This is a genomic window from Pseudomonas sp. PDM21 (assembly GCF_014852505.2).
In the GTDB taxonomy this organism is placed as follows: Bacteria; Pseudomonadota; Gammaproteobacteria; order Pseudomonadales; family Pseudomonadaceae; genus Pseudomonas.
In genome coordinates this window covers 561,643-616,997 of record NZ_CM181223.1, presented here as the reverse complement: position 1 = coordinate 616,997, position 55,355 = coordinate 561,643, and the positions used below count along the sequence as shown (strand labels likewise).

Below are 55,355 nucleotides of genomic sequence, written 5' to 3'. Positions count from 1 at the left end.
GCCACGGACGGAAGAGCTCAGTGTAATAGACGCAGGGATGACGCCATTGCACGGCGCCACTACTATCGGCTCACCGTGATCCGAGGAAGTCCCGATGCTTTACCTGTGGTTGAAAGCCTTTCACATCATTGCCGTGGTCTGCTGGTTCGCCGGCCTCTTCTATCTGCCGCGACTGTTCGTCTATCACGCCATGAGCGAGGACGCCGCCAGCCGCGAGCGCTTCTGCATCATGGAGCGCAAGCTGTACCGCGGCATCATGGGCCCGTCGATGATCCTCACCATCATCCTCGGCGCCTGGATGCTCTACCTCAACCCGACCTGGCTGACCCAGGGCTGGATGCACGCCAAGCTGACCCTGGTGGTCCTGCTGATCGGCTACCACCACGCCTGCGGCGCCATGCTCAAGCGCTTCGCCCGTGGCGAGAACGGCCGCAGCCATGTGTTCTACCGCTGGTTCAACGAAGTGCCGGTGCTGTTCCTGATCGCCATCGTGATCCTGGTGGTCGTCAAACCCTTCTGACCCCGACAAGGAGACTGTCATGTCCCTGCCCGCCCTGCTCGACCGCCGCCTGCGCATTCCCCTGGTGGCGGCACCGATGTTCCTGGTCTCCAACCCGCAACTGGTGCTGGCCTGCTGCAAGAGCGGCATCGTCGGCAGCTTCCCGGCGCTGAACCAGCGCGAGAGCAGCGGCTTCAAGGCCTGGCTGGAAGAGATCGAGGCCGGGCTGGCCGCCGACCCGCAGGCCGCGCCCTATGCGGTGAACCTGATCGTCCACAACACCAACCCGCGCCTGCAGGAAGACCTCAAGCTCTGCGTCGAGCACAAGGTGCCCATCGTCATCACCAGCCTGGGCGCGGTGCGCGAAGTGGTGGATGCGGTGCACAGCTATGGCGGCCTGGTGTTTCATGACGTCACCACCCGCCGTCATGCCGAGAAGGCGGCGGAAGCCGGTGTCGATGGCCTGATCGCCGTGGCGGCCGGCGCCGGTGGTCACGCCGGCACCTGGAGCCCCTTCGCGCTGGTCGCCGAAATCCGTCAGTTCTTCGACAAGACTCTGCTGCTGGCCGGCTGCATCAACCACGGCCACGAAATTCTTGCGGCCCAGGTGCTGGGCGCCGACCTCGCCTACCTCGGCACTCGCTTCATCGCCACCCGCGAGAGCGCCGCTTCCGAGGACTACAAGCACATGCTGCTCAACGCCCGCGCCGCCGACATCATCCACACCCCCGCCGTTTCCGGCGTGCCAGCCAGCTTCATGCGCCAGAGCCTCGAGGCCGCCGGCTTCGACATGCAGAGGCTGAACGACAAGGGCGCGCTCGACTACGGCGAGAAGCTCAAGCCGGTCAGCGACGAGGCCAAGGCCTGGAAGACCGTATGGTCCGCCGGCCAGGGTGTCGGCGATATCCGCGACCTGCCCGCAGTGGGCGAGCTGATCGCGCGGCTCGACCACGAGTACCGCCAGGCGCTGACCCGCAGCGCCGGCCTGTCCAACCAACTGCTGGTCTGAGCTGCGGCACCGCTCACGATATATCCGCCGGGGCCGCTTGTTGGCCCCCGGCGGCCCGATTACGCTGTAGCGATTCCAACATAGCCAGAAGACAAGGATGCCCCGATGGATCAATCCCGCTTCAAGATCGTGTTCGACGGCGCGCTGATGCCGCAGACCCCCCTGGAAACCGCCAAGGAAAATCTCGCCCGACTGTTCAAGAGCGACGCCTCGAAGATCGAAGCACTGTTCAGCGGCCAGCCGGTCGTTCTCAAGCGCGACCTCTCCGGCGATGAAGCCGACAAGTACCTGCGCGCCCTCCATGGCGCCGGCGCCAACGCCCGCAAGGAAGCCGAAGGCGGTGCCGGTTTCAGCCTGGTAGAGACCGATGACCACCCCAGCGAAGCGACGCTGGCCGCCCGCGCTGCTGGCGAAAGCATGAGCAACGAGCGGATGACCTGCCCCAAGTGCGGGCATGAGCAGACAACCGCCAACGAGTGCAGCGCCTGCGGCATCGTCATCGAGAAGTACCTGGCACGCCAGGCCGAACTCGCGGCCAACCCGGCGCCCACCGTGGCGGCCACGACTCCGAGCGCGACGCCCCCCCCTTATGCGCCGCCCCAGGCCAAGGTCGGCGAAGACCTGCCGGAGTTCGGCGAACTGAAAGTCCGCAGCCTCTCCGGCCGGATCGGTCGCGTGCGCTACCTCGGCTGGTCCGCTGCGCTGTCCTTCATCGTCTTCGGTGCCTACCTGGTCGCCAGCCTGCTGATGGCCGTCTCGATGCCCCTGGGCGTGGTTGCCATCGCCGCAGTAGTCATCGCGGCCATGGTCTTCAGCGTACCCATCGGCGTACAACGCCTGCATGACCTGGGCTGGTCCGGCTGGCTCTGGCTCGCCCTGCTGGTGCCCTTCGTCAACGCCGTCCTCAGCCTGCTGATGCTGTTCATGCCCGGCGAGCAGACTACCAACCGCTTCGGCCCGCCGCCGCCGCCCAACAGCACCGGCGTCAAGGTCCTGGCCTTCTCCTGGCTGCTGTTCCCGGTGTTTGGCGGTATCCTCGCCGCCATCGCGATCCCGGCCTACCAGAGCTACGTTGAGCGCGCCCAGGCAGCGCAGACCTCGCAGTACCAGCAGGGCGACGAAGCTGCCGATCCGGCGGCCACCGCGGAGCCCTCCGACGGCGACTTCAGCAGCGGCGACACCGAAGGCGGCGACTCGGATCAGTAATGCAACAACCCGTGGCGGGCGTGGTCGAACGCCACCCCGTCACAGAGACTCGTGAATGCCTCGTTTTGCCCTCATCACCGGCGCTTCCAGCGGTATCGGCCTGGCCCTGGCCGAAGCCCTCGCCCGCCGCGGCCAGGCACTGATCCTGGTGGCGCGCCAGCGCGATGCACTGGACAGCGCCGCCTGCGAGTTGTCTCAGCGTTTCGGGGTGGAAGTGCTGTTCCGCGTCTGCGACCTGTCCGAACCGCTGCAGATCTCCGGCCTGCTGCACGAACTGGAACAGAGCGGGCGGCAGATCGAGCTGCTGGTGAACAATGCCGGCGTCGGCACTTCCGGCGCCTTCATTGACCAGGACTGGTCCCGCGAGCAGGAACTGCTGGAGCTCAACGTCCTGGCCCTGGCGCGCCTTTGCCACGGCATCGGCGCGATGATGGAGCGCACTGGCGGCGGACGGATTCTCAACGTTGCCTCCATGGCCAGCCTGCTGCCCGGCCCATGGATGAGCAGCTACTACGCCAGCAAGGCGTTCGTGCTGCATTTCTCCGAAGGTCTGCGCGAGGAACTCAAAAGCCGCGGCATCAAGGTCTCGGTGCTGTGTCCGGGGCCGACCCGGACGGCCTTCTACCGCAATGCCGACCTGCACCTGGGCAAGCTCGACGACGGCAAGCGCGTCATGACACCCGAGGAGGTCGCCTTTCTGGCCGTGAAAGCGCTGCGCCGCGCACCCGCGCTGATCATCCCTGGCTGGCGCAACCGCCTGTTCGCCTGCGGCGTGCGCCTGCTGCCACGCTGGGTCATGCGCAAGCTGGCCGGGCGCATCAACCGCCTTGCGCTGGCAGACTGAGCGCGCACTGGGCGCACCTCCATCCATAGCGCTAAACTCCTCCGCCTACCCACCTGCTGGCCGGAGGAACGTTTCGTGGACTGTCTGTTCTGCAAGATCGTCGCCGGGGATATCCCCGCGAAAAAACTCTATGAAGATGACCAGGTGATCGCCTTCCATGACATCGGCCCGCAGGCACCGGTGCACTTCCTGGTGATCCCGAAGAAGCACGTGTCCACCCTCAACGACCTGACCGAGGCGGACACGCCGCTGGCCGGGCACATCCTCTTCACCGCCCAGCGGCTGGCGAAGGAGCAGGGCTGCGACGAGGGCTTCCGCGTGGTGATGAACTGCAACGACCTGGGCGGCCAGACCGTTCACCACATCCACATGCACGTGCTGGGTCAGCGCCAGATGCACTGGCCACCGGGCTGATCGGGTAAAAGAAGCTGCGCGCACCTCGGCAAGACCTGTCATCCGCCATCCGGTAAACTGCCGGGCGAATGTTCCTACTCGGAGGTGCGCCATGTCCGCCGACCGTCACTACTCCCCCGCCGACCGTTTCCTGCTGCAGGCCGATGCCGCGCTGCGCACACTGCTGCCCTTCAGCGGTCACCCGGGACGCCCGTCCCCCGCCATCGTCCAGCCCGACAGCCACCTCAGCGACACCGATGCCCGCCATGTTGCCGGACTGATGCGCATCAACCATACCGGCGAGGTCTGCGCCCAGGCGCTGTACCAGGGCCAGGCGCTGACCGCCAAGCTGCCGAAGGTGCGCAAGGCCATGGAGGAGGCGGCTGACGAAGAAGTCGACCACCTCGCCTGGTGCGAACAGCGCATCCGCGAACTGGGCAGCCGCCCGAGCGTGCTCAATCCGATCTTCTACGGCCTGTCCTTCGGCGTTGGCGCCGCCGCCGGACTGATCAGCGACCGCGTCAGCCTGGGCTTCGTCGCCGCCACCGAGGATCAGGTGTGCAAGCACCTGGACGAGCACCTGGCGGAAATCCCCGCCGAGGACCAGAAGTCCCGCGCCATTCTCGAACAGATGCGCGAGGACGAGGAACACCACGCCACCAGTGCCATCGAGGCTGGCGGCCTGCGCTTCCCGGCGCCGGTGAAGTTCGGCATGACGCTGCTGTCCAAGGTGATGACCAAGTCCACCTACCGGATCTGATCCGGCCGGCAACGAAAAAGGGCGCCCACCGGGCGCCCTTTTTCATCGTACGGAAGATCAGCGCGGCATGTTGCGCGCGTAGAAGATCTCCAGCATTTCGTGCCGTACGCGTTCTTCCACCTGCTTGCGCTGCTCAGGCGACAGGTTGCTGGTCGCATCGCCGAACAGGTAGTTGTCCAGGTCGAACTGCTTGAGCAGCATCTTGGTGTGGAACAGGTTCTCCTGGTACACGTTCACGTCGGTCATCTGATAGGCCTCGTACGTGTCGTCGGAGAGATAGTTCTGGATCGAGTTGATCTCGTGGTCGATGAAGTGCTTCTTGCCTTCCACATCGCGGGTGAAGCCGCGCACGCGGTAATCCACGGTGACGATGTCCGAATCGAACTGGTGGATGAGGTAGTTGAGCGCTTTCAGCGGCGAGATGACGCCGCAGGTCGACACATCGATGTCCACCCGGAAGGTCGCGATGCCTTCCACCGGATGAATCTCCGGATAGGTGTGCACGGTGATATGGCTCTTGTCGAGGTGCGCCAGGATGGTTTCCGGTAGCGGCCCCGGGGATTCCTCGATCTGGCTGTCGGTCGGGGTGACCGGCTGCTCGGAGATCAGGATGGTTACGCTGGCGCCTTGCGGATCGTAATCCTGACGGGCGATGTTCAGGATGTTTGCGCCAATGATGTCGACAACATCGGTGAGGATCTGCGTGAGACGTTCAGCATCGTATTCTTCGTCGATGTACTGCACGTAGGCCTGCTGGTCTTCAGGCGTCTCGGCATAGCAGATGTCATAGATATTGAAGCTCAAGGTCTTCGTCAGGTTGTTGAACCCGTGGAGCTTGAGTTTGCTTTTCACCGTGGGAAAACTCTCATCAAATGCGGCTCTGCCGCGTGGTTGAGCATGCCCGTCAGATGCGTACGGCGGCACCTGCGTAGGACGGTTTACACCTCTTCGCGATGGCGATTGTGGTTGCTTGGTTTCGGGCCGGATGGCCCTGAAAAAAGGTGGCGCATTATGCAGAGGTCAGGCGACCTCTGCCAGAGTTTGCGCACCCTTGATGATGAAAGGATGAAGGGGGCTGTCAGCCCAGTTCCACGATCTCGTAGTCGTGGGTGATCTCGACGCCAGCGCGACCGAGCATGATCGAGGCAGAGCAGTATTTCTCGGCCGACAGCTCGACCGCGCGCTTGACCTGCGCTTCCTTCAGGCCACGGCCCTTGACCACGAAATGCACGTGGATCTTGGTAAACACCTTCGGGTCTTCGTCGGCGCGCTCGGCTTCGAGGAAGGCTTCACAGCTTTCCACCGGCTGGCGGCCCTTCTTCAGGATGCTGACCACGTCGAAGTTGGTGCAACCGCCCAGGCCGAGCAGGAGCATTTCCATGGGGCGCACGCCCAGGTTGCGGCCACCGGCGTCTGGCGGCCCGTCCATCACCACGACGTGGCCGCTGCCGGATTCACCGAGGAACATCGCCTCGCCCGCCCACTGGATTCGCGCTTTCATTGCAAGGAACTCCGCCGAAAAAAAGGGGCGACAGCTTATCACAGGCCCCTAGCACGCCCAGTGGGAGCGATGGCTGTTACCCAAGTCTCATTTCCACACGGCAAGTATGCATTTATCACTTAAGCTGGCGCCGGTTTACTGGCACACTCTCAGAAATTGCCTACACGAACGTTCCAGACTTCCGATTGCTGGTAACACGTCGTCTGTTAAGCTCTTGCTGATTTACGTACATGCAAGACTGCTCAGCAAGGCAATCATGCCGCCCTGGGGATCGAGGGGGATCGCGCCAGGGACGCACGGCACTAAAGCTGAACATAAAAAATCATTAGCGCCTGTTGTGCAAAGGCCACTCTTTCTACTTTCCGGGACTCGGGCATGGTAGCTATTACCCTCACACCCAAAATCAAGAACCTCGACAAGTTGCTCGCGCACTGTCATCGCCGCCGCTTCACCGCCAAGAGCACCATCATCTACGCCGGTGACCGCTGCGAGAGCCTGTTCTTCATCATCAAGGGGTCGGTGACCGTCCTGATCGAGGATGACGATGGCCGCGAGATGATCATCGGTTACCTCAACACTGGCGACTTCTTCGGGGAGATGGGGCTCTTCGAGAAGGAAGGCAGCACCGGCCAGGAGCGTAGCGCCTGGATCCGCGCCAAGACCGAATGCGAAGTCGCCGAGATCAGCTACGCGAAGTTCCGCGAACTGAGCCAGCAGGACCCGGAGATTCTCTTCACCCTGGGCAGCCAGATGGCGGACCGCCTGCGCAAGACCACGCGCAAGGTCGGCGACCTGGCCTTCCTCGACGTCACCGGTCGCGTCGCGCGCACCCTGCTGGACCTGTGCCAGCAGCCGGACGCCATGACCCACCCGGACGGTATGCAGATCAAGATCACCCGCCAGGAAATCGGCCGCATCGTCGGCTGCTCCCGCGAGATGGTCGGACGCGTGCTCAAGAGCCTGGAAGAACAGGGCCTGGTGCACGTGAAAGGCAAGACCATGGTGGTCTTCGGCACCCGCTGAAGAGTCGCCAGACAACAAAAAAGCCGGCAATCGCCGGCTTTTTTGTTGTCCGCAGGAAGCATCAGTCCGGATCGGCGCCCAGCTTGACCTTGCTGCGTTCGGGGAAGAACAGGCGCTTGAGCTCGGTACCCGGCTCGTCGGCGCGCATGAAGGCTTCACCGACAAGGAAGCCGAACACGTCGCTGACTTCCATCAGCTCGACATCGGCCCGGTTGAGGATGCCGCTCTCGGTGATCACCATGCGCTCACGCGGGATTTCCGGCAGCAGGTCCAGGGTGGTCTCCAGGCTCACTTCGAAGGTGTGCAGGTTGCGGTTATTGATGCCGACCAGCGGGGTGTCCAGGGTCTTCAGTGCGTGCTCCAGCTCCGGGGCGTCATGCACTTCCACCAGCACGTCGAGGCCGACGTCCTTGGCCACCGAGGCCAGCTCGGCCATGCGCACGTCATCCAGCGCCGAGACGATCAGCAGGATGCAGTCGGCACCAATGGCACGAGCTTCCACCACCTGGTACGGATCGATCAGGAAGTCCTTGCGGATCACCGGCAGCTTGCAGGCCGCGCGGGCTTCCTTCAGGTAGGCGTCGCTGCCGAGGAAGAAGTCGATATCGGTCAGCACCGAGAGACAGGCTGCGCCGCCCTCTTCGTAGCTGCGGGCGATATCGGCAGGGTCGAAGTTCTCGCGCAGGATGCCCTTGCTCGGGGAAGCTTTTTTCACCTCGGCGATCACTGCCGGTTCACGACGCTTGGCGCGCTCCAGCAGAGCATTGGCAAAACCGCGCGGGGCGTCAGCGGCACGCGCCAGCTGCTCGAGCTCGGCGATGCTCACGCGGGTGCGGCGTTCGGCGACTTCTTCGGCCTTGCGGGCCAGGATCTTCTGCAGAACCGTCGGCACACTCACTGTGCATTCTCCTCTCGGTAAACGGCGGTGAAGGCCGCCAGCTCTTCCATCTTCTCCCGCGCCAGCCCGGTGTGCAGGGCGTCGTGGGCCAATTGCATGCCTTCGTGCAAGCTGGTGGCCAGGTCCGCGGCGTAGAGCGCGGCGCCGGCGTTGAGCACGATCAGCTCGGCAGCCTTCTGGCCGGCCTCGGTCTTGCGCCGGCCGAGGGCATCACGGATCAGCTCCAGCGACTGCTGCGGGCTATCCACGGTCAGGCCGATCAGGCTCTGGCTCTTGATGCCGAAATCTTCAGGCTGCACTTCGTATTCGGTGACCACGCCGTCCTTCAGTTCGGCAACGTGAGTCGGCGCGGCGAGGCTGAACTCGTCCAGGCCATCGCGCGAATGCACCACCAGGATGTGCTCGCTGCCCAGGCGCTTGAGCACCTCGGCCAGGGGGCGGCACAGCGCCTGGCTGAACACGCCGACCACTTGGTGCTTCACCCCAGCCGGGTTGGTCAGCGGGCCGAGCATGTTGAACAGGGTACGCAGGCCCAGCTCGCGGCGCGGCGCGGCAGCGTGCTTCATGGCCTTGTGGTGGACCTGGGCGAACATGAAGCCGACGCCGACGGTCTCGATGCAACGTTTCACCTGGACGGGCTTGAGGTCCAGGTAGATGCCGGCAGCTTCCAGCAGGTCGGCGCTGCCGCTCTTGCCGGAGACCGCACGGTTTCCGTGCTTGGCGACCTTGCCGCCAGCCGCGGCGACCACGAAGGCCGCCGCCGAGGACACGTTGAAGATGTTCGCGCCGTCGCCACCGGTGCCGACCACGTCGACCACGTGCTTCAGGCTGTCCAGCTCGACCTGGTCGGCCAGCTCGCGCATCACCGCCACGGCGCCGACGATCTCGTCGATGGTCTCGCTCTTCATGCGCATGCCCATGAGGAAGGCGCCGATCTGAGCGTCGGTGCACTGCCCGGTCATGATCTCGCGCATGACGTCCTGCATTTCCTCGGTGGTCAGGTCCAGCTGGTTGACCACGCGGCCGAGGGCTTCCTTGATGTTCATGCGCGCACTCCGCCGGTCTGCTTGAGGAAGTTGGCCAGCATCTCGTGGCCCTGTTCGGAAAGGATCGACTCGGGGTGGAACTGCACGCCCTCGACGTTCAGCGTCTTGTGGCGCAGGCCCATGATCTCGTCGACCGAGCCGTCTTCCAGCGCCGTCCAGGCGGTGATTTCCAGGCAGTCGGGCAGCGTCTCGCGCTTCACCACCAAGGAGTGGTAACGGGTCTGGGTCAGCGGATTGTTCAGGCCGGCGAATACGCCCTGGCCCTTGTGGAACACCGGGCTGACCTTGCCGTGCATGACCTGGCGGGCCCGCACCACGTCACCACCGAAGGCCTGGCCGATGGACTGATGGCCCAGGCATACGCCCAGCAGCGGGAGCTTGCCGGCGAAGCGCTCGATGACTTCCAGGGACACGCCCGCCTCATTCGGCGTACACGGGCCGGGAGACAGGACAATGCGTTCAGGGTTGAGCGCGGCGATCTCGTCGACGCTCAGTTCGTCATTGCGAATGACGTGGATGTCGGCCTTCAACTCGGCGAAGTACTGCACCAGGTTGTAGGTGAAGGAATCGTAGTTATCGATCATCAGCAGCATGTCTGCTCGAACCTCATGATTGCACTGCTTTCGGATCGCGCCATCGTCGACACCCGTTGCGGCCTCGCGGGCTGCGCGAATCTGGCAATTATGCCAGCGGATGGGAGAAATGGACGCGTAAGAAGAGACCGGCGCTATGCCGGGAAAGAAGGAATCAGGCGCGCCAGCGCCAACGGGCGAATGCCTTGAGGAGGGAGGTGATGATGCGGGTGCTGTGGATCACGGTTGCGGTCTCGCCTAGCGATGGCCGAACAGTAGCCCAAGGCCGGGCGCCAGCGCAATACGCGTGGCGGCCCTGCCGACGAAGGTAGGAAGGTTCAGCGGCACGCATCGAGCGCAGCATGCAGGCGGGTTTCGTAGGCCAGGTGCTGCTGCCGCTCGGCCAGCAGCGCGCGCACTTTGGTTTGCAGGTCGTCCGCCGGGCGCAGGTCGGCGGTGGCGAATCGAGGGGTTTCGACAGCCGGCGGCTGGCACGGCACCGGGACGGCAACGCGAACTTCCACCGGCGCCGGCGCGGTGGATGCGCACCCCGCCAGAAGCAGCGCGGGGATTACCCGCAGCAGCTTCATGGCAACAGCTCCCGGTCGATCAGTTGACGTACCACGGCGCACTCCTCGCCTTCGCTGCGCTCCAGCAACAGCCGGCTGGCAGCGGCCTCATGGCTCTGCGCCTGTTCGCGGGCCAGTGTCAGAGCGCGCTCGGCGGCGTCCGCACGCTGGCGGGCAGCCTGCTCCAGCGCTTCGACCTGGGTGTTCTGCAGCGCCAGCTTCGATTCCAGAACTTTGCCGGCATCGCTGCAACGAGCCTGCTCCAGGTGCAGGCTATCCAGCTGCCCACCATAAAAGCGCGCGGTCAGCCAGCCACCGATACAGCCCCCCACCAGAAAGCCGGTCAGGCCCAGCGCCAGCCAGAAGCGGCTCATTGCAGAACCTCCAGCGCACGGCGCCAGAGCTGTGCCCGGACCTCCTGGCCATTCAATCCCCCATTGATGCGCCGGGTGATGTCCTCGAAGCGCACCGCATCAGCCAGCTCGTTGAGCCCGTTGCATTGCCACCACCAGGCGGCGGTGCGACACGCCCAGCGCGGCTCCGCCAGCAGCTGCGGGCGAGCGACAAAAGGTTGCGCGAGCCCTTCGCCGACAGAACGGTAATTGCTCCGCCCGGTCACCTGCAGCAGACCCCGTCCCCGAAAGCGCCAGCCATCGCCGGAGGCCTCGTCGCCGTTGCCATTGCGCCCGGCGTAGACGAGGTTGGCAATGCGCTCCGGCTGGTACGCCACCTCCCGCGCCAGCGCCGTGGGCGAGCCGTCGGCACTGCGGAAGCGCCGAGGCCAGACAACGGCCAGGCGCTGCGCGCTGTAGGTCAGGCTCTCCACGCAACGGGTCAGCTGCGCGCTCTCGTACCCGACCTGGGCGAGGAAGGCGGCAACGCGCGGCGGCGTGTCGATACCAAAGTCGCGCATCGCTGCCTCCAGCACCGGCAGAAAAACGCCCGCGACGGGGCGGGCGTTGGGCAGGATCAGCAGAAGCTGGCGTTCGTCGATGAGCATGTCAGCCGCCCTCCCCTGCCATTGCCTTGCCGTCGCTCCCGCCATTGCACAGCACGCTGGTCGTCCAACCGCTCGCCTGGTAGTGCTGGGTCACGGTATCGACCAGGTAAACGCCGTCGACTCCGGTCTTGAATCCGCTCAGCTCGACCAGGCACTCCGCGAAGAGATCTGCGCGGCCCGGCAGTTGCAAACGGACGCCGGCGGTCTGCCGGTTGAAGTCCGCCAGTCTCGACTTGGCCAGCTGCTGGGCTGCCGTCTCATTGGCCTGGACATGGCGCTCGACGTACTCGGCCAGTACCTTCTTCGGCGCATTCGGGTTAGCCGCCGTCACCGTGCGCAGAGTGCCGTCAGGCCCCTGGAAAGGCACGACCACCTTCGCGACCACCTTGCGATCGTCCAGGGTAAAGGTGAAAGAGCTGACATCCCCGCGCATGAGGCGCACGTTGTCCAGCGCCTGTCCCGAAGCACTTCGGCCCGCCTGACGGGGCATGACCAGCAACTTCAGGTCAGCGATCTTCGCTGTACAGTCGTACTGACGCGCCAGGCGGGTGATGAAGTGATAGTCGGACTCATTGATCTGGTCCGCGCGCGCAATTCGCGTCCTCACTTCGCACTCAGCCTTCCAGCCGTTGCGCTCGGCAATGCGGGCCACCACTTCGGCCAGTGTCACGTTCTCCCAGCTGTCACTGCGAACGGACTTGCCGGCATTGCGCGAGTCGCCGGACTTGGCCTTGATCACCAGCGTATCGGGCGCGCCGCTGAAGGTTACGGTGTCCACCGTATAGCGCCCCATCGGCGCGACACCCGTTTCGTCATAGCCCAGGTACAGTTCCAGCTGCGCGCCGCGCCGCGGCAACACCACAGTGCCGGCGCGATCATCGAGAGTGAGCGAAAGGGTGTCCGACTCCAGGCCATGCTTGTCGGTTACCACCAGTTCGAGCACGCGGTCGTTGACCTGTGCCGAGATGTCGCGGCCATCGGCGACGATGCGAAAGACAGGTTTCATGGGTCACCAGAATGAAAAAGCCCCGCTTGCGCGGGGCCGTGAGGGAGCAGGGATTCAATCCCACAGACGGACCTGCGGATTGTCCGGTGCCGCCAGTTCGGGCATGCGGATCAGCACGCCAGCGCGCAAGGGTTGAGGCTCGTCGGCCAGGCCCGGATTGGCATCGAGCACTGCCTCCACACAACCTTTGAGATGGCCGTAGCGCTGATAGCAGAGCTGATCCAGCACATCGCCGTCACTGCTGCGATAGTTCGTTGTCGTCGCCATAGCGGTTGAACTCCAGTTCGAAGGCTTGATTACGCGGGGCGCCATTGCTGAGCAGAGCACTTTGCGTCTCGCTGACCCTGGTCAGGCACCAGGTCCCCAGCGGATCCCCATAACCGCTGATCAGGCTCACCGGTTTGCCGCTCAAGGCGATTTCGCGCAGCTGGTTCGGTATTTTCCAACCCACGCGCTTGCCCGATGCCCGCGACAGGGCCGGCATCAGCGTCGCCTTCAGCAACAGCGACTCCGTACCAACGCCGACGTACTGCAGGGCGCCCCGACGGCCCAGCCGCGCCTGCTCCTTCCAGGTGAGCTGGCTGGTGCGAATCGTTGAATCGAAAGGCACCGTGTCGATGTTGAAGAAGAACTGCGTCTGCGAACCCACTACGTTCATGACCAGCAGGTGCGGCAGGGGAATCGCACACATGAAATCGCCGGGCGACAGTTGGGGCGACAGCGCCGAGCTGGGCAGCACCGAACCCAGCGAATCGCCGACCTTGCCGATGACCTTGTCCACCGCCTTCCTGGCCCGGTCCACCTGTTCCCCCAACCCCTGCATGCGCTCATCGATGCCCTTCAGGGCGCGCGTGGCGCTGTTGTAGGTGTTGACCACCTTGTTGACCTTGCCCTGTGCGCGCTCGATGCCCTGCATCGCGCGCTGAACCTTGCCCGCCATCTCCGGAGAAACACCCGGCAAGCCCTCGAGCTCGGCGGCCGCGCCACGGATTTCGCTGACGGCGCCGTTGACCGGCGCGATCACCGTGTCCAGGTCGCGGCGGCCATCCTCGGCTGCCCGGGCCAGCTGCGACAGGCCGTTCTGCATTTGTTCCCAATACGCCATATCGCCTCCTTAAACCACGACCGGATCGAACAGTGCATCGCGCTGCCGTTCCAGAGAGAAGTCTGCCAGCAGCTGCCGCAACCTTGGCAGCAGGTCATTGGCCAGCTGGTTGGGATCGTTGAGGTTGCCGGATACGTTGATGCTGATCTGCGGGGCGAAGGTCCAGTTCTCCGTGGTCGGCTCCTTGTTCGGAATTGCAGAGGAAAGGTCCGGTCTCAAGGCGCCGTGTCGTGGCGCCTGCTCGGCATCCTCGTTCCGATTAGCCTTGCTCGTATCAGGCATGCCGCTCCAATCTGGCAGCCCACCAACCATGGCACCGATGAATGGTCCAACCACCGGCACCATCCAGCCTCCCAGCATGCTGCCGGCAACGACTGCACCCAGAGCCTGGCTGCCCTCGTCATCGCTACGCACTTCGGGACTAGCCCCTGCGCGCGCGCGTCGGCGTGATTGCGAAGAAGCATCCAGCGCCGTGCCCCACGGTTGCGCCGCCGGGCCATAACCGACGTTATCCCAGTAGCTGCGTACGCCACGCCAGATGGTCGAGGGGCTCAGACTCAGGTTCGGCAGCTCCCGGGTTCTGGGGGATGCTCCAGGTTTCTCGGCAAGATGCCCGCCGAGCTTCATGAGTAGTTCCGAGCGATCGGCGAGCACGCCCAGGTCGACCGACTGGAGGCTGCGCGACAGCCCCTCCAGTCCCACCGTGGATGCAAAGGTCGCGAGCATGTCCTTCGACAGCCCAAACTGTCCTGTCGCAGCCGCCAGACCTGCTCCAAGGAAGGGGGTGGACTCTTTCAGCCGATCAGCGAAGAAAACCAGCGCCGGCAAGTTTTTATCAGCCAGCTCCAGAGTGACACTACCACCGGCCTGCAATGCTCCTGCCACGGCGTTTTCAGTCGTGCGGCGCAGCCCCTGGACTGTCCCCCTCCGCGCATCGACATCCGCTTGCAACACCATTGCCGGCTCGGCGCGCATCCCCTCGGGTTGCCGCAGGACCTGCGTCCACGGCCGACCGTCCTGCCCGCCATTGAGCCGACGCACCAGAATGTCGGCAGGTACATTGTCCTGGCGCGCGCGCCAGGAAATGACACCCAGGCTCCGCTCTACTTCCGCCGCACTGCCATCGCCATGGTCGACGACGTTCTTCACCAGTGCCGCCACGGCATCCGGTGCAATCGCCTTGCCGTACTGCAGCTTCGTCGCGGCCGGCAGGTAATCCAGACTCTGCCGGAGGGTGAGGCCGGCGTTCATCAACTGCCGGGTCATGTCCAGCGCCGCCTGGACATCAAGCCCGCTGTCCTGCGCCGCCGCCTCGACTCGGGCTTTGACGAAGCTTTCGGACGCGTCTCCCGGCGCCAGGCCTCCGCGCACTACCAGCTCCTGAACCCGCTGCTCGTAACGGTGAGCGCTGGTGAACGCCATCGAGAGGGCGTCCAGAGGGTTGGACAGTATCTGGAAGATGGTCGAGTCCTTGTCCTGCCAATCGACACTGACCGGCTGCATAGCGGTTGCTTGAGCCGCCGAGCCAATCTGTGCCGCGCTGCCAACGACACCTGCCGGCCCCGAACGTCGAAGCAAAGTAGCGATTTCCCTCAGTGTTTCGAGCGTCTGGCGAGCGACCTCGTCTCCCTCCCGCACATCCTGTTTCAGTGATTGATGCAGGGCACTACCCGGTGGCTCAGGGGCACCGTCTGCCATCGCCCGCCTTCCCTCGCCCTGCAAGCGCACAACTGCATCGGCAATGGCCAGTCCCAGAGAATCCTTCAGGGCCAGGCCGAGCGCCTGGCCCACCTCGGGGCCGAGGACCACTGTTACCTCATTGGTTTCACTAACATTCATTTCATTCACCTCCCTGACGACAAAGGGCACCGGTTACCCGGCACCCCCTGCGAAGCGAACTAATCCGCCTCCCCCCCGAGCCACCAACGCAGGTCGCTAAGGGTCATGCGTTCCAGTTCGCCGGCCGTGAAGCCCGACTCAGCCGCCAGTCGCCGCGCCAGCTGGCGCATCAGCGCGAAGCTCATCGCCGTCCTCTCGCACCAGGCGAAAGTAGGCGTGCTGCAGGCGCTGGTAATCGCTGAGCTTCAGTCCCTCCAGGTCCTGACGGCTGACCTGTACCAGCGAGGCAAACAGCTGCAGTTCGCGCTCCTCGTCATCGCTGGCGACCTTGCTGGCGAGGCGGATGTCGCGCACGGTCGGCGCACGCAGAGTGAGTGCGTCGACGTCGACGCCGTTGCAGGAGGTCGGGCGGGACAGCTTCACCACCGCCGCGTCCTCTGACAGGCTCAACCACGCGGGTTGCTTGACGGAGTCATGCATCACGGATCACCTCAGACGCCCAGGTCGTTGCGCAGCGCGGCGAGCTGGTCGACGCCGTTGATCTTGCGCACCGAGTTGACCGGATCGATCTCGAACATCTCGCGGCCTTCGACCTCGAGCTTGTAGTAGGTGACCGCCACGCTGTAGGAGCAGGCAGCCAGCTCATTGGCCTTCCACTCACCCGGATCGACTTCCTTGAGCAGGCCACGGACGGTGGCAACCACCGGTACGGTGCCGCCCTTCTGGGTCTTGAAGGAGCCGCGGAAGGTGCCGTTGAAAGAGCCCTGATCGCTCAGGCCGAAGAACTTCATGGCCTCGCGGCGCGCGCCATTGGTGGTGAATTTCGCCTCCATGGCCTCAAGGCCCATGTCGAGCAGGACCGGCGCGTCCATGCCGCCGGCACGGTACTCCTGGGTCTTCACCTTGAGGGCAGGCAGGGTCAGGGACGGTACGTCACCGGCAAAGCTCACGCCGTCGACGAAGAGGTTGGTGTTGGTGAGGATCTGCGGAATCATCTGGGGTTCTCCTTAAGCTGCGTCCAGGACTTCGGTGAGCCACTGATCGGTCACCTCGACGCGGAAGTTGGGGTTCTCGGCAGGCGGTACGTCGGTGAAGCGGATGTTCCAGTACACCTTGCCCTGGGCCAGCTGGCTGGCGGTGTTGAGTTCCGGGTCGGCGTAGACCTCGAAGTCGATCACCGCGCCCTGGTTCTTCAGGTCGCGCATGAAGGCCTGCAGGCCCTCGGTGACGTCCTTCACGTAGGTCTTGGTGATGCCGCGGTCGACCGCCCACTTGTGCCCGGCGAGGATCGCGTCCATCACCATGTCCATGGTCCGCACGCGGGTCACGAAGGCCCACTTGGCGTCGCTGGAGAGGGTGCGGTTGCCCCACAGGCGATAGCCGTCGTCACGGATGACGGTGGTGATGTTGGCGTTGTTGAGCAGGTTGGCGCGGCAGGTCTCGTCGCCGTCGAGGAACTCGATCGGCCGGCCGGTGCCGGTGATGCCGAGCAGTTCCTTGTTCGACGGCGAGGACCAGAAGCCGTACTGGCTGTCAGTCCAGGCGAACAGCGCGGCGGCGTTGGCCGACGCCGGTGCATCAACGGTGGCGCTGCTGGCGGTATCCCAGTACTGCACACCCGGATCGACCAGGTAGATGCGCTTGCTGCCGAACTCGCCGGCGTAGGCGATGGCCGCCTCGTCGGTGGTGTTCGGGCCGTCGACGATGGCGATGGCGCGCAGCTTCTCGGCCAGCGCGCCCATGGCGGTGGCCACCGCCTGGGTGGCGGAATGCTTCGGCGCGATCAGCAGGCGCGGCTGCGCATTGAAGCGCGACTTGCCGTCGAGCAGCGCCTGCAGGCCGGTACGCTGGCCGGCTTCGGTGACGGTACCGATGATCGCGGAAGTCAGCTGCGCAGCATCCTCGACCTTCGCCACACCCACCGCCACGACCACCGCAGCGGACTGGGTGAAGATGGCAGTGCAGGACTTGTAGATCGCCGACGCGGTACCGAACGCGGCAGCCGCTTCACGCAGGCTGGTGAGCAGCACCGGCACATCGGCCTGCGCGGTCAGCTTGGTATCGGGGGTGAAGGTATCCACCAGGCCGATGATCGAGGACGACGGCAGCGCAATGGTGCGCGCACCGACGTCGACATTGGTCACGGTGACGCCGTGAAAGAAGCTCATAGATTTTCTCCAGACATAAAAAAACCGCCGGGAGGCGGTTATGGATGCGCCGCCAAAAAAAAGGCGACGCCAATAGGGATTTCATTCGATCAACGACTTATTTCGAGTGCTTACCGTCTATGCATCAAGCCAACTGAGTACAAAGATTCAGGTTGTACCCGCAATTGGTCCCTCCAGCGGGCGCCAGGATCGAAAACATAAGGATGAAAGTACCGTCCTGCTTCAGGCTCCATGCATACATACCCAGCTGCAGTGGTGTCTCTACCGAGTAACCACCAACTCCATCGATGACGTATTTCGGTCGAGCCCCCACAGGAAGCGTGAAGGCAAGCATCTGAATGCTTTCCGGTACTGTGTTTCGCCCCATGTTCAAACTGAGATAGAGATTGCCGTTGGCCGTCCAACAGGTACTCACCCCGCGATTGAAGAAGCCGTTGGCGAACGTGATGGGGAAGGTCTGAGTAGTCGAGAACTTCGCAAAGGACGACTGCACGAATTCAGTCGTGGCAACCTTTTTAGTGTTATCGCCCAATGCTGCAGTTGGTGCCGTAGGGGTACCTACGAGCGCAGGGCTGGTCAAGGGTGCTTTGGCCTGGAGACTGGCATCGACGCTTGCTGCATAGCTCGCGTTGTTGCCCAGCGACGATGCCAGTTTTCCCAATGTATCGAGCGACGACGGCGCGGCTCCAATAATTGCGGAACCGGCAGCCTGAACAAAGGCGGTCGTCGCCAACTGCTGGGTGTTGCTACCGGCAGAAGCGGTCGGGGCGGTTGGCGTTCCGGTGAATGCAGGCGAAGCCACCGCCGCAAGAGGAGCAATCGCTGCTTGTGTGAAGGCCGTGGTCGCCAGTTGCTGGGTGTTGCTGCCCACTGCAGCCGTTGGCGCCGTCGGAACGCCACTGAACGCCGGCGAAGCCAGCTTCGCCAACCCGTTGGTGATGTTCTGGAACGCCAGCGCCGTGGTGCCCAGTACGATCACGCCATCGGTCACCAACTGCCAGACACTGTCCGCCTGCGCAGTACCGCTCTCCACCGTAACGGTCAGGCCCGGAGTGACCTCGCTGTTCTCGTCAGCATCGGTCGCGCGCTTCCAGACACCCGCTGCAACGACATACAGCCCGTTGTCCACGGCACTGGTCTGGTTCTTCACCAGCACACGGTCACCCGCCGCGAGCGCGACACCATCGACTGTCTGCAGTCCGCTCAGCGTGACGCTTGCGGTAGTCGCAGCGCGTACCGACTGTTTGTAGTCCAGCCGATTCAGCGCGGTGACGATGGAGTTATCCACATACTCCCGCGTCGCCAGCACCACGCTCGGGTCGATCTTCAGTTCCACCGAAGCCGCATTGCTGACGATCAGCACGATGCGCACGGTCTGGGTGCGGCCGCTGCCTTCGGCCAGTTGCGGCTTATAGGACGGCGCGCAGTTGGCGTAGGCGATCAGCGCGCCGGCTTCGTCGTACAGGCCCATCTCGCGGATCCACCAACCACCCACGTCCTCGGGGATGACCTGTTCGGCGATGATCTGCGCGCTGTTCGCCGGGTCGACGCTCAGGCGGTTCAGCGGTGCGCGGCGGACTTCGTTGACCAGCTGGGTGCGGCTTGCGTCCGGGGCCGGCACATCGCCGCCGCCGTCGCCCACGGCGAGCTGGGTGATTTTCAGGGTGGTGCCCAGCGCGGTGGCATTCGCCAGCTTGCCGGCACCGATCGTGGTGAGAAGTGCGTAGTAGGTTACTGCCATGGGTAGACACTCAAGCTATCGATGGTGTGTTCCCGGCCGGGCAAGCCGTGGCTGCCGATCGCTTCGATCACGTCCGGGAGGTAGGGGTAGACGGTGACGATGTCGCCGTCGTATTGCCCGGAGCCGACGTTTATCCGCCCCAGGGATTCCAGGCTGATATCCAGCCCGATGAGGTGCCGCGTGAGCGGCTTGGCGTCTTCGATCAGACGCTCCACCTCCTGGTACATCTCTTCGCTAATGCCGCTGTCGAGCACGCCGATGCGCAGGCGAAAGGTGCCCGGTTCGCCCATGGGCGAGCCCTGCCACCACTCGGTGATTTCGATCAGGTAACCCAGCGGCTCGATCACCCGCCGCAGCGCGGCGATGGTTCCCTTGTGCTGGTGGATGCGGAAGGCCGCAGCCACTGCCTTGCGCTTCACGGCCTCATTCCACGCCGGGTCCCAGCGGTCCACCGACCAGGCCCAGGCCAGATACGGCAGCAGCGCCACCGGGCAGCGTTGCGGGTCCATCAGCTCGCGCAGTGGCACCGGCAGGTCGGCAGCCTGTACATCGGCCAGCACGCGCTCCAGCGACGTCGAGTTGATCGGCAGCAGGCGGCTACTCATCGGAGCCACCCACGCGGATCTGGTAGCCGCTGCAGTACGCCGCCTGGGTCGAGTCGAGCACCACGTCGGCAGCCGGCTTGGCCAGCTCGACGCGCTGCACGCCTTCCACATGCAACGCGGCGAACAGCGCGCTGCGGCGAATATCACGGCCGATGCGGCGCTGGGTGGCGATGTAGCTCTGCAGCGAAGCCTCGGCAGCCTGCTGGATCAGCTCGGCCTCGGGGCCCGGATAGATGTAGAGCACCGCGTCGACCTGATAGGGCACGATGGCGGCGGACTGCACGGTGAGGCGGTCGCCGACCGGGCGCACGTCTTCGTCGTTCAGCGCCTTGCGCACGGCATCCAGCAGGTCGGCCGACGCCGCACCATTGCCCTCGGAAGACAGCACGCTGACCAGCGCCTCGCACGGCTGCGGGCTGATCGCCGAAACATCGGCGATACGCCCGTCGGCGCCGAGGGCGAAGGCCACGTAGGCGTTGCGCGGGCCGGCCACCGAGAGCTGGTCGAAGGCCAGCTGGGTGCGGTTGCGCAGCGAGTCGTCGCCCTCCAGAACCGCTGGGGTTGGCGGCGAGGTCGTGGCATCCGCCTCCTGGATCACCAGGCGCTTGACGTTGTAGCCGGCGGCCAACTGATCCAGGTCGCCCTGGGTCGCGTAGCCGAGCATCACGGCGCGGGCGGCATCGTTGATCCGTGCGCGCAGCAGCAGCTCGCGGTAGGCCGCCAGCTCCAGCAGCTTGACCACCGGATCGGACTCCACCGCAGCGGTCCAGCCTTCGCCCATAGTGCTGCGAAAGTCCGCCAGCAGCTCTTCGTAGAGCGTCTCGTAGTCGAGACTCTCGACCACTTGCGGCGCTGGCAGTTGAGACAGGTCGATCAGGCTCATGCCGCCACCTCCAGTCCGATCTCATCGCCCAGGTACACGCCGCGCAGGCGCAGCGAAACGTTGCCGGCGACCACTGCCACCACCTGCACCGAACTCAGGCGCAGGCGTGGTTCCCAGCGGCCGATGGCGCGGGCCACTTCCGCCTGCACCGCGCCCTTCCAGCCTTCGGTCACCGGCAGATCGACCATGCGCCGCAGGCGGCTGCCGTACTCGGGACGCATGCGCCGGCTGCCCAGCGGGGTGGTGAGGATGTCCTCGATGGATTGTTTCAGGTGCGCCAGCGCGCTCAGCGGCTGGCCGTTGCGTCGATCCATGCCGATCATGGCCGCGCCCTCCGTCGCTCAGGGTGCGCACGGGAAAAGTTGCCCATGGCAGGTCTCCAGAAATGCAGAGGCCCGCACGCGGCGGGCCCGGGTTGGAAGTCGAAGCGACTTCAATGGGTGTGGTGGTTGCTGTTGCCGGCGGTGTCCATGATCGAGCCAGTGCTGCTGATGTTGCCGTTCACCGTCAGCGCGCCCTGGATGCTCACCGGGCCGGTCAACTGGATGCTGGCGGCAGTAACGTTCACCGTGCCGGGGTCGATCACCACCTGCGTGCCGCCGACTTTCACCGTGGCGCTTCCGGCAGGCAGCTGCAGGTCATAGCGATGCGCTTGCCAGTCGTAACTGAGCACCGCGCCATCGGGGAAATGCCAGCTCTCGACCTCGCCGCGATTGTTCGGCGGCGCCGAGGCCCCGCCGAACAGTCCCGGCACGAAGGTGCCCATGGCGGCCACGCCGGACGGACTGAGCAGCACGCCCTGCTCGCCCAGGCTCGGCGCGCGCCAGTGCCGCGCGGCGCCGGCGGCCTGGGCATGCCAGCGCACCCAGGCGCTGGTCCACTCGCCGGAACGCACGCGCACCCGCGCCGCCGCCAGGTCGACGGCCACCACTTCGCAGGGCATGACCAGGGCCGCCAGCATGCGGTCGTGCTCGGCGCTCACGTAGTCCTGGTTCATTGCGCAGACCCTGGGTCGAAGTAATCCTCCTCGTGGCCGGGGCCGGTCTGCGGGTCGAAGCCGAGCCTGAGGCTGCCCGGCGGCTGGTCTTCCCAGGGCCACTCGGCCTCGCCCAGCAACATCGGCTGCTGCCATTCGACCAACCACACGCGGCAGGCTGCGAGCGCAGGGTTGTCGAGCTCCGGCTGGGCCTGGATGAAGCTCACCGTCTCCAGTTCCACCCCCCAGTTCTGCGCACGCAGCAGCGTCGCCAGTGCGGCGACATTGCGCAGCGCCAGCGCTTCCGCAGCGGCGTCATCGCGTGTCACCAGCAGGCGTACCTGCAGCCTGCAGATCAGTGCCGTCTGGCCATTGCCAGGGTCCTGGCCCGGAAGCATCCCGGCATACTCCAGCGCCAGCGCCGGGAGCGCCGCCGGGACCTGCTTCAGCGGGCCACGGAGAAAGGTGCCGATCTCGGTCAAGCGAGCGCTCAGCGTCTGCTCGACCGCATCAAGCAGCAGCGCCAGGGTCAAAGGTTGTTCGGACATGTCGTCTCCTTGCTGCTTCACTCTTGTCCGCGCTCGCTCGGCGGCAACTCGCAGACACCCAGGCGTTTCGCCGCCCAGCGTTCATAAAGGCCGACGGCGATCTCCGCACCGGCCGCCGCGGTCAGGCTGCCGATGGCGGCGGCCAAGGTCAGGGAAGCGCCGCAGGACATGGCCAGGAACATCACCGCCATGCCGCAGACGATGGAGGCGCCGGAGCGCAACGCCAGCCGCCGCAGCAATCGCCAGCCGCCCAGGCCCGCCTTGTCGGCGCGCCACATTTCACCGCTGATGCCGCCCGCCACCGCGAGCAGGATCAGCCCCCACAAAGGCACGTCGGCCAGGGTCTGAGGTTCGTTGCCCATGGGCTCACCTTGGATAAAGACGCCCGCGAACGGGCGAAACCGGCGGCTATCAGCCAACCGGGGATGACTGCCGGCGTGCTCGCCGGCCACCCGCCGCGAAGGCGGATCGAAAAAACGCGGGCATGAAAAAGCCCGGCTCAGTGGCCGGGCTTTTCGGGGTTTCGCGTTGTGCTCCCTGGGGACGCACCTTTACAAGAATGACTACTTTTTACCCCCCGATTCCCGCCGGAACAAGGCTTCTCGGGGAATGCGCTGCAATACGCAGATGACACACCGCAATGTGCTGTCGAAACGCCGAAATCCAACGTAGGAAATTTCAGAGCCCCTTGCTCATCAGCACAGTGGTGAAACCGCTGTGCCACTCCTCGTCCGGGTACATATCGACTTCCGCGTAGCCATGCTTGCCATAGAAGGCGCGCGCCTGCTGGTTGAAGGTGTCGGTCTCCAGGCGGATACGCGCATGGCCTGCGTTGGCGATGACAGTTTCGGCGTGCCGCAGCAGCGCCGCACCGATTCCCAGACGCTGATGACGGGGAGAGACATGCAGGGCATCGATGAAATCGTCGCGCCAGTCGAGCAGGCCGACCACCTCGCCGGCGATACAGGCAACCTCGAAATACGCCAGGCGCTCTCGCACATAGAGGGCGGTATGTGCGGATGACTCGAAGCGCGCGATGGCTTCCGCGCTCAGCTCGGGCTTCCAGGTGGCTTCGTAGGTTTCGCCGAGGATGCGCAGGATGGCCTCGGCGTCGGCGGGTTCGGCGCGGCGAATCAGGAGTGGCGTGGTCATGGGCCGCGAGCATAGCTCAACCGCACCCGTGAAAAGCCCGAAGCCCGGCGCAGGGCCGGGCTTCGTATGCAGAAGGGAAAGGATCAGGCGACGCGGCGCATCAACCGTGACTGGATGCTCTGGTGCGCTACGTGCAGGCGCAGGTAGAAGGTATTGCGGCTGCAGCGGCAGTGCCGGTATTTCTGCGAAGCCTCGCTGTCGCGATTGAGGTAGTGCTCGGTCACCACGTCCTTCTGCTCCTCGGGCAGGTGGTTGATGATCAGGTCCAGTTCCGCAACGCGGTCGAGAATCACCTTGCTGCCCCGCGTGCCGCGAATCATCTCGCCCTTGTTGGCCATCATCATCGCCAGCAGGTTGCCGCCGGCATAACCGCCGCCGGCACTGCCCGGGTTGTGCATCTCTTCAGCCCAGAGCTTGAGCATTTCATCGATGGGTTTGATCACGGCGTTCCTCCGGCGCGGCTCAGTGCCGACGCTCCAGTTCATCCAGGGCTTGGCAGTCGATGCAGCGGGTGCAGCCCGGCGCGGCCAGGCGACGTGCCGGCGGGATGTCGTCGCCGCAATCCTCGCAATACTCGGCGGAGCTGATGGCTGCAGGGGCGCGACGGCTGTGCAGCATGTCCTCGATGCGCTCCAGCATCAGGTCGTTGGCGTAGTCGGCGATATCAGCCACGGCGCACCTCCGCATCGGCGGGGGATACGGGCTGCATCTCGCAGTTCGGGTGTAGGTTCATGAAGGTCCTCCTGGCGACATGCCCGCCGTGGTCGCCGAGCTTCGGCCGCCTGGGGTGGTCAGTCGCGATCTATTCTTCGCGGACGCCGACTCGTCGGGCGGCATCCCTTGCCGGTACGCGGGCGGCACTTCCCTCGCCCACCCGCGTCCTCCAGCCTGCCCCCGCTCGTGACGGTCTGCAGGCAACCCACGGCTTGCTTGCCGCAGTGAAGGGGAAGCCGTTCGCCTCCCTTCAGCCGAACCGTTTTTCGTCTCTCCGGTGGGCTGCTGGCTTTTATGATTACAACCATAGCTATAATTAGTCAACACCAAAGCTATTTACACGCTACAACCCAGGAGGTAGAGTGCCGCCATGGACAAGACTCCCTCATCGACGCTGGCCGACCGCCTGAAACAGGCGATGGCCTCGCGCAACCTCAAGCAGGAAACCCTGGCCGAAGCCGCCGGGGTCTCGCAGAACACCATCCACAAGCTGACCTCGGGCAAGGCGCAGAGCACGCGCAAGCTGATCGAGATCGCCAGCGCGCTGGGGGTCTCGCCGACCTGGCTGGCCACCGGCGAAGGCACGCCGACGCCGGGCGCCAGCGCACCTGCGCCGCGCCCGGTCGATGGCAGCCCGCTGCGACTGGAACCGCTGCACCCATGGGATAGCGACACACCGCTGGACGAGGACGAAGTGGAACTACGCCTGTACAAGGAAGTGGAACTGGCGGCCGGTGCCGGCCGTACTGCGGTGCGCGAGATAGAGGGGCGCAAGCTGCGTTTCTCGTACGCCACGCTGCGCGCCGCGGGGGTCGACCCGGCAGCGGCGATCTGCGCACAACTCACCGGCAACAGCATGGAGCCGCTGATCATGGATGGCTCCACCATCGGCATCGACACGGCCACCACGCACATCACCGACGGCGAGATCTACGCCCTGGAACACGAGGGCATGCTGCGGGTGAAGTTCGTCTACCGCCTGCCCGGCGGCGGCATCCGCCTGCGCAGCTTCAACCGCGACGAATACCCCGACGAGGAGTACCCGGCGGAGCAGTTCGACAGCGGGCAGATCCGCCTGATCGGCTGGGTCTTCTGGTGGTCCACCGTGCGCCATCGCCGCGCACCGACCCTGGTTCGCTGAGCCCGTTTCGCCATGAAAAAGCCCCGCTTCGGCGGGGTTTTTCCTGGGTGTCGATTGAAGAGAAATACAACCTTTGCTATATTTGCTTCTGTCGCCACCACCATCGGAACAGGAGAGTCCCATGCAGTCGACCGCAGATGTCCGCCCCGCCCCACGCCCGGAGACGGTGAGCCTGGTCTATCAGATCTTCGGGGATGTCCTGGTGCCGCTGGAGCAGGTGCGTGAGCGCTGGTTCCGCAACCTGAACCGGGAGAATTTCAGCAAGGCGCTGTCCTGCGGGCGCATTGCCCTGCCGGTGACCACGCTGGATGACAGCCACAAGGCGATGCAGTACGTCGCGGTGGATCACCTGGCGGCGTATGTGGAGGAGCGCTCGCAGCAGGCGGATGCCGCGCTGGCACGGCGCAAGGCGAACCTGCAGGTGGTGGAGACGCGGCAGGCCGGCTGACCATACCTGTAGGAGCGAGCTTGCTCGCGCGCCCGCCCAGCGATGGCGCAGCCGGCTGACTCTGATCGCGAGCAAGAACTAGGCGCCCCCTCGATCCTACGATTAACTTCTCCACATGATGCTTTTGCGTGGGGGATCACCCTCTCCAGGAGGGAGAGGCGGCAATTCGGAGCAGCGGAATGCACAGCGCCAGCCGGGAGCACACGGTGAAAACCAAGTCATTCAGGCTCCAATAAAAAAGCCCCGCCGAAGCGGGGCTTTTCATCGAACCGACAACTCAGTCGCGGCCATGCACCTTGGCGGTGTGCTCGGCCAGCGCCACGGCGCGGAACATCGCGCGGCGCTTGTTGATGGTTTCTTCCCACTCCGCCGCCGGCACCGAGTCGGCGACGATGCCGCCGCCGGCCTGGACGTGAAGTTCGCCGTTCTTGATCACCGCGGTGCGGATGGCGATGGCGGTGTCCATGTTGCCGTTCCACGCGAGGTAACCCACGGCACCGCCGTAGACGCCGCGCTTGACCGGTTCCAGCTCGTCGATGATTTCCATCGCGCGAATCTTCGGCGCGCCAGACAGGGTGCCGGCCGGCAGGATCGCGCGCAGGGCGTCCATCGCACTGAGCTTCTCGTTCAGCTGGCCGTTCACGTTGGAGACGATGTGCATGACATTGGAATAGCGCTCGATCACCATCTGCTCGGTGACCTTCACGCTGCCGGTCTGCGACACGCGACCAACGTCGTTGCGGCCCAGGTCGATGAGCATCAGGTGCTCGGCGATTTCCTTGGCGTCGGAGAGCAGGTCATCTTCCAGCGCACGGTCGGCCTCTTCGGTCGCGCCACGCGGGCGGGTGCCGGCAATGGGGCGCACGGTGACTTCGCCATCCTCGACGCGCACCAGCACTTCCGGCGAGCTGCCGACGACGTGGAAATCGCCGAAGTTGAAGAAGTACATGTAGGGCGTCGGGTTGAAGCAGCGCAGTGCGCGGTACAGGTCGATCGGCGCTGCGCTGAAATCGATGGACATGCGCTGCGACGGCACGACCTGCATGCAGTCGCCGGCCAGGATGTATTCCTTGATGGTGCCGACGGCGCGCTCGTAGTCCTCGCGGGTGAAACTGGCGCGGAACTGCGGTTCCGGGGCGTTCACGGCGCTGAAGTCCAGGCCGCGGCGCGGGGTGATCGGCTGGCGCAGGCGCTCCAGCAGTTCTTCCAGCCGGGCCAGGCCGTTGTCGTAGGCGTCGGCCTGCGCCGGGTCGGCGAGGACAATCGCGTGCATCTTGCCGGCGAGGTTATCGAACACGACGACCGCGTCGGAAACCATCAGCAGGATGTCGGGATTGTTCAGCGGATCCGGATTCGGGCACTGCGCCAGGCGCTGCTCGACATAGCGCACGCAGTCATAGCCGAAGTAACCGACCAGGCCGCCGTTGAAGCGCGGCAGACCGGCGATGGTCGGCACGCGGTAACGGTCCTTGAACTCCTCAACGAAGGCCAGCGGGTCGGAGCATTCGAAGCTCTCGGTCTCGACGCCGTCGACCTTGATGCTTGCCTGGTGGCCGTAGACACGCAGCACGGTGCGGCTGGGCAGGCCGATGATGGAGTAGCGGCCCCACTTCTCGCCGCCCTGCACGGATTCGAGCAGGTAGGTGTTGGGGCCGTCGGCCAGCTTCAGGTAGATCGACAGCGGGGTGTCGAAGTCGGCAAGGGTTTCGCAGGTCAGCGGAATGCGGTTGTAGCCTTCGGCGGCCAGGCGCTGGAATTCTTCGCGGGTCATGATCAGCCTCGTGGAATGAGGAGGTAACGGACTTGGTTGCACACACGCGCCGGGCGTACCGGCCAAAGGATGTCAGGCGCGCCAGCGCCAGCGGGCCAGGGCCTTGATGACTTTCATCCAGAGTGTGTGGGGAGCCGTTTCCACGGTGCTGTCTCGCTGAGCGGTAGTTGAAGCGGAGTCGGGCAACACTATCGCTTTGCCCGAGTCGAAGCAAGGCAGCAGATGGCGCAGGTCGTCGAGCACCAGTGTCGGGGTTTCCTCGGCGATGGGACGCCCGTGGTTGTAGCCGTAGCTCAGGCCTACGCTGCGCACGCCGGCGGCCTTGGCGGCGAGGATGTCGTTGCGCGAATCGCCGACGAACAGGGCCTGTTCCGCCGACACGCCGGCCATCTTCATCACGAACAGCAGCGCAGCCGGATCGGGCTTCTGCTGCGGCAGGGTGTCGCCGCCGATGATCCAGCGGAAGAACTTGCCCAGCTTCATCTCATCCAGCAGCGGGCCGACGAAGCGCTCGGGCTTGTTGGTGATCAGCGCCAGCTCGACGTCGCGCTTCTTCAGCCACTTCAGGGTCTCGATCACGCCGGGGTAGACCACGGTCAGCGCATGGCTGTCGGCGTAGGCATCCATGAACAGTTCGAGGGCGCGCTCGGTGTCTTCCTCGCTGACGCCATCGTGTTCGATGTCATTGGCCAGGGCGCGGCGCACCAGCACCCGCGCGCCGTTGCCGACCCAGTGACGCACCGCCTCCAGGCCAGCCGGCTGGCGCCCGAGCACCAGCAGCATCCTGTCCACCGCCGCGGCGAGGTCGGGGACGGAATCCACCAGGGTGCCGTCCAGGTCGAACATCACCAGACGCGGCAGCCCGGCGAACGGCAGTTGTGCAGCACTCATCACTTGCGCGCCTGCGCCAGCTCAGCGTGCATGGCGCGGATGACCTCGGCGTAATCCGGTGCGTTGAAGATGGCAGAGCCGGCGACGAAGGTGTCGGCGCCCGCTTCGGCGATCTCGCGGATGTTCTTCACGTTCACCCCGCCGTCGATCTCCAGGCGGATGTCACGGCCGGAAGCGTCGATCAGCGCGCGGGCTTCGCGCAGCTTGTCGAGGGTGCCGGGAATGAACTTCTGCCCGCCGAAGCCGGGGTTCACGCTCATCAGCAGGACCATGTCGATCTTGTCCATCACGTACTTGAGCGCGTCCAGCGAGGTGGCCGGGTTGAACACCAGGCCGGCCTTGCAGCCGCCGTCCTTGATCAGTTGCAGGGAACGGTCGATGTGCTGCGAGGCTTCCGGGTGGAAGGTGATGTAGGTGGCGCCGGCGTCGATGAAGTCACCGATGATGCGGTCCACCGGGGAAACCATCAGGTGCACGTCGATGGGCGCGGTGACGCCGTACTTGCGCAGCGCCGTGCAGACCATCGGGCCGATGGTGAGGTTCGGCACGTAGTGGTTGTCCATCACATCGAAGTGAACGATGTCGGCGCCGGCGGCGAGCACCTTGTCCACATCCTCGCCCAGGCGGGCGAAGTCGGCGGAAAGGATCGACGGAGCGATGGCGTAGGGTTGCATGGCGCACCTCTGTGGGCGGAAATCACGGATGGCGCGCATTGTAGCCGCTCGGACGGCTCGAAGGGGATCGGGCCGATAGTCGAAGCGAAAAGGACAGTATCAGGCAGGAAAGCAGGCAAAAAAATCGCGGATCGATCCCGCCCCTGTGGGTGAGCACAGGGACGCAACCGTCCGCGAAACACTGTGAATCAGGAAGTCGGTGCGGTCCGCAGTTTCTCGCTGCGACCACGCAGCCACTCGAGGGTCAGCAGGAGCACGACGGAGAAACCGATCAGCAAGGTCGCCGCAGCGGCGATGGTCGGGCTGAGGTTCTCGCGGATGCCGCTGAACATCTGGCGCGGCAGGGTGGCCTGCTCGGGGCCGGCGAGGAACAGGGTCACCACCACTTCATCGAAGGAGGTGGCGAAGGCGAACAGCGCGCCGGAAATCACCCCCGGAGCGATCAGCGGCAGGGTGACCTTGAAGAAGGTCAGCACCGGCGGCGCGCCCAGGCTGGCGGCGGCGCGCACCAGGTTGTAGTTGAAGCCCTGCAGGGTCGCCGACACGGTGATGATGACGAACGGCACACCCAGTACCGCGTGGACGATGATCAGCGAGATGTAACTGTTGCCCAGGCCCAGCGGCGCGAAGAACAGGTAGCTCGCCACGCCGATGATCACCACCGGCACCACCATCGGCGAAATCACCAGGCTCATGACCAGTGCCTTGCCGCGGAACTCGCCGCGGGTCAGGCCGATCGACGCCAGGGTGCCGAAGACCATCGCCAGCACCGTGGCCGCCGGGGCGACGATGATGCTGTTGGTCAGCGCACGCATCCACTCGGCGGAGTTGAAGAAGTCGGCGTACCAGCGCAGGGAGAAGCCCTGCAGCGGGTAGACCAGGAAAGTGCCGGAGTTGAACGACAGCGGCACGATGACCAGTACCGGCAGCACCAGGAACAGCAGGATCAGGCCGCAGAGGATGCGCAGGGTGTAGAACCACACGCGCTCGACCGGGGACATGTAGGGGCTCAGCATCTTCTTGTTCTCCTCATCAGCCCAGGCGCAGGCGGCTCGCGCCCACCAGCCAGCCATAGATCACGTAGAGCACCAGGGTGGCGAACAACAGCAGGCCGCCCAGGGCCGTGGCCATACCCCAGTTGATGGTGGTGTTGGTGTAGAAGGCGACGAAGTAGCTGACCATCTGGTCGTTCGGGCTGCCCAGCAGTGCCGGCGTGATGTAGTAGCCGATCGACAGGATGAACACCAACAGGCAACCGGCGCCGACACCGGCCACGGTCTGCGGGAAGTAGACCTTCCAGAAGCTGGAGAACGGGTGGCAGCCCAGCGAGATCGCGGCGCGCATGTAGCTGGGGGAAATGCCCTTCATCACGCTGTAGATCGGCAGGATCATGAACGGCAGCATGATGTGGACCATGGAGATGTACACGCCGGTGCGGTTGAACACCAACTGCAATGGCTCGTCGATCAGGCCCATCTTCAGCAGCGCGCCGTTGATCAGGCCGCCCGACTGCAACAGCACGATCCACGCGGCGACGCGCACCAGGATCGAGGTCCAGAACGGCAGCAGCACCATGATCATCAGCAGATTGGACTTGCGGGTCGGCAGGATCGCCAGCAGGTAGGCCAGCGGGTAGGCCAGCGCCAGGCAGATCAGGGTGATCACCGCGCCCATCCAGAAGGTGCGGGCGAAGATGTCCAGGTAGATCGACTGGTCCGGCGTTGCGCGGGCGATTTCGCCCAGGTCATCGATGCGGTGATCGAGCGCCGCCAGCAGGTAATAGGGCGTGACGGAGCTGGCGTTGCGACGGATCGCCTGCCAGTAGGCCGGGTCGCCCCAGCGCTCGTCGAGTGCTTCCATTGCGTCCTTGTACGACGCCGGCTGCTCCTTGAACGGCAGCGCGCGAGCGGTCTTGGACAGCAGGCTGCGGTAGCCGGCCAGTTCCATGTTCAGGCGCTTGGACAGGTCACCGATGGTCTGGTTCTTGCGCGCGGCGACCAGGTCGTCGCTCAGCGCCTTGTACACCGCATCCGAAGGCAGCGATTTGCCGTCCCATTCGGAAATGGCGTTGACGGTCAGCGGCAGCGCACCGACGACCTCGGGGTTGTTCACGCTCTTGTAGAGCAGTGCCGCGATGGGCACGAGGAAGGTCAGCAGGAGGAAGACCAGCAGGGGCAGGACCAGCGCCTGCGACTTCAGGCGGTTCATCCGCTCCGCGCGCGCCAGGCGCTGCTTGAGGGTGGGGCCGGCGACCTCGTTCATCGACACAGCGGTGGCCATAGCGAACTCCGGTAAAACGGGCCGCCCGGGAGCGGCCAAGGTGTGGTGTCAGGAGGAGCCGCCGCGAGGGGGCGGCGGTTCCGGTCCGTCACGGTCCGGGCGACCGCGACGGTAAGGGCTTGCTTACTTGGCGGCCCAGGCGTTGAAGCGCTGTTCCAGCTGCTCGCCGTAATCAGCCCAGAAGGTCACGTCCATGCCCACCTGGCCCTGCATGTTTTCCGGGGTGGTCGGCATGTCTTTCAGCAGCTCCTTGCTCAGCAGCGGTACGGCGTTCTTGTTGACCGGGCCGTAGGCGATGTTCTCGGAGTAGGTCTTCTGCTGCTCGGGCTGAACCGAGAAGGCGATGAACTTCAGGCTCTCGTCGACCTTCTTGGCGCCTTTCGGGATGGCCCAGGCGTCGAAGTCGTAGATGCCGCCGTTCCAGACGATCTTCAGGTTGCTCTCCTTCTGCACGGCGGCGATACGGCCGTTATAGGCAGAGCTCATGACCACGTCACCCGAAGCGAGGTACTGCGGCGGCTGGGCGCCGGCTTCCCACCACTGGATGTTCGGCTTGATCTGGTCGAGTTTCTTGAAGGCGCGGTCCTGGCCTTCCTTGGTGGCCAGCACCTTGTAGACGTCCTTGGGCGCGACACCATCGGCCATCAGGGCGAATTCCAGGGTGTACTTGGCGCCCTTGCGCAGGCCGCGCTTGCCCGGGAATTTGCTGGTGTCCCAGAAGTCGGCCCAGCTGGTCGGTGCGGTCTTCAGCTTGTCGGCGTTGTAGGCGAGCACGGTGGACCAGACGAAGAAGCCCACGCCGCAGTTGCTGACGGCGCCCGGTACATAGTCTTCGGCCTTGCCGAGGATCGCCGGGTCGATGGTTTCGAACAGGCCTTCGTCACAGCCACGGGCCAGTTCCGGCGACTCGACTTCCACCAGGTCCCAGGAGACGCTGTTGGTGTCGACCATGGCCTTCACCTTGGCCATCTCACCGTTGTACTCGCCGGCGACGATCTTGTTGCCGGTGCTCTTCTCGTAGGGACCGTAGAACGCCTTCACCTGGGCGTTCTTGTTGGCGCCGCCGAAGGACACCACGGTCAGGTCGGTAGCGGCCATGGACTGGGCCGCGAAGGCCACGCCCAGTGTCAGCGCTGCGAGTTTGAGCCCCGATGCTTTCAAGGACTTCGACATTATTGTTGTCTCCACAGTGTGCAGGTTTGTTTTTCTTGGATGCGTCCGGGAGTGGCCGGGCCGCGCTGTTACGCCGCGGACAGTGGGTCGAGCGCGCGGACGTGCTCGACTTCCCAGCCCAGCGGAACCACGTCGCCAACACTGAGCGCAGGATCGAGCTCGGCGATCGGCTGTTTGACGAAGAAATCGGTACGACCGCAGACCTCCAGGCGAATGCGCACGTGGTCACCCAGGTAGATGAACTCGGCGACGCGGCCGGAGAAGCGGTTCGCGCAGTTTTCGCTGTGGCCGTTCAGGCGCACGCGCTCGGGGCGGATCGACAGGCTGACGGTGTCGCCGACGTTGCCGACGTTCACCGCCAGCGCCTCGACCTTCTCGCCACGGGCCAGGCCCACGGTGCAGCGCTCGCCATTGCGGGCCTGGAGCTGGCCGGCAATGCGGTTGTTCTCGCCGATGAAGTTGGCGACGAAGGAGTTGCGCGGGTGTTCGTAGAGTTCCGCCGGCGGGGCGATCTGCTGGATCTCGCCCTGGTGGAACACGGCCACGCGGTCGGACATGGTCAGCGCTTCGCCCTGGTCGTGGGTCACATAGACCACGGTCACGCCCAGGCGCTGGTGGATGTGCTTGATCTCCATCTGCATGTGCTCGCGCAGCTGCTTGTCGAGCGCACCCAGGGGTTCGTCCATCAGCACCAGCTGCGGCTCGAAGACCAGCGCACGGGCCAGGGCCACGCGCTGCTGCTGGCCACCGGAGAGCTGGCCGGGATAGCGGCCGGCGAAGGTGTCGAGCTGGACCATGGACAGCGCGCGCTTCACGCGCTCGCTCACATCGGTCTTGCTCATGCCGCGCACGGAGAGCGGGAAGGCCAGGTTCTCGGCCACCGTCATGTGCGGGAACAGGGCATAGTTCTGGAACACCATGCCGATGTCGCGCTTGTGCGGGGGGACGTTGTTGATGGCGCGGCCGGCGAGCTGGATTTCACCGGCGGTAGGAGTTTCGAAACCGGCCAGCATCATCAGGCTGGTGGTCTTGCCGGAACCGGAAGGCCCCAGCAGTGTCAGGAATTCGCCTTTGCGAATGTCCAGATTGAGGTCCTTCACGATGAGGGATTCGCCGTCGTAGCTCTTCTGCACGCCACGGAAACTCACCAGCACATCGTTTGCCTGATTCTCGGCCATCACCGCACCTTTGTTTTTTTGTAAATGCCGTTGATCTCAAGACTAGAGAAGCAGAACCGGCGCGCAAATCGGGCGGTATGAGAGATTGCTATAAGGCTTAGAGAGGATGCTTTGTAGGGCTCGCCCTACAAAAAACAGCGAAACAGGCTGCCGACCAGCTTGTGCTCGGCAGCCCGTCGATCAGCGCTTGGCCCAGGTTTGGAAACGCTGCTCCAGCGCGTCGCCGTGCTCGGCCCAGAACGCCACGTTCATGCCCACGGCATTGGCGATGTTCTGCGGCGCGGTGGGCAGGTTGGCGGCCACGTCCGGCGCCAGCAGTTCCACGGCCTTGCGGTTGGTCGGGCCGTAGGAGATGTTCTCGGCGAAAGCCTTCTGCTGCTGCGGCTGGCCGGCGAAGTTGACGAACTGTTCGGCCAGCTCCTTCTTGAACACGCCCGAGGGCAGCGCCCAGAAGTCGAAGTCGTAGATGCCGCCGGCCCAGACCATGCGGAAGCCTTTCTGCTCGGCCTGCGCGGCGGCGATCCGACCGTTGTAGGCGGAGCTCATCACCACGGTGCCGTCGGCGAGGTCGCGCACCGGGTCCTGGCCAGACTTCCACCAGTTGATGCTCGGCTTGAGTTCGTCGAGCTTGCGGAAGGCGCGGTCGACGCCGTCATTGGTCGCAAGCACCTTGTAGACGTCCTTGGGCGCGACGCCGTCGGCCATCAGGGCGAATTCCAGGCTGTACTTGGCGCCCCAGCGCAGGCCGCGCTTGCCGGGGAATTTCTTCGTGTCCCAGAAATCCGCCCAGCTGCTGGGCGTGCCCTGCAGCTTGCTCTGGTTGTAGGCCAGCAGCGTGGTCCAGACGAAGATGCCGACACCACACGGCTGTACCGCGCCGGGAACGAAATCGGCAGTGTTGCCCAGGGTCTTGGGATCGAGCTTCATGAACAGCCCTTCCTCGCAACCGCGCGCGAGTTCGGGGGCCTCGACTTCCACCACGTCCCAGGACACATGGCTGATTTCCACCATGCGCTTGAGCTTGGCCAGGTCGCCGTTGTAGGAGCCGTGTACGACGGCGTTGCCGGTCACTTCCTTGAACGGCTTGTAGAAGGCCGCTTCCTGCGCCTGCTTGTTGGCGCCACCGAAGGAAATCACCGTGACGTAGTCCGCCAGCGCCGGCATCGCAGCGCTCCCCAGCAGGCCGAACAGCAGCCCTCCCCTTACCGCTCGCAACATCTTCTTCTCCTTGTTATCACGACGTACTGCATGAAGCCGGCAATCATTCCCTGCCTCACGTCCGCTAGATAGACGGTGTGTTACAGAAATCGGACACGTCGCACAGAGTGGAGGGAAAAATCAGCGAGCGATCTGCCGCAGGTCAAGCCGGCGTCGCGGGGCGGTCAGACGAGCTTGTGCTCCATGGCGTAACGCACCAGGTCCGCCACCGAGTTGGCATTGAGTTTCTGCATCAGCCGAGCCTTGTGGGTGCTGATGGTCTTGCTGCTGACCGCCAGTTGCTGGGCGATCTCGTTGACGCCCTCACCCTGCACCAGGCGCTCGAACACCGAGAACTCGCGCTCCGACAGCAGCGCATGGGGCGGGCGCGAATCGGTCAGGCCGACCTCGAAGACCATGCGGTCGGCGAGATCGGGGTCGATGTAGCGGCCGCCGCTGGCGACCTTGCGGATCGCCGTGAGCAGCAGCGCCGGGTCGCTGTCCTTGGTGGCGTAGCCGGCGGCGCCGACCTTCAGCGCACGGGCGACCATCTGCACCTCGTCGTGCATCGACAGCATCAGGATCGCCGGCGGGTTGTTCAGCGCGCGGATGCGCGGGATGGCCTCCAGGCCGTTGACGCCCGGCATGGAGATGTCCAGCAGGACCACTTCGCAGGGCGTCTGGCGCAGGGTGTCGAGCAACTGCTCGCCGTTGGTGGCCTCGCCGACCACTTGCAGGTCCTTGGCCATGCCGATCAGTTGCTTGATGCCCTCGCGCACGATCGTATGGTCTTCCGCCACCAGCACTCGAATCACCGCCTTTCCTCCCGTTCCACGCTTGTCATTGTCGTTATGGTTTTCGCCCGATCACGCACTTCTGGAGCGCAACGGCACGCGGATCCACAGCGTGGTGCCCTCCCCGGGCTGGCTGTCGATCTGCAGGGTGCCGCCGAACATCAGCACCCGCTCGCGCATGCCCACCAGGCCAAAGGAGACGCCCTGGCGCGTGGCGTTCGGATCGAAGCCCACGCCGTCGTCGGCGATGCGCAGGCACAACTCGCGCCCTTCGACGCTCAGCTGCAATTCCACAGTATGCGCCTGGGCATGCCGCATGACATTGGTCAGTGCCTCCTGGAGGATGCGGAACAACCCGATGGCCTTGGCGTCGGATAGTTCCGGCGGGTTCTCCGGCACCTGCACCAGGCAGGGAATCTGCGTGCGCGATTCGAAGCGGCGCGCCTGCCATTCCACCGCCGAGCCGATGCCGGCATCGAGGATCGGCGGCCGCAGCGCAGTAGCCACGTCGCGCACCAGCTGGAACAGCTGGGCGATCAGGCGCTTCATGTTGTCCAGCCGCTCGCGCAGGCCGCTGTCCAGCTCGGCGTAGGCCAGCTCGCACATGGAAGTTTCCAGCTTGAGCACAGTGAGCACCTGGCCCAGTTCATCGTGCACTTCGCGGGCGATGCGCGCCTTCTCCTCCTCCCGCACGCTCTCCAGGTGCGCCGACAGCTCGCGCAGTTGCGCACGGGAATCCTGCAGTTCCAGCTCGATCTGCTTGTGCTCGGTGATGTCCCAGACCACGCCGTCCCAGGCAGGCCGGCCGTCGTCCAGGGTCCGCACCGTGGCCTTGATGTCGACCCAGCGCGGCTCGTGGCTGCGGGTGAGGATGCGGCCCTGCCACAGCCAGTTTCGATGGCCTTCCACCGCGTCCAACTGGCTAGCCAGGTAGCTCTCGCGCTCGGACGGATGCACCAGGCCCATGATGCCCAGGCCGCTCTCGCGCAGGTAACCGGGCGAGTAACCCAGCGAGGTTTCGCTGCCGCCGGTGATGAAGCTGATGTAGGCGAAATCGGAATCGTCATCCGGCGCGTTGGGCTCCAGGCGGAACACCAGCCCCGGCACGTTGGCGGCGATGCCCTGCAGGCGTGCCTCGCTCTCTTCCAGCGCGGCGCGGGCGCGGCGGCGCTCGGTGACGTCGGTGAGGAACACCAGCAGGTATTCCGAATCGCCGAAACGCAGAAAGCTCAGCGAAACGTCCGCCGGCAGCCACTGGCCATCGGCGCGCAGGCAGCGGGTCTCGAAGCTCAACGGTGCCTCGTCGGCATTGCGCGCGCGGCGCCAGAGGTTGAGCCAGCGGTCCATGTTCAGCGTCGGCTCGAAGTCCGACAGTGGCCGGTCCACCACCGCTCCCGGCAAATAGCCGAGCATCTCCTCGGCCGCGCGATTGGCGTAGCGCACATGGCTGTCCCAGTTGACCCACAGGATGCCCACGGTGCTGCTGTCGATGGCGAACTGGGTCAGGCGCAGGGCCTGCTCCGCCGCCTGGCGCAGTTCGATATCGCGGCGCGCGGCGAGCAGGCGAGACTCCAGCGCACGGTGCTGGCGACGCAACCAGAGCAGCGCGGCAACCGCAAACAGAAGCAGCAGGCCGAGCAGGATGCAGAGGTTCTGCCAGAAGCCGGGGGAGGAGCCCAGGCGCGGGTAGGTCGGTTGCAGCCAGCGTTCGTGGAGCTGATCGAGGTCCTTGGCCGGCACCGCACGCAGGGCCGCGTCGATGATCCCGGACAACTCCGGCAGGCCGCGCCGGGTCGCCACGCGGAGCAGCTGCGGATAGCCGATATCGGCCACCACCAGCAGGCCGGTGAACTCGGTTTCGCGGGTCAGGCGCGCCAGCTGCGCCTCGTCGATCACCGCGTAATTGGCCTCGCGACCGAGCACTTTGCGTAACACCTCCCGGTCGCTGTCGACCACTTGCAGGGTCAGCCCCGAGTAGGTGCCACGCAGGTAGTCCACCACCGGGCCGGGGCCGCGCACGGAGACGGACTCGCCTTCGCCGAGGGTATCCAGCTCTACCGAAGTGCCGCTGCGGCGATCGCCCACAACGAGACGCGGAACGCGCAGGTAGGGGTCGGAGAACAGCCAGTCGCGCAAGGTCGAAGGTGTCTGGCTGACGCCGGGCGCAAGATCGATTTCGCCAGCGCGCACCGCTTTCTCCAGCGCAGCCTGATCGGGAAAGGTGCGCCACTCCAGGCTGACATGCAGAGACTTGGCCAGCCACTCCAGCAGTTCGACGTTGGCCCCGGAGAGCTGCTGCAGGCGGCGATCCTGCTGCACATAAGGTGCCTCGAGCACCGCGCCAACGCGTAGCTGCGGGTGCTCGGCAAGCCACGCGAGCTGCGCCTGATCCAGGGTCAACGGCGGCGCGGCGGTTTCCGCCACCGCCAGCAACGGCAGGCAGCAGAGCCAGGCCAGGCAGGCTTTCCAGAACAGACGTCTCATGCCGACAGCACCATGGATTTCACTCAGGTCAAAGCAAATGGCCGGCATACCTTACAGCAACCCCGGTTGAACCCGGCACGCCTGCGCCTGACAAAGCTAATACAAGCCGCTAGGCTGGCCGCTCTCGCGCCCGCCGCTTGCTGCCCGCCAGACAGGGATATCTTCGATGCCGCATTTGCCTCGCCCGACGCTTCTCGCCCTCAGCCTGTGCCTCGGCCTTGCGCCGCTGGGCGCCAGTCAGGCCGAAGACGCCAAGCCCGCCGCCGAAAAGCCGGCCGCTGCGCCGGTGGTGCGCCCGGCGGTGAGCGAACGCAGCCAGGACGAAGCCAGTGGCCTGGTGCGCCAGTTGCCTGAAAGCGAACGCCAGGAGCTCAAGGCCGGCGACGAAACCTTCCTTGCCCTCTGGCTGCCGGCCAATGCCGCCGACGCCTCGGGCGCAGTGATCCTGATTCCCGGCGATGGCGAAAGCGCCGACTGGCCGGTAGCGATCGGCCCGCTGCGGCGCAAATTGCCCGATGCCGGCTGGCAGACCCTCGCCGTCACCCTGCCCGACCCGCAAAGCACCGCGCCGATTCCGCGCCCGAAGGAGTCGCCTGACAAGGCCAGCGCCGATACCGACGCCACGGCCGCCGACAGCGCCAGCAAACCCGAAGTGAAGGGCAGCGAAGGCAGCGCAACGCCGACCCCGGAAAGCACCGGCGAAGCCGGCAGCGCCGAGCCGGCCCAGGCCAGCGCCGAAGCCCCGCCGCCTCCCACCGACCCGGTGGAACTGCGCAAGGCCCATGCCGAGCGCGTGCTGGCGCGCATCCAGGCGGCCGTCGAACTGGCCCAGCAGCACAACCCGAAAACCATCGTCCTACTCGGCCATGGCACCGGCGCCTACTGGGCGACCCGCTACCTGGGCGAACGCACGCCAGCCGAAATCAAGAACCTGCTGCTGGTGGCGCCGGAGATGCCGCGCGACTTCAAGCCGTCGCTGGACGAAACCGTGCCGCTGCTGAACCTTGCCACCGGCGACTTCTATTACAAGGACAAGGCGCCTGACGTGGCCGCCGCGAAACTGCGCCTGCAGGCGAGCAAGCGGCAGAAGGCGCCGAACTACGTGCAGATCGGCATGAATGCCCTGCCGGCAGACCTGGGAACCGAGCAGGACCAGCTTTATCGGCGCATCCGCGGCTGGCTGTCGATGCACCTGGAGCCAATCGAGCAGCCCTGAGGGCCGCACGGTTCAGCGAAAGCCGCGACGCTGCCGCACCAGCAGGTAGGCGTCCTGTATCTCGCGGGTCCGGCTCGTCGCCGCGGCGATCCGCTCGGGACTCGCCCCCAGGCCTTCAAGCTTGTCCGGGTGGTTCTGGCTGATCAACTTGCGGTAGGCGCGCTTGATCTCCTCTGGTTCGCTCTCCGCCGTCACGCCCAACAGTCGCAGCGCTGCGGTGTAGGACTCACGCGGCGTGGCGGGCGGTTTGGGCGGTTCGGCGCCCGCCGACAGCGCGAGCACCCTGGAGCGGGAAAGCCCCAGCGAATCTCCCCACTGCAGCAGCAGGTTCTTCTGCGCAGCGTTCGGCGCGCCGCCTGCCCAGGCCATGCGCCAACAAGCCTGTACCAAGCCTTCGGCCGTAGCCTCCTGGCCGTGGCGCTGGCGCAGGCCGGCGTCCAGCAACTCACCGCCGGGCTTGCCGCGACCGAAGGCATCGATGGCCTGGAGACGGGCTTTGTCATCCAGTTGCAGACGCAGCATTTCGGCCCGCGCCTGCTGGATATGCGCATCGATAACACGACCGCGACTTTTGGCCAGCCGGCCAAGCAGCAGGAACAGCAACTCCTGGTCGCCGACTCGCGGCCCGCCGCGCAACTGATCGAGCAGGCCCCGCCAGGTGCGCTGCTTCAGGCGCCGGTCAAGCACCTGGCCCAGCAACGCACCGAGCATGGCACCCGGAATGCTCGCCAATGCCCAGCCGGCGATGACGCCCACCAGAGTCCCCGGCCAGAACACCTCAGCCCTCCGCCAGTTGACGTTCGACTTCCGCCAGGCGCTCGTGAGTGCCGACGTCGATCCAGCGCCCGCGATGATGGGCGCCGCTCACCCGGCCGGCTGCCATGGCCTGGCGCAGCAGCGGCGCCAGCTTGAAGGCGCCGGGCTCGCAGCCCTCGAACAGCTCGGGGCGGAGGATGGCGATGCCGCTGTAGGTCAGGCTCGGCTGGCCTTCGCGGTAATCGCTGACACGGCCTTCACTCAGGCAGAAATCGCCACGAGTGTGGTGCCCGGGGTTGTCCACCAGCACCAGGTGCCCCAGGTCGTCCTCGGCCAGCGCGCCGTTCAGGCTCGCGTAATCGAAGTCGGTCCAGATGTCGCCGTTGGCGATGACGAAGGCCTCGGCACCCAGCAGCGGCAGCGCCTTGAAGATGCCGCCGCCGGTTTCCAGCGGTTCGCCCTCGGGCGAGTAGCGGATGTTCACACCGAACGCCGAACCGTCGCCCAGGTGATCCTCGATCTGCTGGCCGAGCCAGGCGTGATTGATCACCAATTGATCGAACCCGGCCCGACGCAGCGCCTGCAACTGGTACTCGAGCAGCGGCACGCCACCAGCGCGCACCAGTGGCTTTGGCGTGTGCAGGGTCAGCGGGCGCAGGCGTTCGCCCTTGCCCGCGGCGAGGATCATGGCTTTCATGCGGGATGCGTCTCGTCTTTGGGCAGATCGGCCAGCAGCGCCGCGAGGTCAGCCAGTTCAGGCCGGCGCGCGATGACGCTCTCCAGGTAGCGGAAGAAGCGCGGCACATCGCTCAGGTAACGCGGCTTGCCGTCGCGGTGGCAAATGCGGGCGAAGATGCCGATCACCTTGAGGTGGCGCTGGGCACCCATCAGGTCGCTGGCGCGGAAGAAGGTCTCGAAGCTGTCCGGCAGCGGGATCCCGGCGGCCTGGGCCTTGCGCCAGTAGCGCGACAGGCCGTCATGCACACGCGGTTCGGGCCAACTGAGGAATGCGTCCTTATAAAGGCAGGTCACGTCGTAGGTCACCGGGCCGTAGACCGCATCCTGGAAATCCAGGATGCCGGGGTTCGGCTCGCTGAGCATCAGGTTGCGCGGCATGTAGTCGCGGTGCACGAAGACGCGCGGCTGCTCCAGGGCGCTTTGCACCAGCAGGTCGCAGGTGCGCTCCCAGCGGGCGAGCTGCTCGCCTTCCAGCGTCACGCCGAGATGCCGTTGCAGGTACCAGTCGGGGAACAGCTGCAACTCGCGGCGCAGCAAGGCCTCGTCATAGGCCGGCAAGCGCTCGGCGACATCGACCTGCTGGAAGGCCACCAGGGCGTCGAGGGCATCCTCGAACAGCTCCTCGGCGTTCTGTGCGGTGAGCACATCCAGGTAGGTCTGGCGGCCCAGATCGTCGAGCAGCAGGAAACCCTGCTCGACGTCCTCGGCCAGAATCTTCGGAACGTGCACACCGGCCTCGGCCAGCAGGCCGGCGACCTTGATGAAGGGTCGGACGTTCTCCTGGGGGGGAGGCGCGTCCATCACGATCAGACTGCGGCCCTCGCCCTGCCAGCGGAAATACCGGCGGAAACTGGCGTCGCTGCTGGCTGCGGTGAAGCTGGCCTCGGGCACCGGGCCCCAGCCCTGCGCGTTGAACACTGCGGGCAAACTCAAGTCCAACCAGCCGATCATCTGCTGGTAACGGGCATCCTGTGACATCTTTATGGGTTCTCCACGGCCCTAGCCGTTGCGCGGGTCATGCTTTATTATCCAGCATCTTTTTGAGCCCATCGAGAGGCGTGCGGTCCGCTTTGGGCCGATGGCTCGCAGGAAGCCCGGATTAACAAGATGGCAGTGAATTTCCCCGTGTTCCGTAGAAAATTCCCCTTACTGGTGACCGGTGGCCTGCTGGCTATCCAGCCGCTCGCCTCTGTGACCGCGGCACCCGGTGAGCAGTTCGCCTGCCAGCCCTCCGCGTCCGGCGCCTGGGACTGTTCCTCGCAGAACAGCGCCAGCAGCGTACCGCGCCCACAGCACGGCGCCAGCTCGGTCAGCGCCGGCGGCACCGCCGCCGCCAGCAGCTCGAAGTCCTCGGGCAGCTCGAGCAGCAGCGCCGGCGAAGAGCCGAAGCAGCTGGTCACCGAGTCCGGCGGCCGCGGTCTGAAGTCGCGCAGCAGCGACTACAGCCACCTCGACTGGATCCCGCGCGACAAGCTCACCGCCGCCCAGCAGGCGGAAATGGGCCCGTATTGCAGCGGTGCCTATGTCGAGCCGATCCGTCCGGGCATGAACGACAAGACGCCCAACGACGAGGCTCCGACCTACGTTTCGGCAAAAGTGTCCCGCTACGAGCAGGAAAAACAGATTGCCACCCTCGCGGGTAACGTGGTCCTGCGCCAGGGCAGCATGCAGGTGGAGGCCGACGAGGCCAACCTGCACCAGGCCGAGAACCGCGGCGAGCTGGTCGGCAACGTCAAGCTGCGTGACAACGGCGCTCTGATCGTCGGCGACCACGCCGAGCTGCAACTGGACAATGGCGCGGCGAAGATCGACAACGCCGAGTACGTCATGCACCAGGCGCAGATCCGCGGCAGCGCGCTGTACGCCAAGCGCCAGGAAGACGCGATCATCCAGCTCAAGGACGGCACCTACACCCGTTGCGAGCCGGGCAGCAACGCCTGGGTCGTCAAGGGCAACAACATCAAGCTGAATCCGGCCACCGGCTTCGGCACCGCGACCAACGCGACCCTGCGGGTGAAGGACATTCCGGTCTTCTACACCCCGTACATCTATTTCCCGATCGACAACCGTCGTCAGTCCGGCTTCCTGGCGCCTTCCTTCGCCAGCTCGACCGACACCGGCTTCACGCTGACCACGCCGTACTACTTCAACCTGGCGCCCAACTACGACGCCACGTTGTACCCGCACTACATGGTCAAGCGCGGCCTGCTGATGGAAGGCGAGTTCCGCTACCTGACCCACAGCAGCGAAGGCGAGGTCACCGCGGCCTACCTGAACGACAAGAACGACGACCGCAAGGACTTCCCGCAGTACACCGACACCCGTTGGCTGTATGGCTGGAAAAACACCAGCGGCCTGGATTCGCGCCTGTTGGCGCAGGTCGACTACACCCGCATCAGCGACCCGTACTACTTCCAGGACCTGGATACTTCGCTGGGCATCGGCTCGCCGACCTTCGTCAACCAGCAGGGCATCCTGACCTACCGTGGCGACAGCTACACCGCCAAGCTGAACGCGCAGTCCTACCAACTGGCGACCGTGACCGACGTCACCCCGTATGATCGCCTGCCGCAGCTCACCCTGGACGGCAAACTGCCGTTCAACCCAGGCGGTCTGAACTTCACCTACAGCACCGAGGCCGTGCGCTTCGACCGGGATCTGGATGAAGGCTACTACCGGATCGACGTCGACAATCCGACGCTCTATCCACGCCCGGACACCAACATCCGGGGCCTGGCGCGGGCTACCGGCGATCGCTTCCATGCCGAGCCGGGCATCAGCCTGCCGATGAACCGCAGCTGGGGCTTCATGACCCCGACGGTCAAGGCGCTGTACACCAAGTACGACCTGGACCTGGATGGCAAAGGCAAAGCCACGCTGCCGTCCTACATCGACTACGACAGCAGCCCGGATCGTTCGCTCGGCCTGGCCAAGCTGGACTCCGGTCTGTACTTCGACCGTGACACCACCTTTGCCGGCACCAAGTTCCGCCAGACCCTGGAACCGCGCGCGATGTACCTGTACGTCCCGTACAAGGACCAGGACAACCTGCCGACCTTCGACACCGGCGAGTTCACCTTCAGCTACGACTCGCTGTGGCGTGAAAACCGCTTTACCGGCCGTGACCGCATCGGCGACGCCAACCAGCTGTCCCTGGGCCTGGGGTCGCGCTTCATCGAAGACGATGGCTTCGAGCGCGCCTACATTGCCGCCGGCCAGATCTACTACTTCAGCGACCGACGCGTGCAACTGCCCGGCCTGACCGAGAACGATCTGGCCGCCAGTGGCGCGAAGAACCCAGACGCCGACACCTGGCGCTCGCCCTACGCGCTCACCGGCGTCTACCGCTTCAACCACGACTGGTACGCTAGCTCGGACTTCAACTGGAACCCGAACACCAACCATACCGACAACGGTAACCTGATGTTCCACTACCAGCCCGAAGCCGATCCCCGCAAGGTGCTGAACGCCGGCTACCGCTACCGTGCGGACAGCAAGCGCTTCAACCCGAACACCGGCCAGTTCGAGTACGGCAGCGACGAGTACAAGATCGAACAGCATGACTTCTCGTTCATCTGGCCAGTCCTGCCGCAGTGGGCCGCCATCGGCCGCTGGCAGTTCGACTACAACCAGAGCCGCACGCTGGAAGCCTTCGGTGGCTTCGAGTACGACAGCTGCTGCTGGAAGCTGCGCCTGATCAATCGCTACTGGGTCGACTACGACGACGAGGAATTCGTGACCTCCACGTCCAAGGCCGACCGCGGTATCTTCCTTCAAATCATCTTGAAAGGCCTTGGCGGCGTGGTTGGCAACCAGGTGGAAGGCTTCCTAGACCAAGGTATCCAGGGTTATCGTCAACGTGAAGACAATGCTATGTAAGGCCCTGCGCCCGCTGATGCTGGGCGCGCTGTTGGCAAGTTCCGTCGTGCACGCCGAAGTGGTTCCGCTGGATCGCGTGGTCGCCATCGTCGATAACGACGTGGTGATGCAGAGCCAGCTGGACCAACGCCTGCGCGAAGTCCGTGCAACCATCCAGAAGCGCGGTGCGCCGCTGCCGCCCGAGCACGTGCTGACCCAGCAGGTGCTCGAACGGCTGATCATCGAGAACATCCAGCTGCAGATCGGTGACCGCTCCGGCGTTCGTATCACCGATGAAGAGCTGAACCAGGCCATGGGCACCATTGCCCAGCGCAACAACATGAGCCTGGACCAGTTCCGTGCCGCCCTGTCCCACGACGGCCTGTCCTACGACGAGGCCCGCGAGCAGGTGCGCCGCGAGATGATCATCAGCCGGGTGCGCCAGCGCCGTGTGGCCGAGCGCATCCAGGTCAGCGAGCAGGAAGTGCAGAACTTCCTCGCCTCCGACCTCGGCAAGATCCAGCTCTCCGAAGAGTACCGCCTGGCCAACATCCTGATCCCGGTCCCCGACAGCGCCTCGCCGGAAACCGTGCAGGCGGCAGCCCGTCAGGCTCAGGAAATGTACGAGCAGCTCAAGCAGGGCGCGGACTTCGGCCAGCTGGCAGTGTCCCGCTCGGCTGGCGACAACGCCCTGGAAGGCGGCGAGATCGGCTGGCGCAAGGCTGCCCAGCTGCCGTCCCCGTTCGACAGCATGGTCGGTAGCCTGGCCGTGGGCGACGTGACCGAGCCAGTCCGCACCCCGGGCGGCTTCATCATCATCAAACTGGAAGAGAAGCGCGGTGGCAGCAAGATGCTGCGTGACGAAGTCCACGTCCGCCACATCCTGCTCAAGCCCAGCGAGATCCGCAGCGAAGAAGAGACCCAGCGCCTGGCCGAGAAGCTCTACGAGCGTATCCAGGCCGGCGAAAGCTTCAGTGATCTGGCGAAGAAGTTCTCCGAAGACCCGGGCTCCAAGCTCAACGGTGGCGACCTCAACTGGGTCGACCCGGAGTCCCTGGTACCGGAATTCCGCGAGGTGATGAACAACGCTCCGCAAGGCCAGGTCACCAAGCCGTTCCGCTCGCCGTTCGGCTGGCACGTGCTGGAAGTCCTCGGCCGCCGCGCCACCGACAGCAGCGACAAGTTCCGCGAGCAACAAGCCGCCCAGACCCTCCGCGCACGCAAGTACGACGAGGAACTGCAGGCCTGGCTGCGCCAGATCCGCGACGAAGCCTACGTCGAGATCAAGCAGTAAGCAGCGCGAGTCGCTCAGTAAAGAAACCCGGCCATGGCCGGGTTTCTTTTTGCTTGTCGAAAGCTTCGAAGAACCGGGGCTTCGTCGTAGAGTAGGCCCATCCGCTGCAACTCCCGATTCGAGAGCCCCTGATGAGCACTTCCCACCTTTTCGCCCTCACCCCCGGCGAGCCCGCCGGCATCGGCCCCGATCTCTGCCTGCTGCTGGCCCGCGAAGCGCAACCGCACCCGCTGGTCGCCGTCGCCAGCCGTAAACTGCTGGCCCAGCGCGCCGCCCTGCTAGGGCTGAACATCGACCTGCAGAATGTTGGTCCCGGCCAGTGGCCCAGCGTCGCCGCTCCGGCCGGCACCCTGTATGTCTGGGATACACCGCTGGCCGCCCCGGTCGAACCGGGCAAGCTGAACCAGGCCAACGCCGCCTACGTACTGGAGACCCTGACTCGCGCCGGCCAGGGCTGCCTGGACGGGCATTTCGCGGGGATGATCACCGCGCCGGTACACAAGGGCGTGATCAACGAGGCCGGAATCGCCTTCTCCGGCCACACCGAATTCCTCGCCGACCTCACCCACACCGCCCAGGTGGTGATGATGCTCGCCACACGCGGCCTGCGCGTTGCGCTGGTGACCACCCACCTGCCACTGCGGCAGATTGCCGATGCCATCACCCCGGATCGTCTGGAGCGTGTCACCCGCATCCTGCACGCCGACCTGCGCGACAAGTTCGGCCTGCCCAATCCGCGCATCCTGGTCTGCGGCCTGAACCCCCACGCCGGCGAGGGCGGCCACCTCGGCCACGAAGAGATCGACGTGATCGAACCGACCCTGGAACGCCTGCGCAGCGAGGGCATGCAACTGATCGGCCCGCTACCGGCCGACACGCTGTTCACTCCCAAGCACCTGGAGCATTGCGATGCCGTGCTGGCGATGTACCACGACCAGGGTCTGCCGGTGCTCAAGTACAAGGGCTTCGGCGCGGCGGTGAACGTGACGCTGGGCCTGCCGATCATCCGCACCTCGGTGGACCACGGCACCGCACTGGACCTCGCCGGCACCGGCCGGATCGACAGCGGCAGCCTGCAGGTCGCCCTGGAAACCGCCTACCAGATGGCCGAAGCCGGCGCTGGCGCGCGCTGATCCCGGGCATTCCGTTCGGCCAGCGTTTCGTGCTGGCCGCGCCTGGCTGGTAAACTGATGGTTTTTCCGCCTCCAGCCGGCCGCCACAGGCGCCCGGCTGCTCTCCGGAGCCCTCGATGTCCGAACTCTTCCAGCACCGCGCCCGTAAACGCTTTGGGCAGAACTTCCTGCATGACGCCGGGGTGATTCACAAGATCCTGCGCGCCATCGCCGCCAAGGAAGGCCAGCACCTGCTGGAAATCGGCCCGGGCCAAGGCGCCCTGACCGAAGGCCTGGTGGACAGCGGCGCTAAGCTCGACGTGATCGAGCTCGATCTGGACCTGATCCCGCAACTGAAATGGCGCTTCGGCCTGAAGCCCAACTTCAGCCTGCACCAGGGCGACGCCATGAAGTTCGACTTCGCAACCCTCATGGCCTCTGCCGAGGACAAGCTGCGCGTGGTCGGCAACCTGCCCTACAACATCTCCACCCCACTGATCTTCCACCTCCTGGACCATGCCTCGCTGATCCAGGACATGCACTTCATGCTGCAGAAGGAAGTGGTGGAGCGCCTGGCCGCCGAGCCGGGCAACGGCGACTGGGGCCGCCTGTCGATCATGGTGCAGTACTTCTGCCGTGTGGATTACCTGTTCACCGTCGGCCCCGGCGCGTTCAACCCGCCGCCCAAGGTCGAATCGGCCATCGTCCGCCTGGTGCCCTACGCCGAACCGCCGCACCCGGCCAAGGATCACCGCATACTGGAGCGCATCGTCCGCGAAGCCTTCAACCAGCGCCGCAAGACCCTGCGCAACACCCTGCGCACGCTGATGAGCGTCGAGGACATCGAAGCCGCCGGCGTCGATCCGACCCTGCGCCCGGAGCAGTTGAGCGTTGCCGACTTCGTCAGCCTGGCCAACCGCTACAGCGAAACCAACCCGGAAGCCGAGCAAGGACCGAGCGCATGAGCGACCCCCGCTACCAGGTCAGCGTCAGCGTCACCACCCGCCACCTGCCCGAGCAATCCCAGCCGGAGCAGCAGCGCTACGTGTTCGCCTACACCGTGACCATCCACAACCACGGCGAGCTGGCCGCCAAGCTGCTGACTCGCCACTGGATCATCACCGACGGCGACGGCCATGTGCAGGAAGTGCGCGGCGCCGGCGTGGTCGGTGAGAAACCGCTGATCGAACCGGGCGCCAGCCACACCTACACCAGCGGCACCGTGATGGCGACCAAGGTCGGTAGCATGCACGGCAGCTACCAGATGGTCGCCACCGACGGTCACCACTTCGACGCAGATATCCCGGCATTCCGCCTCGCCGTACCGGGGGCGCTGCACTGATGGCCACCTACGCCGTCGGCGACTTGCAGGGTTGCCTGGAACCGCTCAAGTGCCTCCTGGAGCAGGTAAAGTTCGACCCGGCCCGGGACAAGCTGTGGCTGGTGGGCGACCTGGTCAACCGCGGCCCGGCGTCGCTGGAAACCCTGCGCTTCCTTTTTGGCATGCGCGATTCGCTGGTCTGCGTGCTGGGCAACCATGACCTGCACTTGATCGCCGTCGCCTACAACGCCGAGCGCCTGAAGAAGAACGACACCCTGCGCGAGATCGTCGAGGCGCCGGACTGCGCGCAACTGATCGAATGGCTGCGGCAAATGCCGCTGGTGCACCACGACGCCCAGCGCGACATGACCCTGGTGCACGCGGGCATCCCGCCGCAATGGGACATCGACAAGGCCCTGCAACGCGCCGCCGAAGTCGAAGCTGCCCTGCGCGACGACGCCCAGCTACCGATGTTCCTCGATGGCATGTACGGCAACGAGCCTGCCAAGTGGGACAAAAAGCTCACCGGCATCGCGCGCCTGCGAGTGATCACCAACTACTTCACGCGCATGCGTTTCTGCACCCCCGACGGCAAGCTCGACCTGAAATCCAAGGAAGGCCTGGACACCGCGCCTCCTGGCTACGCCCCCTGGTTCAGCTTTGCCGAACGAAAGGCCGCCGGACGCAAGATCATCTTCGGCCACTGGGCCGCGCTGGAAGGCCAGTGCGATGTCCCCGGCCTGTTCGCCCTCGACACCGGCTGCGTGTGGGGCGGCAGCATGACGCTGATGAACGTCGATACCCTCGAGCGCATCCACTGCAGCTGCGCCGATAAACCAGAATGAATGATTGCAGCGCAGCCACAGGCTGCGCGCCTTGCGAGGTAACCCCATGAGCGACTTCAAGCGCATCGCCCCCGACCAGGCCCAGCAACTGCGCGAAAGCGGCGCCCAGGTCGTCGACATCCGCGACCCGCAAAGCTACGCGACGGGCCACATCAGCGGCTCGCGGCACATCGACAACTACTCGGTGGCCGACTTCATCCGCGAGGCCGACATGGACGCACCGCTGGTCGTGGTCTGCTACCACGGCAACTCCAGCCAGAGTGCGGCAGCCTATTTCGTCCAACAGGGCTTCTCCGAGGTCTACAGCCTCGATGGCGGCTTCGAACTGTGGCGCAGCGTCTACCCCGCGGATACCAACGCTGGCGGCTCCGACTGAAAGCCCCTACGAAAGGGGCGGATTAGCCCCTTCAAAAAATCTGTAACTTCTCGCTCTTTCGTCCTTTACACACTGAAGAACGAACTATCCTTTCCCTCAGGCCATCCAAAAAAGGGAGAGCCGGCACACCGGCTTCCGGTTAATCGGCAGTGACCATTGGGGCGGATCAGGGCAGTGGCCAGGTTCCGTTGGAGTTCTGGGGGATTCTCGCCGGTAAGCACTGGCAGCCCGACCGCACCCGCACAGACCGATCCGGCGCCGGCTCCATGCATCGAGCGAGGAGACGTCATGAGCATTTTCAGTCACTTCCAGGAACGCTTCGAAGCGACCCGTCAAGAAGAGTACTCCCTCCAGGAGTACCTGGATCTCTGCAAGCAGGACAAGATCGCCTATGCCACCGCCGCCGAGCGGATACTGATGGCCATCGGCGAGCCTGAGCTACTCGACACATCCGTCGATTCCCGCCTGTCGCGAATATTCTCCAACAAGGTGATCCGCCGATACCCGGCCTTTGCCGACTTCCATGGCATGGAAGAGTGCATCGACCAGATCGTCTCTTTCTTCCGCCACGCCGCCCAAGGCCTGGAAGAGAAGAAACAGATCCTTTACCTCCTGGGCCCGGTCGGCGGTGGTAAATCCTCCCTCGCCGAGAAGCTCAAGCAGTTGATGGAGCACGTGCCCTTCTATGCGATCAAGGGCTCGCCGGTGTTCGAATCGCCCCTGGGGCTGTTCAACCCGGACGAAGACGGCGCCATCCTCGAGGAAGACTACGGCATCCCGCGCCGCTACCTGCGCTCGGTGATGTCGCCCTGGGCCACCAAGCGCCTCAACGAGTTCGGTGGCGACATCAGCCAGTTCCGCGTGGTCAAGCTGCACCCCTCAATCCTCAACCAGATCGCCATCGCCAAGACCGAACCGGGCGATGAGAACAACCAGGACATCTCCGCGCTGGTCGGCAAGGTGGATATCCGCAAGCTGGAAGAATTCCCGCAGAACGACGCCGACGCCTACAGCTACTCGGGCGCGCTGTGCCGGGCCAACCAGGGCCTGATGGAATTCGTCGAGATGTTCAAGGCACCGATCAAGGTCCTGCACCCCTTGCTCACCGCGACCCAGGAGGGCAACTACAACAGCACCGAGGGCCTCGGCTCGCTGCCCTACAGCGGTATCATCCTCGCCCACTCCAACGAATCGGAATGGCACAGCTTCCGCAACAACAAGAACAACGAGGCCTTCATCGACCGGATCTACATCGTCAAGGTGCCGTACTGCCTGCGCGTCTCCGACGAGATCAAGATCTACGACAAGCTGCTGATCAACAGCTCGCTGGCGCACGCCCACTGCGCGCCGGACACCCTGAAGATGCTCTCGCAGTTCTCCGTGCTGTCGCGTCTGAAGGAGCCGGAGAACTCCAACATCTACTCGAAAATGCGCGTCTACGACGGCGAAAACCTCAAGGACACCGATCCCAAGGCCAAGTCCATCCAGGAATACCGCGACACCGCCGGTGTGGACGAGGGCATGTCCGGGCTTTCCACCCGCTTCGCCTTCAAGATCCTTTCCAAGGTATTCAACTTCGACCCGCATGAAGTCGCTGCCAACCCGGTGCACCTGCTCTACGTGCTGGAACAGCAGATCGAGCAGGAGCAGTTCCCGCCGGAAACCCGCGAGCGCTACCTGCGCTTCCTGAAGGAATACCTGGCCCCGCGCTACGTCGAGTTCATCGGCAAGGAAATTCAGACCGCGTACCTGGAGTCCTACAGCGAGTATGGCCAGAACATCTTCGACCGCTATGTGCTGTACGCCGACTTCTGGATCCAGGACCAGGAATACCGCGACCCGGAAACCGGCGAGATCCTCAACCGCGCCGCCCTCAACGAGGAGCTGGAGAAGATCGAGAAACCGGCTGGCATCAGCAACCCGAAGGATTTCCGCAACGAAATCGTCAACTTCGTGCTGCGCGCTCGCGCCGGCAACAACGGCAAGAACCCCAGCTGGCTGTCGTACGAGAAGCTGCGTGTGGTGATCGAGAAGAAAATGTTCTCCAACACCGAGGACCTGCTGCCGGTCATCAGCTTCAACGCCAAGGCGAGCAAGGAGGATCAGCAGAAGCACAACGACTTCGTCAAACGCATGGTCGAGCGCGGCTACACCGAGAAGCAGGTGCGCCTGCTGTCGGAATGGTATCTGCGGGTTCGCAAGTCGCAGTAGTCTGCCATCGGCGCGGCGGCATTCCCGCCGCGCCGGTCGCCGTCGCATTCGGACCTGTCCGTGGCGGCTCCACGCCGCTACGCAGCAGGCCCTGAGGAGCATTCATGAGCTACGTCATCGACCGGCGTCTGAACGGCAAGAACAAGAGCACGGTGAATCGCCAGCGCTTCCTGCGGCGTTACCGTGAGCACATCAAGAAGGCCGTCGAAGAGGCCGTCAGCCGCCGCTCCATCACCGACATGGAACACGGCGAGCAAATCAGTATTCCTGGCCGCGATATCGACGAGCCGGTCCTGCATCATGGTCGTGGCGGTCGCCAGACGGTGATCCACCCCGGCAACAAGGAATTCACCACCGGCGAACACATCCCGCGCCCCCAGGGCGGCGGCGGTGGCCGTGGCGCCGGCAAGGCGAGTAACCAGGGCGACGGGATGGACGACTTCGTCTTCCAGATCACCCAGGAGGAGTTCCTCGACTTCATGTTCGAGGATCTGGAGCTGCCCAACCTGGTCAAGCGCCACCTCACCGGCAGCGACACCTTCAAGACCGTGCGCGCCGGCATCAGCAACGAAGGCAACCCCTCACGCATCAACATCGTGCGCACCCTGCGCTCGGCCCACGCGCGGCGCATTGCCCTGTCCGGCTCCACCCGCGGCAAGCTACGTGCAGCGATAGCGGAGCTCGACCGCCTGAAACGCGAGGAACCGGACAACCTCGGCGATATCCAGGAACTTGAGCAGAAGATCGCCGGCATGCGCGCGCGCATCGACAAGGTGCCGTTCCTCGATACCTTCGACCTCAAGTACAACCTGCTGGTGAAGCAGCCCAACCCGACCTCCAAGGCCGTGATGTTCTGCCTGATGGACGTCTCCGGCTCCATGACCCAGGCCACCAAGGACATCGCCAAGCGCTTCTTCATCCTTCTCTACCTGTTCCTCAAGCGGAACTACGAGAAAATCGAGGTGGTGTTCATCCGCCACCACACCAGCGCCCGCGAGGTGGACGAGGAGGAGTTCTTCTATTCCCGCGAGACCGGCGGGACCATCGTTTCCAGCGCCCTGAAACTCATGCAGGAAGTGATGGCCGAGCGGTATCCCACCAACGAGTGGAACATCTACGCCGCCCAGGCCTCGGACGGCGACAACTGGAACGACGACTCGCCGGTCTGCCGCGACATCCTGATGAAGCAGATCATGCCCTTCGTCCAGTACTACACCTACGTCGAGATCACCCCGCGCGAGCACCAGGCGCTGTGGTTCGAGTACGAGAAGATCCGCGATACCTTCGAAGACAGCTTCGCCCAGCAGCAGATCGTCTCCGCCTCGGACATCTACCCGGTGTTCCGCGAGCTGTTCCAGAGGAGGCTAGTCGCATGAGCAAGCGCCAGCCGATCGCCACCGGCTCGGAGTGGACCTTCGAGCTGATCCAGCAATACGACCGCGAGATCAGTCGCCTCGCCGAGCGTTATGCACTGGACACCTACCCCAACCAGATCGAAGTGATCACCGCCGAGCAGATGATGGATGCCTACGCCTCCGTCGGCATGCCCATCGGTTACAACCACTGGTCCTATGGCAAGCACTTCCTCAGCACGGAAAAGAACTACAAGCGCGGTCAGATGGGCCTGGCCTACGAGATCGTGATCAACTCCGACCCTTGCATCGCCTACCTGATGGAAGAGAACACCCAGTGCATGCAGGCACTGGTGATCGCTCACGCCTGCTACGGGCACAACAGCTTCTTCAAGGGCAACTACCTGTTCCGCACCTGGACCGACGCCACCTCGATCATCGACTACCTGGTGTTCGCCAAGTCCTACATCAACAAGTGCGAAGAACGTCACGGCATCGACGCCGTGGAAGACCTGCTGGACTCCTGCCACGCCCTGATGAACTACGGCGTGGACCGCTACAAGCGGCCCTACCCGATCTCCGCCGAGGAAGAGAAGCAGCGCCAGAAGGAACGCGAGGAGCAGATCCAGCGGCAGGTCAACGACCTCTGGCGGACCATTCCCAAGGCCGGCGGCAAGGACAAGGAGCAGGGCCTGGCCCGCTACCCCAGCGAGCCGCAGGAAAACATCCTCTACTTCATCGAGAAGAACGCCCCGCTGCTTGAGCCCTGGCAGCGAGAAGTGGTGCGCATCGTGCGCAAGGTGGCGCAGTACTTCTACCCGCAGCGCCAGACCCAGGTCATGAACGAAGGCTGGGCGACCTTCTGGCACTACACCCTGATCAACGACCTCTACGACGAAGGCCTGGTCAGCGATGGCTTCATGATGGAGTTCCTCCAGTACCACACCAGCGTGGTCTACCAGCCCGGCTTCGACAGCCCCTACTACAGCGGCATCAACCCCTACGCGCTGGGCTTCGCCATGTACCGCGACATCCGCCGCATCTGCGAGAACCCCACCGAGGAAGACAAACGCTGGTTCCCGGACATCGCCGGCAGCGACTGGTTGGCCACCATCAAGTTCGCCATGAAGAGCTTCAAGGACGAGAGCTTCGTCCTGCAGTTCCTCTCGCCCAAGGTGATCCGCGAATTCAAGCTGTTCAGCATCCTCGACGACGACCAGAAGGACGACATGCTGGTCGACGCCATCCACGACGACGACGGCTACCGCAAGATCCGCGAAACCCTGGCCGCCCAGTACAACCTCGGCAACCGCGAGCCGAACATCCAGATCTGGGACGTCGACCGCCGCGGCGACCGCTCGCTGACCCTGCGCCACCAGCAGCACGACCGCAAACCGCTGGGCGAATCCACCGACGACGTGCTCAAGCACCTGCACCGCCTGTGGGGCTTCGACATCCACCTGGAGACTCTGCAGGGCGAGAACATCGTCAACACCTTCCACATGCCCCCAAAGGGTGAACGCGACAGCGAGGAGGGCTACCCGCGTCTCGACCTGATCATCCCACCCATTTGATCGGTTGACCGTAGCAGCAGGCGTGACAAGCATGGCGGCAACCCCGCTGGAGACCGCCATGCGTCTATTCGCCATTCTCCTGCTTTGCCTTGCTGTCGCGACCTGCAGCAACCCCGTCCCGCACGCCCAGGTTGCGCATCCCGCCGATGCGCGCCTGTCCGGGCTGCGCGACTTCCAGCTGATGCCGCCGGAAAACGCCGTCGACGCCCTGCCCTACCGCAGCCGTTACCCCCTGATCAACGCCCAGGTGCGCCAGGGCCTGATCGAGCGCGGCTACCGCGAAAGCGCGGCGCCGCAGTTGCGCGTCTACTACTGGCTGGCGCTGCAGGACGCGCCGCTGGAATTCAAGGTCGACGTGCCGCCACCCGACCCACTCGGCCCCTACCTCGCCATCCACCGCCTGCGCGACGAAACCGGCACCCTGCGCCTGCGCCTGACTGATGCGCAGGAACAGACGCTGTGGGAAGGCACCGTCAGCACCGGCCTTAGCCCCGCGCACTCCAGCGCCGCCTTGCTGCAGGACGCCATCGGCGCGCTGCTCCAGCAGGTCCCCGTCGCCGCGCCTTGAACCAGAGCCCGCTGCAGGAGTGGGCCATGCCCGCGACCGACGCCGC

At 64.8% G+C, this 55,355-nt stretch carries 59 protein-coding genes; 21 read left to right on the top strand and 38 right to left on the bottom strand.

Features of this window, described 5'->3' with window-relative positions; translation table 11 throughout:
* The first annotated feature begins 94 nt into the window (after window positions 1–94).
* The 6 genes from hemJ to coq7 all read left to right on the top strand — a co-directional run bounded on the left by hemJ (window position 95) and on the right by coq7 (window position 4,711).
* Window positions 95–520, top strand: a complete 426-nt coding sequence (gene hemJ, locus IB275_RS02980) for a protoporphyrinogen oxidase HemJ (RefSeq protein ID WP_192296209.1) — start codon at window positions 95–97, stop codon at window positions 518–520.
* Between the two features lie 19 nt (window positions 521–539).
* Window positions 540–1,508: an NAD(P)H-dependent flavin oxidoreductase gene (locus tag IB275_RS02975; RefSeq protein ID WP_081520751.1), complete on the top strand. Its 969-nt coding sequence runs from the start codon at window positions 540–542 to the stop codon at window positions 1,506–1,508.
* A 105-nt stretch (window positions 1,509–1,613) separates the two neighbouring features.
* On the top strand, window positions 1,614–2,714 hold the full coding sequence (locus tag IB275_RS02970; RefSeq protein ID WP_192296210.1) for a DUF805 domain-containing protein: 1,101 nt from the start codon (window positions 1,614–1,616) through the stop codon (window positions 2,712–2,714).
* A 55-nt stretch (window positions 2,715–2,769) separates the two neighbouring features.
* Window positions 2,770–3,558: an SDR family NAD(P)-dependent oxidoreductase gene (locus IB275_RS02965; protein ID WP_192296211.1), complete on the top strand. Its 789-nt coding sequence runs from the start codon at window positions 2,770–2,772 to the stop codon at window positions 3,556–3,558.
* A gap of 75 nt (window positions 3,559–3,633) precedes the next feature.
* A complete protein-coding gene (locus IB275_RS02960) occupies window positions 3,634–3,972 on the top strand; it encodes a histidine triad nucleotide-binding protein (RefSeq protein WP_192296212.1) in 339 nt (112 codons plus the stop codon).
* 91 nt (window positions 3,973–4,063) lie between these two features.
* Window positions 4,064–4,711, top strand: a complete 648-nt coding sequence (gene coq7 / locus IB275_RS02955; RefSeq protein ID WP_192296213.1) for a 2-polyprenyl-3-methyl-6-methoxy-1,4-benzoquinone monooxygenase — start codon at window positions 4,064–4,066, stop codon at window positions 4,709–4,711.
* 57 nt (window positions 4,712–4,768) lie between these two features.
* On the opposite strand, the gene speD is transcribed toward coq7, so the two are convergent.
* Both speD and IB275_RS02945 read right to left on the bottom strand, forming a co-directional pair.
* Window positions 4,769–5,563 carry an adenosylmethionine decarboxylase gene (gene speD, locus IB275_RS02950; RefSeq protein WP_192296214.1) on the bottom strand — a complete coding sequence of 265 codons (795 nt, stop codon included), beginning with the start codon at window positions 5,561–5,563 and terminating at the stop codon, window positions 4,769–4,771.
* Between the two features lie 226 nt (window positions 5,564–5,789).
* Window positions 5,790–6,212: an OsmC family protein gene (locus tag IB275_RS02945; protein ID WP_015475289.1), complete on the bottom strand. Its 423-nt coding sequence runs from the start codon at window positions 6,210–6,212 to the stop codon at window positions 5,790–5,792.
* A gap of 375 nt (window positions 6,213–6,587) precedes the next feature.
* Here IB275_RS02945 and crp point away from each other — a divergent pair, with 375 nt between their 5' ends.
* Window positions 6,588–7,235 (top strand): cAMP-activated global transcriptional regulator CRP, encoded by a 648-nt coding sequence (gene crp, locus IB275_RS02940; protein ID WP_024763566.1) that lies wholly within the window; start codon window positions 6,588–6,590, stop codon window positions 7,233–7,235.
* A gap of 61 nt (window positions 7,236–7,296) precedes the next feature.
* Here the strand turns inward: crp and trpC are convergent, their stop codons facing one another.
* The 23 genes from trpC to IB275_RS02825 form a co-directional block, all read right to left on the bottom strand.
* Window positions 7,297–8,133: an indole-3-glycerol phosphate synthase TrpC gene (gene trpC / locus IB275_RS02935; RefSeq protein ID WP_192296215.1), complete on the bottom strand. Its 837-nt coding sequence runs from the start codon at window positions 8,131–8,133 to the stop codon at window positions 7,297–7,299.
* Window positions 8,130–9,179 carry an anthranilate phosphoribosyltransferase gene (gene trpD, locus IB275_RS02930; RefSeq protein ID WP_081520758.1) on the bottom strand — a complete coding sequence of 350 codons (1,050 nt, stop codon included), beginning with the start codon at window positions 9,177–9,179 and terminating at the stop codon, window positions 8,130–8,132. Before trpD ends, trpC begins: the two co-directional genes overlap by 4 nt.
* The gene (locus IB275_RS02925) at window positions 9,176–9,772 is read right to left on the bottom strand and encodes an aminodeoxychorismate/anthranilate synthase component II (protein WP_192296216.1); all 597 of its coding nucleotides are present in this window, start codon (window positions 9,770–9,772) and stop codon (window positions 9,176–9,178) included. Before IB275_RS02925 ends, trpD begins: the two co-directional genes overlap by 4 nt.
* Window positions 9,773–10,089: 317 nt before the next feature.
* A complete protein-coding gene (locus IB275_RS02920) occupies window positions 10,090–10,341 on the bottom strand; it encodes a hypothetical protein (protein WP_192296217.1) in 252 nt (83 codons plus the stop codon).
* A complete protein-coding gene (locus IB275_RS02915; RefSeq protein ID WP_192296218.1) occupies window positions 10,338–10,694 on the bottom strand; it encodes a hypothetical protein in 357 nt (118 codons plus the stop codon). Before IB275_RS02915 ends, IB275_RS02920 begins: the two co-directional genes overlap by 4 nt.
* A complete protein-coding gene (locus tag IB275_RS02910; RefSeq protein WP_192296219.1) occupies window positions 10,691–11,320 on the bottom strand; it encodes a glycoside hydrolase family 19 protein in 630 nt (209 codons plus the stop codon). Before IB275_RS02910 ends, IB275_RS02915 begins: the two co-directional genes overlap by 4 nt.
* Window position 11,321: 1 nt before the next feature.
* On the bottom strand, window positions 11,322–12,326 hold the full coding sequence (locus IB275_RS02905; protein ID WP_192296220.1) for a phage late control D family protein: 1,005 nt from the start codon (window positions 12,324–12,326) through the stop codon (window positions 11,322–11,324).
* 54 nt (window positions 12,327–12,380) lie between these two features.
* On the bottom strand, window positions 12,381–12,593 hold the full coding sequence (locus tag IB275_RS02900; RefSeq protein ID WP_192296221.1) for a tail protein X: 213 nt from the start codon (window positions 12,591–12,593) through the stop codon (window positions 12,381–12,383).
* The gene (locus tag IB275_RS02895) at window positions 12,562–13,431 is read right to left on the bottom strand and encodes a phage tail protein (protein ID WP_192296222.1); all 870 of its coding nucleotides are present in this window, start codon (window positions 13,429–13,431) and stop codon (window positions 12,562–12,564) included. Before IB275_RS02895 ends, IB275_RS02900 begins: the two co-directional genes overlap by 32 nt.
* 9 nt (window positions 13,432–13,440) lie before the next feature.
* The gene (locus tag IB275_RS02890) at window positions 13,441–15,270 is read right to left on the bottom strand and encodes a hypothetical protein (protein WP_192296223.1); all 1,830 of its coding nucleotides are present in this window, start codon (window positions 15,268–15,270) and stop codon (window positions 13,441–13,443) included.
* A gap of 138 nt (window positions 15,271–15,408) precedes the next feature.
* Window positions 15,409–15,750: a phage tail assembly protein gene (locus tag IB275_RS02885; protein WP_192296224.1), complete on the bottom strand. Its 342-nt coding sequence runs from the start codon at window positions 15,748–15,750 to the stop codon at window positions 15,409–15,411.
* A gap of 11 nt (window positions 15,751–15,761) precedes the next feature.
* Entirely contained in the window at window positions 15,762–16,265 is a 504-nt protein-coding gene (locus tag IB275_RS02880; protein WP_192296225.1) for a phage major tail tube protein, read from the bottom strand.
* Window positions 16,266–16,277: 12 nt separating this feature from the next.
* Window positions 16,278–17,438, bottom strand: coding sequence for a phage tail sheath subtilisin-like domain-containing protein (locus IB275_RS02875; RefSeq protein WP_192296226.1), 1,161 nt, complete (start codon window positions 17,436–17,438; stop codon window positions 16,278–16,280).
* Between the two features lie 124 nt (window positions 17,439–17,562).
* Window positions 17,563–19,179: a phage tail protein gene (locus IB275_RS02870; protein ID WP_192296227.1), complete on the bottom strand. Its 1,617-nt coding sequence runs from the start codon at window positions 19,177–19,179 to the stop codon at window positions 17,563–17,565.
* Entirely contained in the window at window positions 19,170–19,784 is a 615-nt protein-coding gene (locus IB275_RS02865) for a phage tail protein I (RefSeq protein ID WP_192296228.1), read from the bottom strand. The genes IB275_RS02870 and IB275_RS02865 overlap by 10 nt, the downstream gene beginning before the upstream one ends.
* Window positions 19,777–20,667: a baseplate assembly protein gene (locus IB275_RS02860; RefSeq protein ID WP_192296229.1), complete on the bottom strand. Its 891-nt coding sequence runs from the start codon at window positions 20,665–20,667 to the stop codon at window positions 19,777–19,779. The genes IB275_RS02865 and IB275_RS02860 overlap by 8 nt, the downstream gene beginning before the upstream one ends.
* Window positions 20,664–20,990, bottom strand: coding sequence for a GPW/gp25 family protein (locus IB275_RS02855; RefSeq protein ID WP_192296230.1), 327 nt, complete (start codon window positions 20,988–20,990; stop codon window positions 20,664–20,666). Before IB275_RS02855 ends, IB275_RS02860 begins: the two co-directional genes overlap by 4 nt.
* Window positions 20,991–21,100: 110 nt before the next feature.
* Window positions 21,101–21,664, bottom strand: coding sequence for a phage baseplate assembly protein V (locus IB275_RS02850; protein WP_192296231.1), 564 nt, complete (start codon window positions 21,662–21,664; stop codon window positions 21,101–21,103).
* The gene (locus tag IB275_RS02845) at window positions 21,661–22,191 is read right to left on the bottom strand and encodes a hypothetical protein (protein ID WP_192296232.1); all 531 of its coding nucleotides are present in this window, start codon (window positions 22,189–22,191) and stop codon (window positions 21,661–21,663) included. The genes IB275_RS02850 and IB275_RS02845 overlap by 4 nt, the downstream gene beginning before the upstream one ends.
* A gap of 17 nt (window positions 22,192–22,208) precedes the next feature.
* Window positions 22,209–22,553, bottom strand: coding sequence for a phage holin family protein (locus IB275_RS02840; RefSeq protein WP_169942383.1), 345 nt, complete (start codon window positions 22,551–22,553; stop codon window positions 22,209–22,211).
* 316 nt (window positions 22,554–22,869) lie between these two features.
* Window positions 22,870–23,343 carry a GNAT family N-acetyltransferase gene (locus IB275_RS02835; protein ID WP_192296233.1) on the bottom strand — a complete coding sequence of 158 codons (474 nt, stop codon included), beginning with the start codon at window positions 23,341–23,343 and terminating at the stop codon, window positions 22,870–22,872.
* An 83-nt stretch (window positions 23,344–23,426) separates the two neighbouring features.
* Window positions 23,427–23,786 (bottom strand): PA0613 family protein, encoded by a 360-nt coding sequence (locus IB275_RS02830; protein WP_192296234.1) that lies wholly within the window; start codon window positions 23,784–23,786, stop codon window positions 23,427–23,429.
* Window positions 23,787–23,805: 19 nt separating this feature from the next.
* The gene (locus tag IB275_RS02825; protein ID WP_192296235.1) at window positions 23,806–24,015 is read right to left on the bottom strand and encodes a TraR/DksA C4-type zinc finger protein; all 210 of its coding nucleotides are present in this window, start codon (window positions 24,013–24,015) and stop codon (window positions 23,806–23,808) included.
* 412 nt (window positions 24,016–24,427) lie between these two features.
* On the opposite strand from IB275_RS02825, the gene IB275_RS02820 reads away from it, so the two are divergent.
* Both IB275_RS02820 and IB275_RS02815 read left to right on the top strand, forming a co-directional pair.
* Complete coding sequence (locus IB275_RS02820) at window positions 24,428–25,198, top strand: XRE family transcriptional regulator (RefSeq protein ID WP_192296236.1); 771 nt, start codon at window positions 24,428–24,430, stop codon at window positions 25,196–25,198.
* 121 nt (window positions 25,199–25,319) lie between these two features.
* A complete protein-coding gene (locus tag IB275_RS02815) occupies window positions 25,320–25,646 on the top strand; it encodes a pyocin activator PrtN family protein (RefSeq protein ID WP_192296237.1) in 327 nt (108 codons plus the stop codon).
* Between the two features lie 277 nt (window positions 25,647–25,923).
* Here the strand turns inward: IB275_RS02815 and trpE are convergent, their stop codons facing one another.
* The 10 genes from trpE to IB275_RS02765 all read right to left on the bottom strand — a co-directional run bounded on the left by trpE (window position 25,924) and on the right by IB275_RS02765 (window position 38,088).
* Window positions 25,924–27,417, bottom strand: a complete 1,494-nt coding sequence (gene trpE / locus IB275_RS02810) for an anthranilate synthase component I (protein ID WP_192296238.1) — start codon at window positions 27,415–27,417, stop codon at window positions 25,924–25,926.
* A gap of 72 nt (window positions 27,418–27,489) precedes the next feature.
* Complete coding sequence (locus IB275_RS02805; protein WP_192296239.1) at window positions 27,490–28,308, bottom strand: phosphoglycolate phosphatase; 819 nt, start codon at window positions 28,306–28,308, stop codon at window positions 27,490–27,492.
* Window positions 28,308–28,982 carry a ribulose-phosphate 3-epimerase gene (rpe, locus tag IB275_RS02800; RefSeq protein ID WP_192296240.1) on the bottom strand — a complete coding sequence of 225 codons (675 nt, stop codon included), beginning with the start codon at window positions 28,980–28,982 and terminating at the stop codon, window positions 28,308–28,310. The genes IB275_RS02805 and rpe overlap by 1 nt, the downstream gene beginning before the upstream one ends.
* 188 nt (window positions 28,983–29,170) lie before the next feature.
* Window positions 29,171–29,998: an ABC transporter permease gene (locus IB275_RS02795; RefSeq protein ID WP_045214142.1), complete on the bottom strand. Its 828-nt coding sequence runs from the start codon at window positions 29,996–29,998 to the stop codon at window positions 29,171–29,173.
* 16 nt (window positions 29,999–30,014) lie between these two features.
* Window positions 30,015–31,262, bottom strand: a complete 1,248-nt coding sequence (locus tag IB275_RS02790; protein ID WP_081520782.1) for an ABC transporter permease — start codon at window positions 31,260–31,262, stop codon at window positions 30,015–30,017.
* A 123-nt stretch (window positions 31,263–31,385) separates the two neighbouring features.
* Window positions 31,386–32,435 carry an ABC transporter substrate-binding protein gene (locus tag IB275_RS02785; RefSeq protein ID WP_081520783.1) on the bottom strand — a complete coding sequence of 350 codons (1,050 nt, stop codon included), beginning with the start codon at window positions 32,433–32,435 and terminating at the stop codon, window positions 31,386–31,388.
* A gap of 68 nt (window positions 32,436–32,503) precedes the next feature.
* Entirely contained in the window at window positions 32,504–33,613 is a 1,110-nt protein-coding gene (locus tag IB275_RS02780) for an ABC transporter ATP-binding protein (protein ID WP_192296241.1), read from the bottom strand.
* 180 nt (window positions 33,614–33,793) lie between these two features.
* Window positions 33,794–34,831, bottom strand: a complete 1,038-nt coding sequence (locus IB275_RS02775; protein ID WP_192296242.1) for an ABC transporter substrate-binding protein — start codon at window positions 34,829–34,831, stop codon at window positions 33,794–33,796.
* A 164-nt stretch (window positions 34,832–34,995) separates the two neighbouring features.
* Window positions 34,996–35,625, bottom strand: coding sequence for a response regulator (locus IB275_RS02770; RefSeq protein WP_081520786.1), 630 nt, complete (start codon window positions 35,623–35,625; stop codon window positions 34,996–34,998).
* 51 nt (window positions 35,626–35,676) lie between these two features.
* Window positions 35,677–38,088, bottom strand: a complete 2,412-nt coding sequence (locus IB275_RS02765) for a PAS domain-containing sensor histidine kinase (protein WP_192296243.1) — start codon at window positions 38,086–38,088, stop codon at window positions 35,677–35,679.
* A gap of 166 nt (window positions 38,089–38,254) precedes the next feature.
* On the opposite strand from IB275_RS02765, the gene IB275_RS02760 reads away from it, so the two are divergent.
* Window positions 38,255–39,304 carry an alpha/beta hydrolase family protein gene (locus IB275_RS02760; RefSeq protein ID WP_192296244.1) on the top strand — a complete coding sequence of 350 codons (1,050 nt, stop codon included), beginning with the start codon at window positions 38,255–38,257 and terminating at the stop codon, window positions 39,302–39,304.
* A 12-nt stretch (window positions 39,305–39,316) separates the two neighbouring features.
* Here IB275_RS02760 and IB275_RS02755 read toward each other — a convergent pair whose 3' ends face one another.
* Genes IB275_RS02755 through IB275_RS02745 form a run of 3 tightly spaced genes read right to left on the bottom strand, consistent with a single transcriptional unit; the run spans window position 39,317 to window position 41,776 of the window.
* Window positions 39,317–40,081, bottom strand: a complete 765-nt coding sequence (locus IB275_RS02755) for a DnaJ domain-containing protein (protein ID WP_192296245.1) — start codon at window positions 40,079–40,081, stop codon at window positions 39,317–39,319.
* Window position 40,082: 1 nt separating this feature from the next.
* Window positions 40,083–40,757: an N-acetylmuramate alpha-1-phosphate uridylyltransferase MurU gene (murU, locus tag IB275_RS02750; protein ID WP_192296246.1), complete on the bottom strand. Its 675-nt coding sequence runs from the start codon at window positions 40,755–40,757 to the stop codon at window positions 40,083–40,085.
* The gene (locus IB275_RS02745) at window positions 40,754–41,776 is read right to left on the bottom strand and encodes an aminoglycoside phosphotransferase family protein (protein ID WP_192296247.1); all 1,023 of its coding nucleotides are present in this window, start codon (window positions 41,774–41,776) and stop codon (window positions 40,754–40,756) included. Before IB275_RS02745 ends, murU begins: the two co-directional genes overlap by 4 nt.
* A 129-nt stretch (window positions 41,777–41,905) precedes the next feature.
* Here IB275_RS02745 and IB275_RS02740 point away from each other — a divergent pair, with 129 nt between their 5' ends.
* From IB275_RS02740 to IB275_RS02690, 11 genes are all read left to right on the top strand, one after another.
* Window positions 41,906–44,677 carry an LPS-assembly protein LptD gene (locus IB275_RS02740; protein WP_192296248.1) on the top strand — a complete coding sequence of 924 codons (2,772 nt, stop codon included), beginning with the start codon at window positions 41,906–41,908 and terminating at the stop codon, window positions 44,675–44,677.
* Window positions 44,658–45,950, top strand: coding sequence for a peptidylprolyl isomerase (locus IB275_RS02735; RefSeq protein WP_139791707.1), 1,293 nt, complete (start codon window positions 44,658–44,660; stop codon window positions 45,948–45,950). The genes IB275_RS02740 and IB275_RS02735 overlap by 20 nt, the downstream gene beginning before the upstream one ends.
* Window positions 45,951–46,081: 131 nt before the next feature.
* Complete coding sequence (gene pdxA, locus IB275_RS02730) at window positions 46,082–47,083, top strand: 4-hydroxythreonine-4-phosphate dehydrogenase PdxA (protein WP_192296249.1); 1,002 nt, start codon at window positions 46,082–46,084, stop codon at window positions 47,081–47,083.
* 116 nt (window positions 47,084–47,199) lie between these two features.
* Window positions 47,200–48,027, top strand: coding sequence for a 16S rRNA (adenine(1518)-N(6)/adenine(1519)-N(6))-dimethyltransferase RsmA (gene rsmA / locus IB275_RS02725; RefSeq protein WP_192296250.1), 828 nt, complete (start codon window positions 47,200–47,202; stop codon window positions 48,025–48,027).
* A complete protein-coding gene (apaG, locus tag IB275_RS02720) occupies window positions 48,024–48,404 on the top strand; it encodes a Co2+/Mg2+ efflux facilitator ApaG/CorD (protein ID WP_138213007.1) in 381 nt (126 codons plus the stop codon). The genes rsmA and apaG overlap by 4 nt, the downstream gene beginning before the upstream one ends.
* A complete protein-coding gene (locus tag IB275_RS02715; protein WP_192296251.1) occupies window positions 48,404–49,228 on the top strand; it encodes a symmetrical bis(5'-nucleosyl)-tetraphosphatase in 825 nt (274 codons plus the stop codon). Before apaG ends, IB275_RS02715 begins: the two co-directional genes overlap by 1 nt.
* Before the next feature lie 46 nt (window positions 49,229–49,274).
* Window positions 49,275–49,604, top strand: coding sequence for a thiosulfate sulfurtransferase GlpE (gene glpE, locus IB275_RS02710; protein WP_192296252.1), 330 nt, complete (start codon window positions 49,275–49,277; stop codon window positions 49,602–49,604).
* Between the two features lie 288 nt (window positions 49,605–49,892).
* Window positions 49,893–51,815, top strand: a complete 1,923-nt coding sequence (locus tag IB275_RS02705; RefSeq protein WP_045212719.1) for a PrkA family serine protein kinase — start codon at window positions 49,893–49,895, stop codon at window positions 51,813–51,815.
* Between the two features lie 104 nt (window positions 51,816–51,919).
* A complete protein-coding gene (locus IB275_RS02700; RefSeq protein ID WP_045212721.1) occupies window positions 51,920–53,191 on the top strand; it encodes a YeaH/YhbH family protein in 1,272 nt (423 codons plus the stop codon).
* Window positions 53,188–54,741, top strand: coding sequence for a SpoVR family protein (locus IB275_RS02695; RefSeq protein WP_192296253.1), 1,554 nt, complete (start codon window positions 53,188–53,190; stop codon window positions 54,739–54,741). The genes IB275_RS02700 and IB275_RS02695 overlap by 4 nt, the downstream gene beginning before the upstream one ends.
* Window positions 54,742–54,799: 58 nt before the next feature.
* Window positions 54,800–55,309 (top strand): DUF4136 domain-containing protein, encoded by a 510-nt coding sequence (locus tag IB275_RS02690; RefSeq protein ID WP_192296254.1) that lies wholly within the window; start codon window positions 54,800–54,802, stop codon window positions 55,307–55,309.
* The last annotated feature ends 46 nt before the right edge of the window (window positions 55,310–55,355 follow it).

Bases quoted from the DNA above. Each gene is read 5' to 3' on its own strand.
- hemJ (WP_192296209.1), top strand. From the start codon at position 95: ATGCTTTACCTGTGGTTGAAAGCCTTTCACATCATTGCCGTGGTCTGC.
- IB275_RS02975 (WP_081520751.1), top strand. From the start codon at position 540: ATGTCCCTGCCCGCCCTGCTCGACCGCCGCCTGCGCATTCCCCTGGTG.
- IB275_RS02970 (WP_192296210.1), top strand. From the start codon at position 1,614: ATGGATCAATCCCGCTTCAAGATCGTGTTCGACGGCGCGCTGATGCCG.
- IB275_RS02965 (WP_192296211.1), top strand. From the start codon at position 2,770: ATGCCTCGTTTTGCCCTCATCACCGGCGCTTCCAGCGGTATCGGCCTG.
- coq7 (WP_192296213.1), top strand. From the start codon at position 4,064: ATGTCCGCCGACCGTCACTACTCCCCCGCCGACCGTTTCCTGCTGCAG.
- IB275_RS02945 (WP_015475289.1), bottom strand. From the start codon at position 6,212: ATGAAAGCGCGAATCCAGTGGGCGGGCGAGGCGATGTTCCTCGGTGAA.
- crp (WP_024763566.1), top strand. From the start codon at position 6,588: ATGGTAGCTATTACCCTCACACCCAAAATCAAGAACCTCGACAAGTTG.
- trpD (WP_081520758.1), bottom strand. From the start codon at position 9,179: ATGAACATCAAGGAAGCCCTCGGCCGCGTGGTCAACCAGCTGGACCTG.
- IB275_RS02925 (WP_192296216.1), bottom strand. From the start codon at position 9,772: ATGCTGCTGATGATCGATAACTACGATTCCTTCACCTACAACCTGGTG.
- IB275_RS02920 (WP_192296217.1), bottom strand. From the start codon at position 10,341: ATGAAGCTGCTGCGGGTAATCCCCGCGCTGCTTCTGGCGGGGTGCGCA.
- IB275_RS02915 (WP_192296218.1), bottom strand. From the start codon at position 10,694: ATGAGCCGCTTCTGGCTGGCGCTGGGCCTGACCGGCTTTCTGGTGGGG.
- IB275_RS02910 (WP_192296219.1), bottom strand. From the start codon at position 11,320: ATGCTCATCGACGAACGCCAGCTTCTGCTGATCCTGCCCAACGCCCGC.
- IB275_RS02905 (WP_192296220.1), bottom strand. From the start codon at position 12,326: ATGAAACCTGTCTTTCGCATCGTCGCCGATGGCCGCGACATCTCGGCA.
- IB275_RS02900 (WP_192296221.1), bottom strand. From the start codon at position 12,593: ATGGCGACGACAACGAACTATCGCAGCAGTGACGGCGATGTGCTGGAT.
- IB275_RS02895 (WP_192296222.1), bottom strand. From the start codon at position 13,431: ATGGCGTATTGGGAACAAATGCAGAACGGCCTGTCGCAGCTGGCCCGG.
- IB275_RS02890 (WP_192296223.1), bottom strand. From the start codon at position 15,270: ATGAATGTTAGTGAAACCAATGAGGTAACAGTGGTCCTCGGCCCCGAG.
- IB275_RS02885 (WP_192296224.1), bottom strand. From the start codon at position 15,750: ATGCATGACTCCGTCAAGCAACCCGCGTGGTTGAGCCTGTCAGAGGAC.
- IB275_RS02880 (WP_192296225.1), bottom strand. From the start codon at position 16,265: ATGATTCCGCAGATCCTCACCAACACCAACCTCTTCGTCGACGGCGTG.
- IB275_RS02875 (WP_192296226.1), bottom strand. From the start codon at position 17,438: ATGAGCTTCTTTCACGGCGTCACCGTGACCAATGTCGACGTCGGTGCG.
- IB275_RS02870 (WP_192296227.1), bottom strand. From the start codon at position 19,179: ATGGCAGTAACCTACTACGCACTTCTCACCACGATCGGTGCCGGCAAG.
- IB275_RS02865 (WP_192296228.1), bottom strand. From the start codon at position 19,784: ATGAGTAGCCGCCTGCTGCCGATCAACTCGACGTCGCTGGAGCGCGTG.
- IB275_RS02860 (WP_192296229.1), bottom strand. From the start codon at position 20,667: ATGAGCCTGATCGACCTGTCTCAACTGCCAGCGCCGCAAGTGGTCGAG.
- IB275_RS02855 (WP_192296230.1), bottom strand. From the start codon at position 20,990: ATGATCGGCATGGATCGACGCAACGGCCAGCCGCTGAGCGCGCTGGCG.
- IB275_RS02850 (WP_192296231.1), bottom strand. From the start codon at position 21,664: ATGAACCAGGACTACGTGAGCGCCGAGCACGACCGCATGCTGGCGGCC.
- IB275_RS02845 (WP_192296232.1), bottom strand. From the start codon at position 22,191: ATGTCCGAACAACCTTTGACCCTGGCGCTGCTGCTTGATGCGGTCGAG.
- IB275_RS02840 (WP_169942383.1), bottom strand. From the start codon at position 22,553: ATGGGCAACGAACCTCAGACCCTGGCCGACGTGCCTTTGTGGGGGCTG.
- IB275_RS02835 (WP_192296233.1), bottom strand. From the start codon at position 23,343: ATGACCACGCCACTCCTGATTCGCCGCGCCGAACCCGCCGACGCCGAG.
- IB275_RS02820 (WP_192296236.1), top strand. From the start codon at position 24,428: ATGGACAAGACTCCCTCATCGACGCTGGCCGACCGCCTGAAACAGGCG.
- IB275_RS02815 (WP_192296237.1), top strand. From the start codon at position 25,320: ATGCAGTCGACCGCAGATGTCCGCCCCGCCCCACGCCCGGAGACGGTG.
- trpE (WP_192296238.1), bottom strand. From the start codon at position 27,417: ATGACCCGCGAAGAATTCCAGCGCCTGGCCGCCGAAGGCTACAACCGC.
- IB275_RS02805 (WP_192296239.1), bottom strand. From the start codon at position 28,308: ATGAGTGCTGCACAACTGCCGTTCGCCGGGCTGCCGCGTCTGGTGATG.
- rpe (WP_192296240.1), bottom strand. From the start codon at position 28,982: ATGCAACCCTACGCCATCGCTCCGTCGATCCTTTCCGCCGACTTCGCC.
- IB275_RS02795 (WP_045214142.1), bottom strand. From the start codon at position 29,998: ATGCTGAGCCCCTACATGTCCCCGGTCGAGCGCGTGTGGTTCTACACC.
- IB275_RS02790 (WP_081520782.1), bottom strand. From the start codon at position 31,262: ATGGCCACCGCTGTGTCGATGAACGAGGTCGCCGGCCCCACCCTCAAG.
- IB275_RS02785 (WP_081520783.1), bottom strand. From the start codon at position 32,435: ATGTCGAAGTCCTTGAAAGCATCGGGGCTCAAACTCGCAGCGCTGACA.
- IB275_RS02780 (WP_192296241.1), bottom strand. From the start codon at position 33,613: ATGGCCGAGAATCAGGCAAACGATGTGCTGGTGAGTTTCCGTGGCGTG.
- IB275_RS02775 (WP_192296242.1), bottom strand. From the start codon at position 34,831: ATGTTGCGAGCGGTAAGGGGAGGGCTGCTGTTCGGCCTGCTGGGGAGC.
- IB275_RS02765 (WP_192296243.1), bottom strand. From the start codon at position 38,088: ATGAGACGTCTGTTCTGGAAAGCCTGCCTGGCCTGGCTCTGCTGCCTG.
- IB275_RS02760 (WP_192296244.1), top strand. From the start codon at position 38,255: ATGCCGCATTTGCCTCGCCCGACGCTTCTCGCCCTCAGCCTGTGCCTC.
- murU (WP_192296246.1), bottom strand. From the start codon at position 40,757: ATGAAAGCCATGATCCTCGCCGCGGGCAAGGGCGAACGCCTGCGCCCG.
- IB275_RS02745 (WP_192296247.1), bottom strand. From the start codon at position 41,776: ATGTCACAGGATGCCCGTTACCAGCAGATGATCGGCTGGTTGGACTTG.
- IB275_RS02740 (WP_192296248.1), top strand. From the start codon at position 41,906: ATGGCAGTGAATTTCCCCGTGTTCCGTAGAAAATTCCCCTTACTGGTG.
- pdxA (WP_192296249.1), top strand. From the start codon at position 46,082: ATGAGCACTTCCCACCTTTTCGCCCTCACCCCCGGCGAGCCCGCCGGC.
- rsmA (WP_192296250.1), top strand. From the start codon at position 47,200: ATGTCCGAACTCTTCCAGCACCGCGCCCGTAAACGCTTTGGGCAGAAC.
- apaG (WP_138213007.1), top strand. From the start codon at position 48,024: ATGAGCGACCCCCGCTACCAGGTCAGCGTCAGCGTCACCACCCGCCAC.
- IB275_RS02715 (WP_192296251.1), top strand. From the start codon at position 48,404: ATGGCCACCTACGCCGTCGGCGACTTGCAGGGTTGCCTGGAACCGCTC.
- glpE (WP_192296252.1), top strand. From the start codon at position 49,275: ATGAGCGACTTCAAGCGCATCGCCCCCGACCAGGCCCAGCAACTGCGC.
- IB275_RS02705 (WP_045212719.1), top strand. From the start codon at position 49,893: ATGAGCATTTTCAGTCACTTCCAGGAACGCTTCGAAGCGACCCGTCAA.
- IB275_RS02700 (WP_045212721.1), top strand. From the start codon at position 51,920: ATGAGCTACGTCATCGACCGGCGTCTGAACGGCAAGAACAAGAGCACG.
- IB275_RS02695 (WP_192296253.1), top strand. From the start codon at position 53,188: ATGAGCAAGCGCCAGCCGATCGCCACCGGCTCGGAGTGGACCTTCGAG.
- IB275_RS02690 (WP_192296254.1), top strand. From the start codon at position 54,800: ATGCGTCTATTCGCCATTCTCCTGCTTTGCCTTGCTGTCGCGACCTGC.